We start from the raw sequence: 46,506 nt of genomic DNA on the forward strand, positions 1-46,506 counted from the left end.
AACGTCTCCCTGGCCGACCTGCCCTACACCGTCTCCCGCATCGTGATGGGAGGCGGCGGCATGCCCTCCTTCCACGGCGTGCTCTCGACCGCCGAGATGGCCCAGGTCGCCAGCTTCATCCGGGAGGCGTGGGGCAACGAGGGCGGACCGGTGGGGATCCTTCGGGCGCAGAACTATCACGGGGGAACTTCGGGCCTTCAGCAGTGAGCGGGTTGGGTCCTCCAGCTTCGGGAGGGTCGCCGCCTACCGAACCTCATCTTCCTGCTGGCCGCCTTCCGCAGGCTGTTCCTGCGGCTGTTCACCATCCTTCGGCTGTTCCGGCTGCTCGTCCGGCGCTGCCGCTTCCTCCTGCCCAGAATCTTCGTCCTCTGCCTGGGCTCCACCGGACCGCTGCGAACCGAGGTCCCCCACCTGTTCCTTCAGCGCGAACACCCAGACGACACCGCCCTGCGGCACGCTCACGTCCCAGGGACCGCCCAGTTGGGCAGCTATCGAGTCCTGCATCCTCACCGCGTCCACGCCCCAGCCGGACTGCACGGCCACGTACTGGGTACCGTCGACCTCGTACGACACCGGCACACCGATGACGCCGGAGTTCGTGCGCTGCTGCCAGAGCACCTCTCCCGTTTCCGCGTCGAACGCGCGGAACATCCGGTCGTTGGTGCCGCCGGTGAAGACCAGTCCCCCACCGGTTGCCAGCACCGGCCCCCACGTGTGCGATCCCTCGAACTCGTGCGTCCAGACCTGTTCGCCCGTGTTCACGTTCCAGGCCTGGAGCTCGCCGACGTGGTCGGCGCCCTCGCGCACGTAGAACTCGCTGCGGGCACCGAAGTAGGTGAGACCCGCAACGTACTGCTCCTCTACCCCGACGAGCCGACTGCAGAGGTTCTCGTTGGCAGGGATGTAGACATACTCGGTCTGCGGACTGTAGGCGATCGGCGGCCAATCCTTGCCTCCCCAGGTCGAGGGGCAGAAGGAGGCCTGCTCGCCGACACCGGCCTTGTGCTCGGGGTCGTACTCGGGGCGGCCCGTTTCCGGATCTATCGACTCGAACACGTTCTGGAACACGTACTCGCGAGCATCCACGAAGGAGATCCCGTCTTCGCTTCGCTCGAGGAACCAGAGGTAGCCGTCGCGGGCTGCATGGACGAGTCCCTTTATCGTCTCGCCGTCGCGCTCGAACTCGACCGCGATCGGTGAGGCCACCTCATCCCAGTCCCAGGAGCCGTTCCAGTGGTACTGGAAATGACCCTCGATCTCGCCCGTGTCGGCGTCCATCGCCACGACCGAAGCCGTGTAGAGGTTGTCGCCGGGACGGGACTCGCCGATCCATGGCGCGGCATTGCCGGTCCCCCAGTAGGTGAGGTTCAGCTCGGGGTCGAATATCCCGGTGATCCAGATCGGGGCGCCGCCATGTTGCCAGGTGTCCCCAGGCCAGGTGTCGTTCCCCTCCTCGCCCTCGCCGGGTATGGTGTAGGTCTTCCACACGCTCTCACCGGTCTCGGCATCGAAAGCCTGTACGAAACCTCGGACGCCGAGTTCACCTCCGGAGACGCCGACCATCACCTTGCCGTTGGCGACCAGCGGCGCGAGCGTCATGTAGTAGCCCTTCCGGTGATCCTCCACCTGCTTCTCCCAGACGACCTCGCCCGTGCGGGCGTCGAGCGCAACCAGGTAGGTGTCGAGAGTGGCCAGGTAGACCTTGTCCCCGTAGAGCCCGACCCCGCGACTCGTGGGGTGGAGCTGGAACAGGTCGTGAGGCAGATCCCGCTCGTACTCCCAGAGCTTGTCCCCGGTGGCGGCGTCGAGGGCGATCACCTGGTTCTCCGGAGTGCTCACGAACATCACGCCGTCGTTGACGATCGGCGGGGCTTCGTGCCCTTCGATCACCCCAGTTGAGTAGGTCCAGGCGGGCACGAGGTTCGAGACGTTCTGACGGTTGATCTGGTCGAGTGGGCTGTAGCCCCAACCGTTGTAGGTGCGGCGGTAGTGGAGCCAGTTCGCTGGTTCAGGTTCGAGCAGTCGTTCGTCGGTCACCGCCGTGTAGTCATCGATCGTCCTCGCCGGCTGGGTGTCCTGGCCTCCCTCAGGCGGACCCTCTTCTCCGCCCTGGTCCTGCTGTTCCTGGCCGCCCTGGTCCTGCTGTTCCTGGGCACCCTCGGGCGACTGCTGGTCCTGCTGCTCCGACTGGGTCTGTTCGCCTCGTTGGTCCTGCTGCTGCGCGGGCCCCTCCTGCTGAGCTACGCCGAACGCCAACACGGCCGCGATCGCCAGGCAGTGCATCAGCCTTTCGAACATCGTTCTCCCCCGATCCTTGTCGCTGCGCCTGCTCCGGCTCACTGGTTCTGCTGTCTACCCTGGCCGGAATCTCCCTCCTGGTCGCCTTCGGGCGGACCCTCCTGCTGCCCGCCTCCCGATTGCACTCCCGGCTGGCCACTGGGTGCGGGCAGCTGCACCGACGCCAGGTCAGCCTCCGAGGGCTGCAGCTCCTGCCCTCCCGGTGTGAAGCCGTACTGCTGCAGCAGGAAGGCGATGAGGTCCACGTATGTCTGGTGTCCCAGAGTGCCCGGGCGATCCTGCGGCATGCGGCTGCTCACGAAGTCGAACAGCTCCTGCACGGACCGACCCTGCCAATGGTCCAGGAACTCCTCCCCGGCGACGGCGGGGTACGAAGCCCGACCCAGCAGGTCGTTCCCGTGGCAGACGGCGCAGTGGTCGAAGTACTCCTGGCCCCCCTGACGAGCCTGGGCCTGGGTGAAACCGATCTGCTGTGGCTGGTCCTGTCGCCGGCCCTCTGATCGGTTCTGGGGCTGCCCCGGGCGATCCGACTGCTGTTCTGTTCGCGGTTGCCCCTGTTGGCTCTGCTGTTGGCCCATCGCTGGTTGGCTCTGCCGCGGGGCCTGTTGTTGGCCGGCCGGTTGTTGGTCGGTTTGGCCACCCTGCTGGCCCTCCCCACCCTGCGGCTCCGATCGGCCCCGGCCCGCCTGCTGCACGTCGATCGTGAACGTCAGCGGAACCGAATCGGCCGGAACGGTTATCTCGATCCGCAGCTGATCGCCCGTCTGCTGCGCGGTTACCTGGGCCTGCTGGGAGGAAGTCTGCTGCGGCTGGCCCGACTGCTGTGTGGTCGGTTGACTCAGTTGCTGACTCGGCTGTTGTGCTTGTTGTTGGCCTTGCTGCTGAGCTTGCTGCTGAGCCGGCTGCCGTGCTTGCTGCTGAGCCGGCTGCTGTCCCTGCTGGGCTTGGCCCCCGCCACGCACCTGAGCCACCTGTTGCGCCGACACCTGCCCGAAGCCGTTGCCCCAACTGTTCATCTCGTGCGTGGCGACGGCGGCGATCTGCTCGTCGGAGAGCATCCCGGCGAACGCCGGCATGCCGCCGCCGCCGTTCAGGATCTGACTGATCACGGCCTGCGGATCCTGCAAGGTGGAGTTCCCGGCGAGGGCGGGGCCCACTCCGCCACCACCCTGAGGACCGTGGCAAGAGGCGCACTGCTGGGAGTAGATCTGGCCTCCCTGAGCGGATTGGCCTCCTTGAGCGGACTGAGCGCCCCCTGCCGCCTGGCTCTGACCAGACGACTGCTGCTGCCCGGCGCCAGACTGCTGCTGTCCCTGGGACTGGCCCCCCTGGGCCTGTTGGTCCTGAGCTCCTCCGCTCTGCGACTGCTCGCCTCGCTGCTGGCCCTGTTGCTGATCCTGTTGCTGTGCCTGCCCGCCCCCGCGAACTTCGCTCACCTGCTGAGATGTGACCTGCCCGAAACTGTTGCCCCAACTGTTCATCTCGTGCGTAGCGATAGTAGCCACCTCTTCGTCGGATAGCTGATCGGCGAAGGCCGGCATGCCGTTCCCGCCCTGCAATATCTGGGTGATCACGGCCTGGGCGTTCTGCATGAACTGGTTGCCGGCGAGTGCCGGTCCCACGCCCCCTTCTCCCTGGGCACCGTGGCACACGGCGCAGTGTTGGGAGTAGAGCATCTGGCCCTGCTGCGTCGACGGCCCTGCTTGGCCGCCTCCAGCCGCCTGGCCCTGGCCGGACTGTTCCTGGCCCGCCTGCTGCTGACCTTGCTGAGGTTGCTGCTGGCCCGCCTGATCCTGGCCCGCCTGATCCTGGCCCGCCTGGCCCTGGCCCGCCTGGCCCTGGCCCGCCTGTTCCTGGCCCGCCTGTTCCTGGCCCGCCTGGCCTTGGCCTGATTGCCCCTGGCCCCCTTGGCCTTGGCCTGATGGCCCTTGGCCCGCCTGCTGAGCTTGCTGAGACTGCTCCTGGCCCAGCCGAGCCTGCTGGTCACCGCCGATCGGTTCGAGAACGATCTCCACCGTCTCCCGAGCTCCCCCGGCCAGCTCCACCTCGACATGGCGGGCGGCGCGGCCCTCGGCGGTGGCGACGATGACGTATCTCCCTGGTTCCAGGCCGCTCAGCACTTCGCTCCCGCTCAGATCGAGCATCGAGACGAAACCTCCGGGCCCGCTGACGCTCACGAGCGCCTGTGACGGCTCGGTCCGTATCTCCAACGAAGCGCCTTCGTTCGGGCTGTCCTGTACCAGAGCCATGCCCATGAAGGCGGCGACGACGATCGTCAAGATCCCTCGCCTCATGTCGGTCCCCCCAAGATGCTCGACCGGATCGAGCCACTGCGCGGCGGATTCCGCTACCTGCGTCCACCGTGCTTCCGCACCACCGCATCGACAATGAGCCAGTGCACGTTCGTGCGATGCGTTACCATCCGCGGGCCGCAACGGTGACCGTTACGCCTCAGGTTCGACGGTCAGCACTCAAGGGGATGCGGTCCGCGCGGCCGTGCCCTCCTCTCCTTGCCACCTGGGCGAAGTACCGCCTTTGCCCGCTGCCCCGATGCTGAAGGTGACGTTGCCTGAGCCGGAGAGGGTGCCGCTACCGCCCAGGAAGATGCCTATGCTGGGGCCGCCGGCGGCCCCGCCGCCGGCGCCGCCCGAGCCACCGTTGCCTCCTCTGCCTCCATCTCCACCGATCGCAACGGTTCCGTTGCAACAGTCGCCACCCGCCCCGCCATCGCCACCGATGCCGCCGGACCCCCCTGCGCCACCGTCGCCGCCGTCGCCGCCATTGCCGGTGGTTATCGACGTTGGGCCCGCGATGACGACCGAGGAGTCCCAGATGTAGATCCCGAACGAACCGCCGCCTGCCTTTCCGCCCTGGCCACCGGACCCGCCCGCGCCACTGGCTCCGCCACCACCTCCGCCGTTCCCGGTGGCGCCGCAGCCGCTGTAATCGCCGTGGCCGCCTCCTCCGCCGCCACCTCCTCCGCCACTGCCATCCGTTCCACCCGTACCTGGCTCTCCGTCATCCCCCTGCCACTCGGTTGACGCGTAGTCGAAAACGTTCAGACCTCCGCCCCCATCGATCCCCGCCGAACCAGCCGAACCAGGTAGTCCGTCGCTGCCGTTCCCACCCCTGCCGCACGAATAGCTGCCGAATCCGCCGAGGCCACCCGAGCCGCCGCCTCCTTCACCCGCGTAGCCGTCGGCCCCTTCGCCGCCTTCGTAACCGCCGTCACCGCCGTCACCGCCTTCGAAGGTTCCGTAGGCGTACCCGCCGTAACCGCCGAGGCCCAGGTACCACTCGTCACCGCTGCCGCCATCGTCGCCCCAGCCGCCGTCGCCGCCGTCGTTGCCGGCGGCTCCCGCCTGCCCGTCCGAACCGTCCAGTGCGTCCCCGGCTACGATATCGACCGCTTCGAGAGTTACTACCGACCCACCTGTCGCCCTGAGCGCGTAGACACTGAGCGAATCGCTTCCGGCCGACCCCTCGATCGTCATCAACTGCAGCAGGACATCGGTGCCGCCACGCAACAGCACCCCCTGTCCTTCGCCAACCAGCCGTGTGACCTCGTCGGTCGACCGTGACCAGTCGGAGGGGTCGTAGCCCCCGTAGAGGCGAAAGTCGCTCAGCACTTCCAGACCGCTCCCGACCGGGTAGGTTCCTGCGGCGATGACGATCTTCCCGAGCAGGCGCGAGCGACCGACCCCTATCGCCGCCGAGGGGGTGGCGAGCGGCGAGCTACGGGTACCGGGGTTGGAGTCGTTCCCGAGCGGGGAGACGAACAGCGTGCCGGAGTCCTGCCCGTCGAAGCCGTCGCAGTTGACGTCCACGAAACCCAGGTCCGGCTCGTCGACCGCATCGGGGTTGATCGCGCCGTCCCCATCGTCGCAGTCACCGGCGTTCCCCACGTACCCGTCCGGCGCCTCGAGCGCGGCCAGCGCCGCCTCGGGATCACCGTATCCGTCCGAGTCGACGTCAGGGAACCAGACGTCGGCGACGACGACCGACAGGCCGAACCGGACGCTGTTTCCCGCGCTGTCTTTGGCCTCCACCGCGAGCGCCCGTTCCCCGCTGCCCTCCGCTCTCCATTCGATCATCCAATCCCGCCGGTCGTCCGCGCCACCGCCGCGGGGACCCACGCTTCCCGCGGCGAGTTGGGCGCCACTCTGGCCATCGAGCAAGCGGACCGTGGCCACCTCGCGATCATCCACCACGAAGCCGCGGAAAACGGCGGTTCGGTCGCGCCCGAGCAGGCTGCCCTCCACGGGGGTGGCCACCTCGAGCACCGGTGGAAGCGTGTCGGGCGGTAGGGGAACAGCACCGTTGCAGGCTGCGAGCAGCAGGGCGGTCACGACGGACGGGACATGTCGCAGGCCAGCGCCGACGACTCGATGGGGTGCGGGGACGGAGTGCATCGCGCTTCCTCTCCGGTGCCGTGGCGAGCGGAACGCCGCGGGGCCGGGTAGTTGCGATAGGCACGATTTGGCCGATCAGGACCGGCCATACCCGGCACGGATCCACCGAAGGTATGGCGCTGGGCGTTATGCGGCCGTTACGCGGCGCGGAACTGCCAGGAGGATCGGTGCCGCCCGCCGGCGTGGGAAGCGAAAAGCGCCGGCCGTCGAGCTGTCAGACCTCTATGACGACGACTCCTTCGGGCTCGGCGCCAGCGGGCCGGTAGAGCGACTCGATCGCTTCGCGGTAAGCGGCCAGGGCGGGCTCCCGCCTCAGCTTGAGGGTTGGGGTCAGCAGCTCGTTCTCGGTGCTCGCCTCGCCCACCGTAAGCACCGCCCGCTTCACGCAAGACCAGCCGGGCAGGCCGGCGTTGGCCCGTCGCAGCGAGTTCCGGACCGCTTCGTGGAGGGCCGGTTCGGGGAGAAGTTCCCTGGCCTCCACGTTCCGTTGCGGGAACAGCGCCATCAGGGCTTCACGGTTGAGGAAGAGGAGCGCCGCGCAATACTTCTCGCCTTCACCCAGGACTACGGCGTGCTCGACCAGCGCCTCTGCCTCCAGTTGCTGTTCTACCGGTTGCGGCATCACGTACTTCCCCGTCGAGAGCTTGAACAGGTTCTTCTTCCGCCCTGTGATGGTTATGAACCCTTCGTCGTCGATCCGACCCAGGTCACCGGTGTGGAACCAACCATCCCTGAGGACCTCGTCGGTAGCGTCCTGACGCTTGTAGTAGCCCAGCATCACGTGGGGTCCGCGCGTGAGGATCTCCCCATCCTCGCTCGTCGTCACCTCTGCCCCGGCGATCGGTGTTCCGACCGTGCCCGGCCGATTGTTGTCGGGTCGGTTGAAGGAGATCACCGGGCTCGTCTCCGTGAGCCCGTACCCCTGGAGGACGTTCACGCCGGCTGCGCCGAAGAGGTTCACGAGCTCCGACCGAAGTGGCGCGGCGCCGACTATCACGTTGCGCATGCGCCCGCCCAGCGCCTCCCGCCACTTCGAAAGGACCAGGCGATCTGCCAACTTCAGCTTCATGGCTTCGCTGCCCTGAGGCTGGGCGTCCACTCGGTAGCGCCGAGCGAGGCCCAAGGACCAGTCGAAGATCGCACGCTTCAGGCCGTGAAGTTCGCTGCCCACCCCCATTATCCGTTCGTAAGCCTTCTCGAGCACCCGCGGCACCGTGGCCATCATCGTTGGCCGGATCTCCCTGAAGTGCTCCCGAAGCCTGTCGGGATCGCTGTAGTAGACGGTGTTCCCGTACCACATGCAGCCGTACTGGAGGGTTCTGGCGAAGATGTGCGACAGCGGCAGGAAGGAGAGGACCGTCTCGTCGGGACCCCGCCCGTAACCTGCCAGGCCGGTGAACGAGGCGATCGCGTTGCTGCTGATGTTCTGGTGGGTCAGCATCACCCCCTTGGGAACGCCGGTCGTTCCGGAGGTGTAGATGATGGTGGCGAGTTCGTGCGGAGAAAGCCCCTCACGAAGCGCTCGGACGGCGCCCGGGTCGGAAGTGGCTACGGCTCGGCCGCGACTCATGAGGTCGCCCGCGACAACGGCAGCTACGCCTGGGACTGTCTCGTCGGGCGCCTCACCCTCCATCACGACCACCATGTTCACGCCGGTTTCGGGGAGTGTGGGCGCGACCTTGGCGAGCAGCTCGGCGTCGCTCACAACGAGCACCCGCGCCTCGCTCTCTACGAGTATGTGGCGGATGTTGCCGGCGGCGTGGGTGAGGTAGATGGGCACCGTGACGAGACCGGCCATCAGGCAAGCCATGTCGGGGAGGGTGAACGAGACGTCGTTCTTCGCGAAGAAGGCCACCCGGTCGCCCTTGTTCATGCCGATGGCGCCGAATCCCAGAGCGAGAGCCTCTGCCTGCGACCGGAAGTCGGCGGTGGACAGGGAAATCCACTCCCCATCCCGTAGCTGGTTGAACGCCTTCTGATTCGGGTTCCGCTCGACCGCATCGTCGAGGAGCGAAACGATCGTTCGCCCCAGGACCAGTTCGCTGGTCCCTTCATCCGGGCGGAAGGAGCGGAAGGCTGCCCCTTCCGCGACGGGAGTGGGGACATCCTGTCGCATAACGTCGGTCACTTCGCCACCCCTGCTTCCAGATAGGGCCCCAACTCGTGGAGCGCACTGACCGAATGGCCTGTTGTACAGCTGGCTAAAGGTTAGCACGCCCCGCCCCGACCCACTAGGACGGGTGCAGGACGATCGACAGCTGCGTTACTGTCACCGCATGGATACGTCCCGACTGGAGGAGTTCGTCTTCGAGAAGATGGCCCGAACTCGGCTTCCCGGCCTCAGCCTCGCACTGGTGGCGGACGAGGAGCTCCGCTACGCCCGAGGCTTCGGACAGCGGGATCTCGACGACGGCCGGCCGGCCACCCCCAACACCCTCTACAGCATCGGCAGCGTCACCAAGTCGTTCACGGCGCTGGCCGTCTTGCAGCTCGTCGAGCGGGGGGTGCTCGACCTGTCCGACCCCGTCGAGAAGCACCTGCCGTACGACATCAGGCCGAAGGGAGGTACGGTCCGGCTCGAGCACCTCCTCACCCACTCGTCCGGGATCCCCGCTCTCGCCTACTCCGAGGCGGTGATCGGCCACGCCAACGGCACGGGGGGTCGTCCGCTGCCGATCGGGGGGCCCGAGGACGTCCTCACCTTCATGTCCGGGTCCGCCGAGTGGGCCGAGAGCCTGCCCGGCGAACGCTGGGCCTACGCGAACGAGGGCTACGCGCTGCTCGGTCTGATCGTCGAGGAGGTGTCGGGCCAGAAGTACGAGGAGTACCTGCGGCAGAACGTCCTGCGTCCCCTCGGGATGGAGCGCAGCTTCTTCGCGCGCAGCGAGGTCGAGGCCGACGCAGACGTCGCCGTTCCCTACGTGCTCCCCGCCGACGCACCTCCCCGACCCGGCCGCTACCTCTATCGCAACATCCGCAGTGAAGGCGGCCTCATAAGCAATGTCCTCGACCTCGCTCGCTACCTTCGCGTGTTCCTCGCGGGCGGGGCAGGGGTGGTCGAGCCGGGATCGGTCGAGGCGATGATGAGGCCCAGGGTAGACGGCCCGTTCCGCCGTTCCGGACTGGCGGGCGAGCCGGCCGGGGACGTGGCCAGCGGTTGGGGGTTCGGCCTGGTCGCGGAGGAGCTGCTCGGCCGCAAGATGGTAGGTCACGGGGGCAGCGTGCTGGTCTCCACGGCATATCTGGCGTTCCTTCCGGAGGATGGCCTGGGCGTGGCGGTGCTCGCCAATGCGAGCGGCTACCCCCTGCGGAAGATAGCCAGGGCAGCGCTGGCCACGATGCTGGGCGAAGGGCCGGAAGTCGTGCCGGCCGTGAAGGTCGAGAGCGAGCTCGAAAGCGTCTGCGGCCGCTACCGCGGTTTCCGCGGAGCGATCGAAGCGACGGTAGAGAGGGAGGGCGACTTCCTGCGACTCCGGTTCGACGGATCAGCTGCTGAGCAGGCGATCCTCGTGCCGGAGCAGCTGACCGGAAGGGAGCTTCGCTTCTTCACGCTGACCGACGGCCTTCGACTCCCGGTCGTGATACGGCGCAGCCAGACCGGAACCGAGCTCCTTTTCGAACGGCACAAGCTGAGGAGGACAGGCGAGTGAGGGTCGGCGCCCAGGAGGATATCCTCGTCCTGGTGCGGCACGCGCGAACCGCGCCCGTTCCCGAACTCGAAGCGGCGGCGTGGCGCCTGGCCGAAAGCGCGACCGATGAGTGCCGCAGGCTCGCGGACGAACTGCGGCCACTGCACCCCGACCGCATCATCACCAGCGACCATCACAAGGCCGAAGCGACGGGCGCGCTCCTGGCCCGCTACCTCGGTCTTCCCCGCGAGAGCGCCGTCGGCCTCGAGGAGCACGACCGCAGCGGGGTCCCGTTCTACGAGGACCCGCGAGAATTCGTGGCGAAGGTGAAGCGGCTGTTCGATCGACCCGAAGAGGTCGTACTGGGCCAGGAAACGGCCGAGGGGGCGCTGGAACGCTACGAGGCCGCGATCCGCCGGGAGGCGGAGCTTCATGGTCGCGAGCGGTTGATCCTCGTGAGTCACGCGACGGTGATGGCCCTGCTCGTGGCTCGCCATAACGAGGTCGACGGTTTCGAGTTCTGGAAGACGCTCGAGATGCCCGAGGCGCTGGTGCTACGACTCGAGGACTTCGCCCTGCTGGATCGGCTAGGGGCAGGAGGCGCCTCGAACGAAGAGGTCAACCGCTGAGGGCGGGCCCCTTCGTCCCGCCGCCTAGCTCTGCCGGCTTCCTTCGGCCTCGGCCTTGACGGCCTTCTCGACGAACTCGCGGGCGAAGATCTTCATCTCTGCTGCCAACGCCTGGTTGCGAGTGGCGCCCTGATACGTGTCGGCCAACGACATGAGCGTCTGGAAGAGGAACTCGTTCATCTCCTGGACGGTCATCTCCTGCGTCCACAGGTCGATCCTCATGGCGTTGCGGGCCTCCGGGTCCCACAGCGCCAAGAGCATCGCTCGCGCCTCCTGCTCGCCAGGCACCGGCGCTTCGTCCGCCTGCCAGCGGATCGACTCGATGCCCTCGTCGCTGCGGTCGACGCTCAGCCTTATCTCGGAACTCTTCATATGACCGATTCTAGCCCCGCCCCGGATGGGTCGGGAGTCGCGACCGTGTGACGGGCGTCTCAATCGGCCCGGCGTGGGGGCCCCATTATTGTTGCAGCGACCTGAGCGGTCAGCGGGCCAGGCGGATCGGCGGCACCAGCCGCGGATCCCTGACTCCCGCGGTCCTCAGTAACGGGTCGAAAGGGGGGCAGAAATGCTGGAAACCATCGCTATCATCCTGATAGTTCTCTGGCTGCTGGGCCTGGTCACCGGGTACACGCTGGGCAACTTCATCTACATCCTGCTGGTCGTCGGGATAATCCTCTTCCTGGTTCGCCTCTTCAGTCGAGCGTAGCGGAGGACGGGAACCATGAGGGCAGCGACCATCGTCGGCATCCTCCTCGTCCTGCTGGGGATCGCTGTCCTCGTCTTCGGCGGCTTCTCCTTCACGCAGGAGGAGACCGTGCTCCAGCTGGGCCCCGTCGACGTCGAGGCCGCGGAACGAGAGACGGTTCCGCTGCCACCGATCCTGGGCGCGATCTCGCTCGTAGGGGGGATCGTCCTCATCGCCATGGGCAGTCGCAAGGGCTGAGGAGCCGGCAGCCGCTCAAGCAGGCTCCGTGGTATGTATCGGTCGACGGCATACGGTTATCGTCTGGCCGAACGGAGTCGGAAGCATGAAAACAGTGATCTGGATAATCGGAGCGCTCCTCATCGTGGTGGGCGTGATCAGCCTGATCTTCGGCGACTTCACGCTGCTGCAGCACGAAGCAGCCATCGAACTCGCCCCCCTCAAACTGAGGGCGGCCGAGGGGAGCACGATCCCGCTGCCGCCACTGATCGGCGGAGCGCTGGTCATCCTCGGTGTGGTCCTGATGACGGTAGGCTTGGCCGACGCCGGCCTGCCTATGAAGCGCCGCCTGGATTGACCGGAACTCGCGACCTATAACTCCTGCCGGGAGTAGCTCCGGAGGGCGGCAGCCTCTGCCTCCTCCGGCGCTCCTTAATGCCCCTTTAAGGCAACACGGCCGCAGTGCACTCCATCGTTGCCGGCATCGGCCGGGGGCCGTAGACTCGGTCGAGAACCGACGATCGACGTAGCGACCCTTCGCCCCCGAGGAGATGCGATGAACGAACTCGACCTCGTGCAACTCGCCGACAATCCCGATCCCCGCGCGCCTTGCCTGCTGCTCCTGGACACCTCGGCCTCCATGGCGGGAGCGCCGATAGGAGCGCTGAACGAGGGGCTCAGGGCGTTCAAGGACGACCTCATGAACGACGAACTCGCCCGCCGTCGCGTGGAGGTTGGAGTGGTGGCTTTCGGCAACGGCGGCGTCAACACCGCCCAGGAGTTCGTCACCGTCGAGGAGTGGGAACCCGATACGTTGGTGGCTGGAGGCTCGACGCCCATGGGCGCCGCCATCCAGCGCGGCGTCGAGATGTTGGGCGAGCGCAAGGAGATGTACAAGCGCGCCGGGCTGCAGTACTTCCGACCCTGGATGTTCCTCATCACCGACGGAGAGCCGACCGACCGCTGGGAGGAGGCGGCTCAGCAGGCGAAGCGAGAAGATGCCGGCAACGGGCTCGTATTCTTCGCCGTGGGGGTCGAACGAGCGAACATGGAGCGGCTGTCGCAGATCGCTCCGCCGGGACGGAAGCCGCTCAAGCTCAAGGGGCTGATGTTCTCCGAGCTGTTCCTGTGGCTCTCGCAGAGTCAGCAGCGGGTATCGCACTCCCGGGTGGGCGAGCAGCTCGAGTTGCCGCCCGTCGGCTGGGCGGATGTGTCGGTCTGAGCAGGCGCGTGTCGCGGACCGGGGAGTCAGGAGAGGCTGAGGTAACCGCATGTCGCGACTCCTCGGCCTGGAAGGTGGTGGCGGCGACGATCACCGGCAGTTCGCATCTCGCCCGCGACGCCGGCAACGAGGACGCTCTCCACTGCTCCTCGGCAGACGATGGCACCCTCCTGCTGGCGCTAGCCGACGGCGCCGGATCTGCGTCGCAGGCGGCTGAGGGCGCACGCCTGGCTGTCGACGAGGCGGTCGCCAGCCTGATGCGCCGGCAACCACTCGGCGACGACGAAAACGAGCTCGAGGTGGCCCTGCGTGGAGCTCTCGACGACGTGCGCAAGGCGGTGGCGAGCCGGCTCCGGCGCTCGAGACCGCAGGCGCGCCACAGGGCGAGCGACTTCGCTTCGACGCTGTTGCTGGCCGTGGTGGGCGGCGGAAGACTCGCCGCCCTACAACTGGGGGACGGTGCTGTAGTGGTCGGCAGCGAGGGCCGTTGGCAGCGGCTGACGAAACCGTACCGGGGCGTTCATGCCGGCGAGACGATCTTCGCGACCAGTCGTGGAGCGGCGCGGCGGGCCGAGGTCGGGATCGTGTCGCTCGAGCGAACGGAAGCGATCGCGCTGCTCAGCGATGGTCTGGAGCCGGTCGCGACCGACCTCGCGAGCGGCGAGCCGCACGCCCCCTTCTTCGAACCCCTCGCTTCCTTCGCCCGGCGTGACCTCCCCAGTGAACTGCTGAGCGCCGAACTCGCCGACTTCCTCGCGAGTGACCGCGTAAGGCAACGCAGCTCCGACGATCTGAGCCTGGTACTGGCGGTGCGGGACGGCCCATGACACTCGTCGCCGGCCAACTGCGGACCGCCTCCGGAAGGCCGCTCGAGCTTGGCGAGGAGCTTGGGCGTGGGGGCGAGGCGCGGGTTCACGCGATCCGGGGCGACGGCGCCTCAGCGGTGAAGCTTTACGCCACCGCCGACGCCGAACGGGCGCGCAAGCTGTCGGCGATGATCGCGCGGGCGCCGCTCGACCCCGACCGCAAGGCGGGACACGTGTCGATCGCCTGGCCCCGTGAGCTGGTACTGGCCGACGACGGCAGGGTCGTGGGGTTCGTCATGCCCCGCGTCGACGCGCGCCGCTACCTTCCACTGCACCAGCTCTATCACCCCGGCAGCAGGCGAAATCGGGCGAGCGGGATCAGCTGGCGCTACCTCGTACGGATAGCCCGCAACCTGTGCGGGGCCGTAGCGGCTCTCCACGACGCCGACTACGTCATCGGCGACCTGAACGAGAGTAACGTCCTCGTGGACGACAGGGCTCTTGTGACTCTCGTCGATCTCGACTCGATCCAGGTCACCTCCGGCTTGAAGACCTTCCGCTGCAACGTTGGCAAGGGAGAGTACACGCCTCCGGAGCTACAGGGGCGCTCCTTCCGCGACACCAACCGCAAGTCGAGCAGCGACCGGTTCGGCCTGGCCGTGCTCGTCTTCCTCCTGCTGATGGAGGGCAACCACCCGTTCGCCGGCAGTTACCGTGACGAGGGGGAACCTCCGAGTCTCGAGGAGAACATCCGCTCGCGCCGCAGCCCCTACTTCGGGCGCAGCAGACTGGCTCCCCCACTGGCTGCTCCGCCTGTCGAACTGCTGGGAAGCGAACTGCAGAGTCTGCTGCGGCGGGGAGTGCTGGGTCAACCGTGGCGCCGGCCCGATCCCCGCGAACTCAAGGAAGCCCTGGGGCAGCTCGAGGGTGAACTGGTGCAGTGTGGGGCGTCCGCGACCCACGTCTACCCCGGGCACCTCGACTCCTGTCCCTGGTGCGAGCGAGCGGCGCTGCTGGGCCGCGATCCGTTCCCCTCCGCATCGACCAGGAGCGGAGCGAAGAGCGGCGCAAGCGCGAACGGTGGGGTCGACCGGGGCCTCCTGACGGGCGGAGCGACCGGTCCGCGCCCGCGCTACGGCGGTGCGAAGGACGACCGCTCGCGGCCGCCGAACAACGGCGCGAGAGACGGCCGGTCGGGAGTCTCGACCGGGGGAGCGGCCAACGGCTACTCGGTCCCAACGGTGAATGGCGCGACCGTGGGGCGCGGCTCGCTCGCGTCCGGGCGGAGTGTGGGCAACGGGGCACCGCTGCGGGGCCGGACCTCGTACGGCAGGAACGCCGCGCCGACAAGTTCTGGCGCTGCCAGGACAGCTGGTCAGCCCGTCGGTTTCAGGGGCAGCTGGGCGCAGTTCCACGCCCGGCTCCCGCTGCTTTCGCTCTCACTGCTGGCCCTCCTGGCTGCTCCGTCGTACCGGTGGCACGCCGAGATACGCACCCAACTGGCCTCGCTGACGGCGAACTCGGTGGCTCAATACCTGGGCCTCGCATCGCTCGTTCTCCTGCCCGGCCTGGGCCTCTCTGCCGCGCTCTACCGGCGCTCACGGCAACGGCCCGAATTCGCCCGCGCGCTCATCAGGCTGGAGCGGGTCGTCAGAGCGGGGGTTGCCGCCAGTCTCATGTCGCTCCTCGCCAGCCTCGCTGCCGGGCTGCTGCTGGGCCGCGGCTCGGTCCTCGCCGGCGATTGGCTGTTACTGCCCAGTTTCTGGGTCGTGGCGTTCATCATCTCGCTTCGCACCGTGGGGCCGAGCAGGCCCTGACGGCTACGGCGGGTGTCGCCGGCGGGCATGGCAGGGCCGGGCAGCGACGACTGCCTGTCCCGCTACACCACGTGTCAGGACACTGCGGAGCCTCCGGTGCCTTGCGGTATGGTTGCTCTCATAATGCCAACAGCAGGAATGAAGGGCCTGATACTGGCCGCGGGGCACGGGACGCGGCTGCGCCCGATAACCAGTCTGAGGCCCAAACCCACGATCTCCGTGGCCAACAAGCAGCTCATCCACTACGCAGTGGACAACCTCGTCGAGGCCGGCGTTCGCCAGATCGGGATCGTCGTGAGTCACGACACCATCAACTATCTGAAGAAGAGCCTCAGCGACTACCAGGGGAACGGCGAGGGGCCGACCTTCGAGTACATCATCCAGAGCCCGCCGCGGGGTCTGGCCCATGCGGTGAAGGTGTCACGCGACTTCCTCGGCGACGACCCGTTCGTCATGTACCTGGGCGACAACCTCTTCGAGCACGGCATCCGGGGCTTCGTGGAGGCGTACCGGCCCGAGGAGGGGATCAACTCGGTCCTGGCGCTCGTCAGGGTGGAGGACCCTCGGCAGTTCGGGGTGGCGATCGTCGAGGACGGCAGGGTCAAGCGGTTGGTCGAGAAGCCGCAGGATCCGCCGAGCGACCTGGCCATCGCGGGCGTCTACGTCTTCGATGCGAACATCCATCGGATGATCGAAGGGCTCGAGCCGGGAGCGAAGGACGAGTACCAGATAACCGACGCCATCCAGAAGCTCATCGAGGCGGGCTTCCAGGTCGCGTCGGTCGAGGTTCCGGGCTGGTGGAAGGATACCGGCAGGCCGGAGGACATCCTCGACGCCAACCGCCTCCAGCTGATGAGGGTGAGGCGGGAAGTCCGCGGCACCATCGAGGACTCCGAGGTGGAGGGTGAGGTGGTCATCGAGGAGGGGGCAACCGTTACCGGCAGCCGCATAGAGGGGCCGGCGTTGATCGGGGCCGGGGCGAGGGTGGAACGGGCCCACATCGGTCCCTTCACTACCATCGGCGATCAGAGCACCATCCGTGACTCCCGGCTCGAGTATGCCGTCGTGGGCGCCGGGAGCACTATCGACGGGGTAGCTTCGCCGCTACGCGACAGTCTCATCGGCGAAGAGGTGAGCATCATCGGCGAGAACGGCAGCAAGGGCGCTCACCGTCTGATCGTAGGCGACAAGAGCAAGCTGAAGCTGAACGAGAGCTGATGCCGCATCTCTCACTCCAGCTAGCCGGGACGCTCCGGGGATTCCCTTGGCGGCTGCCGCGCCGCTTCCCGGCTCCCCGGCAGCAGCACCCCGAATTCGTTGCCATGCCCGTCCGCGTCGCGCCACCAGGCGTGGCCGCCCCACCCTTCGGCTATCGAGCGGACGACGTACAGTCCCACGCCGTTTTCTCGTGAACGGGGGCCCCGGACCGGCTGTTGCAGCGCCGTCAGCGCCGTCGAGTCGAGCGGGAGCGGTTCACCTTGGTCGCGCACCATCAGTTTCACCCAGCCGTTGTCCGGCTCTGCCTGCACCACGACCCCGCCCCCTTCCGGGCCATGGATCGACGCGTTCTCGATCAGGTTGAGGATGACCTGCAGGACCTTGTCGGGATCGGCCCAAACTATCTGGCGCCCGGTCGCATCCTCGAGCCGTACACCGCGCTCCTCCAACATCGGCGCGAGGATCTGCTGCGCCCTCGCCAGCACCTCGGCGAGGGGGAGACGCCGCTCGCGAGGGGGCGATACCTCGGTCGTCAGATCGCCAAGCAGCCGAACTACCCTGTCGGCCTCATGGACCGCCCGCTCGAGCAGCCGTGCTTTCTCCCCGGGGTCGAGATCGTCGATCTCGAGCGCTTCGAGGGTCGAGCGGACCGTGGTCATCGGGGTGCGCAGCTCATGGGAGAGGGTCGCCAGTAGCGCTTCGGCTTCCTCACGGGCCCGCCTCGCCTCGCTCAGGTCGCGGAGCGCCATTCCGCCTGGTATGGGGACCGCCTCGACCACCCTCCCTGCCAAGCGGACCTCCACACGGTCGCCGTGAAGGCACACCCGCTCGAGCCGGTGGTCGCGCAAGACGGTTATCAGCCGCTTCCCCGCTGCCCAGGCGGGATCGGCGTCCAGCATCGTGCCGGCAGCGCTGTTGATCCGCACGACCCGGTCGCCTTCGAACAGGACGACGCCTTCGGCGAGGCCGTCGATCCAGTCAGCCGGTGTGGCCATCGTTCTCGATACCGCTTCTGGCACCCTTCCCGATGCCGTTCCTGGTACTGCCGGCTATCCGGTAGCCCTTGCCCCTCACCGTCTCGACGCACTCCTCGCCGAGCCTGCTGCGAAGCTGAGCAACGTGCTGGTCGACGGTTCTCTCGCTGCCCAGGAAGTCACCGCCCCACACCCGATCCAGCAGCTCGGCGCGAGAGAAGACCCGGTCGGGATTCGACGCCAGGAAGACGAGCAGGTCGAACTCGCGGCGGGTGAGGGTCAGCTGAGTTCCCCCCTTCGAAACGGCCGCGCCCTCGAGGTCGATCCGCACCTCGCCGATCCGCAGCTCGTTCTTCGGCGGCAGCCGGCGAAGGAGCGCCCGTAGACGCGCTACGAGTTCGGCGGCGCTGAACGGCTTGGTGAGGTAGTCGTCGGCCCCGGCCTCGAGGCCACCCACCCTGTCGTGCTCGCTGGCCCGGGCCGTGAGCATCAGCACCGGCAGCCTGGCAACGGCGGGATCGGATCGCAGCCGGCGCAGGAAGGCATCTCCGCTCTCGTCGGGCAACATCCGGTCGAGAACCAACGCGTCGGCCTCGGTCAGCAGCGGCCAGGCCTCACCCGAGCTAGCGGCTTCCAGCGGAGCGAACCCGCCCCGGCGCAGGTGCAGTGCCACCAGTTCGCGCACACTGCTCTCGTCCTCCACGATCAGGATCCGGGCGCTGGCGCTCACTGGGGGGGTTCAGCCGAAGTGGCCCGAGACGTAGCGCTCGGTCATCTCACTCTGTGGGTTGGTGAAGATCTGATCGGTGGGTCCCTCCTCGACCAGCACTCCCAGGTGCATGAAGGCCGTCCTGTCACTCACCCTGCCAGCCTGCTGCATGTTGTGGGTGACGATCACCACTGTGTACTCCTGCTTGATCTCGTGGATGAGCTGCTCTATCCGGTCGGTGGCGATCGGGTCGAGCGCGCTGGTGGGTTCGTCCATCAGGATAAGGTCGGGCTCCGTTGCCATCGCCCGGGCGATGCAGAGCCGCTGCTGTTGCCCGCCGGAGAGCCCCAGACCCGACTGCCGCAGTTTGTCCTGGACTTCGTCCCACAGGGCGGCCTTGCGGAGCGACCTCTCCACCAGCTCGTCGAGGTCCCCCTTGTACCGGTTTAGCCGCGGCCCGAAGGCGACGTTGTCGTAGACGCTCTTGGGGAACGGATTGGCCTTCTGGAACACCATCCCGATCCGCCGTCGAACTTCCACCGGATCGACAGCGGGATCGTAGATGTTCACCCCTTCGTAGGCGATCGTCCCTTCGACCCGCACCCCCGGGACCAGGTCGTTCATCCGGTTGATGCTGCGCATGAGCGTCGATTTTCCACACCCCGAGGCACCGATCAGGGCTGTCACCTGATTCTTGGGCACGGACAGGGAGATGTTATGCAGCGCCTGGAAATCTCCGTACCAGAGGCTGAACCGTTCGATGTTGAGGAGCGCCTCGGGCGCGTGCACAGGTTCGGTGCGAACCGTCTCGCCGCGCGGGATGGTCGTCTGCAGTGCCATTACCAGGTCCTTTCGAAGCGTCGGCGGAGGTAGAAAGCGAGCGCGTAGAGCACGACCAGCACCGCCAGCAACACCAGTATCGCCGCCGATGCCACGTTGCGGAACTCCTCCTGGTTCTCGGCGACCCATGAGTAGATCTGCACCGGAACGACCGTGTAGTTGGAGAGGAGGCCGTTAGGGGCGAAGGGAACGAAGGCGGCGGCGCCCACGAGCAGCAGCGGCGCGGTCTCGCCGATAGCGCGAGCGACCGACAAAATCAGGCCGGTGACGATCCCCGGCACGGCGTTGGGCAGGACTACCCGCCTCACCGTCTGCCACTTGGTCGCGCCCAGCCCGTAGCTCGCTTGGCGGAGCGTGCCCGGCACCGAGCGAATCGCCTCCCTCGATGCGATAATCACCACCGGAAGTATCAGTAGAGCCAGGGTGAGGGCTGCAGCCAGGACCGTCGGACCGATGTTGGCGAGCCGCACGAACAGGTAGAGCCCGAGGATGCCGTAGACGATGCTGGGCACTCCCGCCAGGTTGCGGATATTCACCTCGATGGTCCTCGTGAGCCGGTTGTCGCCAGCGTACTCCTCGAGATAGACGGCGGTGCCCACGCCCAGCGGCAGCGCGATGAGGATCACCAGGGTTATCACCCAGACGGTGCCGGCGAGAGCCGACTTGAGCCCGGCCATGACCGGGCTGCGGGAGGCGTTCTCGCCGAAGAACGTGAGGTCGAGCCAGGGGTTGAGGTAGAGGTTCTCCTGCGGGCCGAGGCCGCTGCGCAACTCGTCCACTCTGCCGATCCCTTCGAGCAGTGGGTAGCTCTGCACCGTCTCATCCCGGGTGCTGGTGACTACCCAGCGGAAGGGACCATCCGCCGCGTACCACATGAGCTCGATCCGGTTCCTCGCGAAGAAGATCCGGCGGCTCCGGTCGTTGCCCAGGACCTCCTCGATCTCGACGGCCGAAAGTCCCTGGGCCATCAGCTCGAGCCTGGCCACCCTCTCGCCGCCGAACGGCGCCTGCCACCAGGCGAACGTCTCGCCGCTATTGGCGGGGCGCGCAACCTGCCATGAGACGGTATCGGTTACCACGTCGAAGAGCAGCACCGCGACGAACAGGAGCGCCAGCACCACCGGCACGAAGGTCAGGGCGGCGAAGATGCGCCCGGCGCGGCGCCGAGCGGCAGTTCGCTCCCGCCCCCGGCCGGCGAACAGCGGGCCGCCACGGGCGGGTTCGGCGGCAGGTGCGTCGAAGCGTCTCATTCGTAGCGCTCCTGGAAGCGTCTCACTACCGCCTGCGCGGCAAGGTTGAGGAAGAGGGTCATGACGAAGAGAGTGGCGGCCACGGCGTATAGCGACCTGGCTGCGAGCGAACCCGCGGGCTGGTCGCCGGTCGCCGCCTGGACGATGAATGAAGTCATGGTGGCTATCGTCTTGCGGGGATCGAAGTGGAGGTCGGGTCGCTGGCCGGCCGCCAGCGTGACTATCATCGTCTCGCCGATGGCACGCGCGATCGCCAGTATGAGAGAGGCGACTATGCCCGAGAGCGCCGCCGGCATCACCACCTTCAGAATCAGCTCGTGCTTGGCGGCCCCCAAGCCGTAGCCGGCCTCCCGCAACGACCCGGGTACCGCCTGCATCGCGTCGACCGAGATGCTGGAGATCGTGGGCAGGATCATGAAGCCCATCACGATCCCGGCCGAGAGCGGGTTGAACAGGTCGACACCGGGGATGATGCCGCGCAGCACCGGGGTCAGGAAGAGCAGGGCGAAGTAGCCCAGGACTACAGTGGGGATGCCGGCAAGGAGCTCGAGCACCGGCAGGATCCGCCGCCGCCGGTTGGCGCTGGCGAACTCTGAGAGGTAGATGGCGGAACCGAGCCCCAGCGGCGCACCCACGATCAGCGCGATCGTCGTTACCAGCAGCGTGCCGGTCACCAGCGGGGCGATGCCGAAGTGCTGGTCGAGGAAAAGCGGCGTCCACTGGGGATCTGTGAAGAACTCGAGTAGCGAGACCTCACGGAAGAACCCAACCGTCTCGGTGGCGAGCACGACGATGACAGCCGCCGTAGTGAAGATCGAAACCAGAGCGCAGGCCAGGAGGAGGCCGGCTATGACCCGCTCGCCGCGGCTCCTGGCGCCGCGCCGGCCCAAGCCGGCCGCAAGGATGGCGCTGCTCGGTTTCATAGGACGCTCCCTCTCAGCTTCCCATCACTCCCCTGCCCGTTTCATATGCCAGGTCGTGCCGGAGCATGCTCCGGGGAACAACCTATCGCAGTCTCGTTGAGCGCACTACGCGATGAGCCGACGCGAGCGTCAGCCCCCGTTGGAACGCACCGCTTCGAGGACGCTGTCGCCCGGTTCGAACTCGAGGAAGGCGCTGCCGGTGACCCCGTTCCGGATCCGCTGTTCGGCGGCTCCGTAGATCTCCTCGGGGTAGGCGAGATACCCGGTGTCGGCGATGAGCGGCTGAGCGTCGGGCGACACGCTGAACAGGGCGAAGTCGCGCAGCGTCTCGTCGTTCGCGAGCCTCTCTGCGTTGAAGTAGAGGAAGAGCGGGCGCGATAGCGGCGAGTAGGTGTTGCTGGCGATAGTTTCCGGGCTCGGCTCTACGCAGCCTTCGCCTGAGTCGATCCCCAGCACCTTCAGCCGATCCTGGTTCTCCGCGTAATAGGCGTAGCCGAAGAAGCCCATGGCGCCGGCGTCTCCAGCTACACCCTGGACCAGAACGTTGTCGTCCTCACTCGGGAAGAAGTCGGTGCGGATGGCGCCGCTATCCCCGTTGACAGCCTCGGTGAAGTAGTCGAAGGTTCCCGAATCGGTTCCGGCGCCGTAGAGGATTATCTCGCGATCGGGCCACTCGGGACGCACGTCCTGCCAGGTTTCGACCGTAGAGTCGGGACGCCAGATCTGGTGCAGCTCCTCGAGCGTCAGGCATGTAGCCCAGTCGTTCCGGGGGTTCACCACGACCGAGAGGCCGTCTGCAGCCACCGGCAGTTCGACGAACTCGATTCCGTTCGCGGCGCACAACTCTATCTCGCCCTGTTTGATGGGCCGGCTGGCGCCGGAAACGTCCGTCTCCCCCCGGCAGAACTTCTCGAATCCGGCGCCGGTGCCGGAGAAGGCGACGGTGATCCGGGCGCGGGGGTTGAGGATCTGGAACTCTTCTGCCAGCGCCAGGCTGATCGGATAGACGGTCGAGGAACCGTCGACCCGGACCTCCTGGGCCGATGCCCCGCCGAACAGAAGGGCTCCAACGATGACCGACACGAACATTATCGACCTCATCATCTGCGGTTCGACCTCCGCAACAAGACTAGAGGGCAGATGTCATGGTTTTGTCAGCCGTCAGCCGCTTCCTGCCGAGAACGGCCGCGCTCTGCCTGATGGGCACGAAGCGCGGCCGGTAAGTGCGAAAAGCGAGAGGTCAGCTGATCAGGCCGGGCTCGCCACCTTCGCAACGGGCGTTACAGCGGCCTCGTCCTCCTCGCCGGTGCGGATCCGGTAGACCTTCTCGAGCGGCGTCACGAACACCTTGCCATCACCGACCTCGCCGGTGCGGGCCGAGCGAAGCAGCGCCTCGACCGCCCTCTCGACATACGGCTCGGTCAGGGCGATGTCGAGTCGCAGCTTCTCGGCAAGCTCCATCTTCACGGTAGTACCGCGGTATGTCTGGACCGTCTCGGCCTCGCCGCCGTGGCCGCGAACCGGGGTGACGGTTATCCCCTCGATGTCGGCCTCGAAGAGCGCTTTGAGCACGGCGTCGAGCTTCTCCTTGCGGATCACGGCGGTGACCAGCTTCATGCCCGGCCACCCAGCGCCCGAGTGGCGGTCCCGGCGATCTCGGCGGCCTTGCTCGAGCTGACCACCGGTATCAGCAGGGCCCCTTCGCCGTCGCTGTACCCCTCCTCGCCATGGAGAGGAATGTCGAGGCCGACCGCTTCCTGCCCGTCCTCGGTCCGGAGCGGAACCACCAGCGAGACGGCTGCGGCGATCAGCAACGTACCCGAGGCACTGAAGACGATGGAGATGACTACGCCAAGGGCCTGGGTTGCGAGCTGGGCCAACCCGCCCTCGACCGGAGAACCCCAGGCGACCGAGGCGAAGAGGCCGGTGAGGAGGGCGCCGGTTATACCCCCTACGCCGTGGGCGGCGAAGACGTCGAGCGAGTCGTCGACTCGACTCCTGGCGCGCCAACCTATGGCCAGGTAGCAGGGCAGAGCCGCTGCCGCGCCGGTGAGGACGGCGGCCATCGGGCTCATGACCCCGGCTCCCGGGGTGATCGCGACCAGCCCAACGACGATCGCGGTGGCGAGGCCGACCGCGGTGACCTTGCCGGTCCGGAAGGTGTCGAGAAGCATCCAGGCGACCAGGGTCGCGGCCGGCGCGAGCAGGGTGTTGAGGAACGCCAGGGCTGCGTATCCGTCGGCCGCGTAGGCGCTGCCGCCGTTGAAGCCGAACCAGCCGAACCAGAGGATGCCGGCGCCGATGAGCGCCAAGGGGATCTGGTGGGGGAGCATCGCGCGCAGTCCGTAGTCACGCCTCTTACCGACGAGGAGCGCGAGCACCAGGGCGCTCACAGCCGCATTCACGTGCACTACCGTGCCCCCGGCGAAATCGATCACGCTTCGCCCGAACAGGTCGTCGAAGATCCCCCCGCCCCACGCCCAGTGGGCCAGAGGGGCGTAGACGAGCACGCTCCAGAGAGCGATGAAGATCGTGTAGGCCGAGAAACTCATCCGCTCCACCACCGCCCCGGAGACGAGGGCAGCGGCTACGATCGCGAATCCTCCCTGGAAGGCGACGTCGAGTACGGCCGGTACCCCTTCGCCGGCCAGACCGATCCCACTCAGGAAGAAGTGGGCGGGTCCGCCAAGGAACGTGCTCCCTGGGGCGTAAGCGATGCTGTAACCGAAGAAGACCCAGCCGAGCGCGACGATCCCGAGGCACACGAAGCTCATCATCATCGTGTTGAGCACGTTCTTCCGGCGCACCAGCCCCCCGTAGAAGAGGGCGAGACCGGTGACCATGAAGAGTACGAGGCCGGCCGAGACGAGCAGCCAACCGGTCGTGGCCGGGTCCGGTGCTGCGGTCGGTCCCTGTACAGGTGTCGCCTCGGGCTGTGCGGCCGCCGCGGCGAGGAAGGGCAGCAGGAGCGCGGCTGCGACCCGAGGGAGTGAGCGAGTCTTCGTCCACATAGACCGATCCATCTGGCACCTCCAGCCGACCCGCGAGCGTACGCCGGCGTTGACGAAACGTAGCACGTGAAAGTGTCATCTGGCAACCATCGCTTGTACGCCGTGTCCAAGTAGCCGCTCTACCGTGCCAGCTGTTACGCACGGAGTGGACAGAGGTCTCCCTCGCTAGGCACACAGCAAGGAGGCCGAGCTGCTCGCTCGGCCTCCGTGACGATGCGGCTACCGCCGCGTAGATCGTGTCTAGTCGCCCTTCTGGCGCCGCCCCCGCTCTATCACGGCCGCCACGTCGGCAGGCCGCCAGCCCGGCGGTTTCAACTGCTTCCCGTCGGCGCGCTTGGGCCCGTCGGTCTTGCGCATGTTCGCCCTGTGTACCTCGTCGAACACCTCGTCGGCGTCGATCCCGAACCAGACGAGCGCTCCATAGGTCACGTAGAGCAGGTCCACCAGCTCGTGCGCAACCTGGGTGAAGCGGTCCTCGAGCTCGGCGGCCGACGCCTCGGCGAGCCGGGAGAGCGCTTCCATCACCTCGGCGTTCTCCTCCTCTATCAGTTTCCGCCGCAGGGCCAGGAGCTCGGGGCTCGGATAGCTGGGCGCCCGGGGCGGCGATTCTCCGATAGCTTCATGGAAGCGGCGAACGCGTTCGGCGTTGCTGGAGGGGCGATCGGTGACGGCCCCTGCTCGTTCTCGGTTGCTGCTCATCCGGCCATTCTAGCCGCCAGTCGCCTAGTTACCCGCGGGCCAGATAGAGCGTTCCCCGTCGCGGCGGCACGTCGAAGCCGTGCAGGCGGCGTCCCTCCACGCTCAGTCTCAGACCGCCCAGCGGGTCGTGGTACTCACCCGCGAGCCCGTCACTGCTCAGCGAGATGTCCAGGGGCAGCTGCTTCTCCCCCCTGTTGAGCGCGACGATGGCCCTGTCGCCACCCTCGCGCCGAGCGAAGATGAGGAGATCGCCCTGGGCGTGCAGAACCTCGAAGGAGCCGTTGCGGAGGGCGACGTGCTCGTGCCGCAGGTGGATCAACGACTTCACGTACTCTCGTAGGGCAGTATCCCAGGCGTCCTCCCGGTCCCACGGGATCGTCCCCCGGCAGTACGGGTCGTGACCGCCCTCCAGGCCTATCTCGTCCCCGTAGTAGATGCAGGGTGCGCCGGGGAAGGTGAGCAGCAGCAGGAACGCCATCCTCAAGGCGTTCTTGTCGTTGCACACGACCGTGAGCGCGCGAGGCGTGTCGTGAGAGCCGATCAGGTTCAGCTGCGCGTTGGTCGTTTCGCGCCGGTGGCGCTCCAGCAGGGAGGTCACCTCCCGCGCGAAACCCGCCGCGTCGAGCCCATCGATCGCCACGTAACCGCACTTGGCTATCTCTGACCGGTTCAGATCGGTGGCGACGAGACCGAACACGGCGCGGGTGAACGGGTAGTTCATGACGGCGTCGAACTGATCGCCCTGCAACCAACGATCGGCCTCGGTCCAGATCTCACCCACCAGGTAGCACTCGGGGTTGACGGCCCGACAGCGCCTGCGGAACTCCTGCCAGAAGCCGTCGTCATCGATCTCGTTGGGCACGTCGAGACGCCAGCCGTCTATCCCCAGGCGCAACCAGTGCTCGGCGACTCCCCACAGGTACTCGCGCACCGCCGGGTTCGAGGTATTGAACTTCGGCAACGCGGGCAGGTTCCACCAGGCGTCGTAACCCAACGGGCCGCCGCCGTAGGCGTTCAGCGGGAAGCGCCGAACGTGGAACCAGTCGAGGTAGGGGCTGTCTGGCCCGTTCTCGAGGATGTCGGAGAAGCGGAAGAAGCCGCGGCTGGCGTGGTTGAAGACACCGTCGAGGACGACTCTCATGTTCCTCTCGTGGGCCTCGCGGATGAGCTCCTCCAGCGCGCGGTTACCGCCGAGCAGCGGATCTACTCGGAAGTAGTCGTGGGTGTGATAGCGGTGGTTGGAGGCGCTCTGGAACACCGGGGTGAAGTAGAGGGCGTTCACGCCGAGTTCGCTCAGCAGATCGAGCCGTTCGCTCACCCCCAACAGGTCGCCCCCCTTATAGCCGTGCACGGTGGGTTCCGACGTCCACGGTTCGAGCCGCTCCGGCTTGGAGAGGCGCTCGCTTCGAGCGAAACGGTCGGGGAAGATCTGGTAGAAGACGGCGTCCTGCACCCAGGACGGCGGAGACGAAAACGACATGACGACCATTCTAGTCACGGTCCGCTGGCGCGCGGCCGTCATTTCCCACTGAGCGCCCGGCCGTTACGAAGCGGCGGCCGACCCCCTGGAGAGCCGGCCGCCTTCCGGTGCTCAGGCTTCAGGCCAAGGCCCCTGGCCCTCCCATCAGGGCCCCTTCCGGGTCCCCGAGGCGTCGCAGCGAGCGCAGGTCGCTGATCGAGATGCAACGGTAGCCGGTATCGATGATCCCGTCGTGCCGCATGTCGGCCAACTCCTTCGAGACGCTCTCGCGGGTGCTTGCCGTACCTTCGGCGATCAACTCGTGTGAGGCGCATATGCGCCAGGAGCCGTCCTCGGCCTTCTCCGCCAACGGCGTTCGGATCAGCTTGCAGAGGTAACGTGCGATCCGCTCGCGCAGGTACCCGACCTGGAAGTCGTACTCGTCGTTGAGTAGACGCTTCGTCTGGGCGACGAGCGAGTGGACGACGCCGAGTACGTTCACACCCTGCAGTTCACGGGCATCGAACGCCTCGACCACCGCCTCGGTAGCGGCCTCGGCGTCGGCGAACCGGCTGGCCCCGATGAAGACCTCCTCTCCGAAGAGGTCGCCGGGCAGCACGTGCCGCAGGGTCACGCTGCGTCCGTCGGGCTTGATGCGCATGAGCCGGATCAGTCCGCTCTCTACACGATAGAACGACTCAGGCACGTCCCCTTCGTGGAAGAGCGGTTGCCTCGCTGCCAGCCTGAGCTGGCGGCACTTGTCTTCGTGGAACCCCTCCGCCGTGTGCAGCTGCCTGACGCCTTCCCTCTGTAGTACGTAGTCGGACATGCTAGCTGCCTCCCCCCGTTTGTCCCGCTGCCCCCACCGTGCTTTCCGGGCCGATGAGAAGGGCTCGATTCCGATGTGAAGGATTCCGCCCAGGAGGGGAAAAGTGACCGGACGCCCAGTGTGAGAATAGTAACGAAAGCCCATGTGCCTGCGCCCTCTCCGGTTTATGTTTCTCCTGCCGTACGACGGCAGGGGGAGGTAGTTGCAATGGAAGTAGCCAAGAGATTCAGTCTCGTGCTGCTCCTCGCGCTGGGAGCGGCGTTCGGGGCGGCACAAGGAGTCGGTCAACCGGTAGAACCGGCGACTCCGGCACCCGAGATGGCACCGGCGCCGGAGATCCCCGACGTCGCCTGGGTGCGCCTCGCTCACTTCTCGCCGAACGCCCCGGAGTTGACGGTCACGTTCACGCCCACGGATGAGGAGACGGCGGCGGGGTTCAGCGGTGACCAGTTCCCGTCGATCGACTATAAGACCTTCACCGAGTACGTCGAGATCCCGGCGGGTAACTACACCGTCAGCGCGCAGGGGGTAGAGGGCACCGTGGAGGAGGAGTTCAGCTTCGCCCGCGGCTCCTACTACACACTGGCGACGATGGGACTGGTGCTTCCGGCCGACGTGCAGGCCGAACAGCAGCAGGAAGGTGAAGGGGAGGATGGCGACGGCGGCGGATTCGTCGGGTTCTTCCAGAACCTCTTCGGTGAGGGCGACGAGAACCGCGACCGGCTGGCACTTCAGTTCCAGCTCATCGAGGATGACCTGACGCGGGTCCCGAACGAGGGCGAAACCCTGGTGCGCGTGGTTCACGCTGCTCCTGGTACCGAACCGGTGGCCCTGGCGGTCGAGGGCGAGCAGGGCACGCTCGTGAGCGACGTCGAGTTCGGCGAGGCAAGCCGCTACGCCTCGTACGAAGGCACCGTAGAGGACCTCGAGGTGCGGCTCGCGGGCTCCCGCGCCGCCGCCTTCACGCTCGACAGCGTGAACCTCGAATCGGGCAACCTCAACACCGTCTACGTGGTGGGCACTCCGGTCGAGGAGGCCCCCCTCGCGATCATGGGCTCGAGCATCGCTCCGGTTGAAGCCGGCGCTCCGGCAGGCGAGGACGTCGCCGCGCAGACGCAGCAGGCCGGCGAGACAGCCGGTGGCGGCGCGGCCGAGGAGGATGCTGCCGAAGGGGATGCGGCCGAAGAGGAGGGTGCCGAGGGCGCTGCTCAGGAGGGCGCTAACGAAGAGCAGCCCGCCGAGGAGCCGGCACAACCGGCCGACGAGGGCGCTGCCGGCGAAGAACAGGCCGGCGAGCAGGCCGGCGAAGCTACCGAAGAGCAGCCTGCCGAGGAGCCAGCGACGGAGGAGCCAGCTCCCGAGGAGCCGGCCGAACAGCCCGCTACGGAAGAGCCCGCAGAACAGGCTCAGTAAGCGCTTACTCTAGTCGAGAGCGGGGCGGCCATCGGCCGCCCCGCTTCTCTTCGTGTTCTCAGGATTGCCAGCTGCTAGGGACGAACAAAAGAAAAAGCTTTGAGAATCGCTCCGCCGGGGGGGCAGCGGGGTGCGGAGGTTCCTCAAAGCTTGAGAACATTATGCACAAGCCGTGAGAAGATTGCAAGAGGTAGCGGGACGTGAGTGCAAGCGATTACAGCAGGCGCCGGGCGCCCCTCCTACGATTCACCCCTGTTCGGGTCGCAGTAGCGGGAAGAGGATAACGTCGCGGATGCTGGGCGCGTCAGCGAGCAGCATCGCAAGCCTGTCGATGCCCAGACCCAGCCCGCCCGTGGGCGGCATGCCGTACTCCAGGGCAGCCAGGAAGTCCTCGTCCACCCGGTGCGCCTCCTCGTCTCCCCCTTCGCGCAACCTCTGCTGCAACTCGAACCTCTCTCGTTGATCGAGCGGGTCGTTGAGCTCGCTGAAGGCGTTACCCAGCTCCATTCCCACCGCCACCGGCTCGAACCGCTCCACCAGGCCGGGACGCGAGCGGTGATCCTTGGCCAGTGGGCTTATCGCTCTCGGATGATCCATCACGAAGGTGGGCTGGACGAGGTGCGGCTCGAGGTAGATGTCGTAGAGCTTGTCGTAGATCTGGTTGAGCGGTTGCCGGGCCAGGGCCTCTTCCCCCTGACCGGGATGCTCACGAGCGACCCAGGCACGCAGCTTCTCCTCGTCCAACAGGTCGAAGTCGATGCCCGCTCGTTCGGCGAGCGCCGAGGTGTAATCGACCCGCGGCCAAGGCGGGGTGAAATCGAGTTCCTGCCCCTGATACTCGATCACCTTCGATCCGCTCAGGCTCTCGACCAGCCGGGAGTACATCTGCTCGACCAGCTCGAGGATGTCGAGGTAGTCGCGCCCTGCCCAGTAGAGCTCGAGCATCGTGTACTCCGGGTTGTGCTTGTAGGAGATGCCCTCGTTGCGGAAGTTGCGACCGATCTCGTAGACCGCCTCGAAGCCGCCCACGATGAGCCTCTTGAGGTAGAGCTCCAGCGAGATGCGCAGGTGGAAGTCGAAGTCGAGCGCGTTGTGGTGGGTGATGAAGGGCCTCGCCTCGGCGCCCCCGGGAACGGCCTGCAGGACCGGCGTCTCCACCTCGATGAAACCGAGGTCGTCGAGGTAGCGGCGGATGTACGAGATCGCTTTGGAGCGAAGTTCGAACGCCCGACGCACTTCGGGATTGACCATCAGGTCGAGGTGGCGCTGGCGGTACCTGCGCTCCTTGTCGGAGAGCCCGTGGAACTTGTCCGGCAGAGGCCTCAGTGACTTCACCAGCGGGCGGAAGTCGGTCGCCTTGACCGTCAGTTCGCCCGTCCTGGTAACGAAGAGAGTGCCGCGCACCTCCAGCCAATCGCCCAGGTCGATCTTCTTCAGGGTCCTGTATTTCTCGAGCTCGTCGCGCTGGAAGTAGGCCTGGATGTTGCCGGTCGGGTCGGCCAGGGTGATGAAGGTAACCTTGCCCATGCCCCTGATGGTCATGGCCCGGCCCGCTACCGTAACCTCCTCGTCCCAGGCCTCGCCCGGTTGGGCGCCCTCGTAGCGCTGCTGCAGCTCTGCCGCCTTGTCACTCACCCGGTAGCTGTACGGGAACCGCTCGAAGCCCTCCTCGGCCAATCTCTCGAGGTTCTCTAGTCGCTGCTGCCGCTGTTCCTGAAGGGACTTCTCCGACATGACTCAACAGTCTAAGCGACGGACGCACGAAAAATGGGCGGGTAGCCCGAAGACGACCCGCCCACGAGACAGCGCTGGCTTCAGCTGATCGACATCAGGGTGTACTCGTTGCGCCGGTTGTTGATGACGACCTCGACGGTATCCCCCGGCTTGCGCCCCATCAGCGCCTGGCCCAGCGGAGACTCGTCGCTTACCTTGGGGATGTCTCCCTCGAGGACACCGGCCTCGATCGGCGAGACCAGCTGAACCTCGAACGCCTCCTTCGAAGCGGTGTCCTGGAGGGTGATGACAGCACCCAGGTCCACCTTGTCCACCTCGTGGGCGGCGATGATCTCGGCCCTGTTCAGCTGATCCTCGAGGTTGTCGATGCGCATCTCGAGGCGGGCCTTCTCGCGCTTGGCCTCCTCGAGCCCGGAATCGTCGTAGTCGTCCGAGGAGCCGGTCAGCTCGCGGAGGATCCGCGTGGCCTCCTCGAGGCGAACGTACTCCTGTTCCAACTGCGTCTTCAGTCGGTCATACCCTTCCTGTGTGAGGCGGACCTGCCTTGCCATGATCTCCTCCTGCCGGTATACATGCTTGCCCCGACCGGTACCGGTGGAGGCGAGCCCGTTTGGCTAGTTGACGTTGGCATTTTAGCCCATTTCCGGCGACGGAGACTGTCGCCAGCAACGTCCTCCCGCACGTTCCGGTTCCGGAACGAGGGGAGGGGTCCGTGCGGACCCCTCCCCTCGACGTGCCGGCGCGGGCCCAAGCCCTCCGGCGGAAGCTGCTTCCAGCTCAGTTGGCAGCCGAACGGGCGGCTTCCAGCCAACTGTCCACAGACTCCTGGTTGGCAGCGATCCACTCCTCGGCGATCGCGGTGATGTCGCTGGCGCTGTCCTCGCCTTCGCGTATCCGCACCGTCATCTCGGTGATGTCCTCGAGCGGGATCTCGATCTGCCGGAAGAGCTCGTGCGCCGCCGGGTTCTCCTCGAGGAACTCGTTGTTCGCAACCGCGCTGATGTCGCTGACGACGAAGCCCAGATCGATCGGGTCGGTAACGGCATTGGGGAAGCCCGAGAGGGTCATGAACTCCTCGAGGCCCTCCTGCGCCGGGGTCGGGTTGATCTCGGGAACGTTGATCCAGAGGACGTCTTCACCGGGAACGAGCTCGTGGGTGGTGAAGTTCGGCGTCCAGGTGTAGTAGAGAACAGGTTCGCCCGCTTCGTAACGCGCCACTACGTCGGCGAACATCGCCGGATAGCCTGCGGTGATGGCGTTCACATGGTCGTGCAGGTCGTAGGCGTCCATGTGGTGACTGATGATGACCTCGCAGCCCCAGCCTGGCGGGCAGGCGCCCAGATCGGCCTTGCCGTCGCCGTTGGCGTCGAACGCCTCTTTCACCTCGGGTCGCTTGAAGTCCTCGAGCGAGGTGATGTCGTACTTCTCGATCGACTCTATATCGACCAGGTAGCCCTGGAGCGCCCCTGCTTCGACGATCGTGCCGACGATCGAGGCGTTCTCGTCGAAGTTGGGGGGGAGTTGGGCGTAGTGACCAGGGAACCAGCCGTTGGCCCAGTAGTCGACGTCGCCCTGCGCGACGGCCTGGTAGAAGATCGGGTTGGATACGGACTGAGCTTCGTTGACGTCGTAGCCCAGCTCTTCGAGCAGTAGCCTGAAGATGGCCTCGACCGGCAGAGCCGACTGCCAGGTGGCGACGGCGGGCTGCACCTCGACGCCTTCTCCGGGCATCTCCTGATTCTGAGCCGAAGCGGCGCCAGCAAGTGCGATAGACGCGGCCAGGATCGAAACGAGCAGAGATCTCTTCATTCTTGCCTCCAATTCGGACGGACGTAGTTGCGGTCGCTTCTGCCACCGGCACGGATGACACGAAAACCAACATGAGCGTTAGGAGCGCATATTGATTGCGTGGCTAAACCCTAACGCGACTCCCGTGTGGGGCGTGCAAGCCCGATTACAAAGGGAGCCTGGATCACAATCTGCTGCCGCAGCGCCGTCAGCTCGCCCTCCGCCTCTCCGGGGGCTTGCCCAGCCCCTGGGTGATGCGGTCGAGAACGATGGCCAACAGGACGATACCGAGTCCTCCGATCCCCGCCAGCCCGACGTTGAGCGTGTTCAGCCCGCGGAAAACAGGATTGCCCAGGCCCCCTGCCCCGATGAGGGCGGCGATGACCACCATCGACAGCGACAACATGATGGTCTGGTTCAATCCCGCCATGATCGTAGGCATGGCCAGCGGCATCTGGACCTTCCAGAGGATCTGGTTGGAGGTGGACCCGAAGGCGGTAGCCGCCTCGATGGCATCCTCCTGCACCTGCTGGATCCCCAGTGCCGTCAGCCGGATGAGTGGTGGCATGGCGAAGACGATCGTGGCGATGACTCCCGCCACGGTACCGATGCTGAACAGCATCACCACCGGCACCAGGTAGACGAACGCCGGGGTGGTCTGCATGACATCGAGGATCGGCCTCACGAACGACGCCACCGCTTCGCTGCGGGCCGAGAGTATCCCCACGGGGACGCCCACGACCACGCAGAAGACGACGGCACTTATGACCATGGCGAGGGTGGTCATGGTATCGCCCCAGAGGCCCAGGAAACCGACCAGGGCGAGCGACACGGCGGTGAAGAGCGCGACCCGCCAACCCGCTGTACGCCACGCCAGCAGAGCGAAGATCACCAACATCACCAGTGGCGGCACCCAGTGGAGCACTACGTTCACTCCGTCGAGCGTCCACTCGATAGGCAGCTTCATCGTCTGGAACTCATCTCGGAAGTTGGTTACCAACCAGTCGACGGCTCCCTGTATCCAGTCGTCGAGCGGGATCAATCGCTCATCGAAGATGTTCAGGATGTTCATCTGACAACCCTCTCCGTCATGTTCTGCTTCGGCGCCGACTCCTTCACGGGAGCCCGCTTGTCAAGGATCCCCTGCACCAGTTCGCGCTCGCCGACCACCCCGATGAGACGTTCTCCCTCTACTACCAGGGTCGGCAGAGTCGTGTAGGTACGGCCGTGGAGGATCTCCCGCAAGGTCGCGTCCGGACGACAGACCAACGCCTTCGACTGGGAACGCACTTCCGGCATAGGCTCCTGCAGCACCTCATCCAGTCGCCGCAACTCGGCCCGCTTCCCGCCGTTCTCGACTCCGAGGAGCGTTCCGTCACCCGAGACCGAGATGCGGACGCTCGGGAAGCCCTTCCTCGCGTACGCCGCCACTCGGTCATCAGCGGAGACCTGTTCGAATCGCGGCCCCGGCAAGGGCTGAGCTACGGTGGCGGCCGTGATGACACCCGTCGAGTCGGCGTGCTCGACGAAGTCGGCCACGTACTTGGTGCGCGGGTTCACGATGATCTCCTCGGGCGCCCCCACCTGCACGATCCGGCCGGCTTCCATGATCGCGATATGCGACCCCAGACGCAGTGCCTCGTCGAGGTCGTGGGTGATGAAGAGCATCGTCCTATGAAGCTCCTCCTGGATCCTCAGCAACTCGTCCTGCATGTCGACCTTGATCAGCGGATCGAGAGCACTGAACGGCTCGTCCATCAGCAGCAGCGGCGCCCTGGTCGCCAGCGCGCGACCAAGCCCGACCCGCTGCTGCATGCCGCCGGAGAGCTCGTCCGGGTAGCTGGCGCCCCAGCCGCTCAGGCCCACCAGGTCCAGTATCTCGCCGGCCGCCCGGCGGCGTTCCTCGACCGGGACCCCCTGCACCTCGAGGCCGTAGGCGACGTTGTCGAGAACGTCCCTGTGGGGGAAGAGGCCGAAGCGCTGGAAGACCATGCTCATGTGTTGCTTGCGCACCTCGCGCAGGCCCGCCGCGTCCAGGGCCGTCACGTCTAACTCTCCGTCTTCGGTCTGCAGCACGATCCTTCCCGAAGTGGGCTCGATGAGCCTGTTGACGCACCGAAGGAGAGTTGACTTGCCGCTGCCCGAAAGCCCCATGATGACGAAGATCTCGCCCCGCTCGAGTCCGAAGCTCACGTCCTGGACGCCCACCACCTGGCCCGTCAGCTCGTGGATCTCGTCCTTGCCCTTGCCCTGCTGGAGCAGCTCAAGAGCCTCCTCCGGCCTGTCGCCGAAGACTTTGTAGACACTCTCGGCTCGTATCAATTCTGGACCTACTCTCTAGATCGAACCGGAACGAACGGCGGCCCGCGCGCCGACTGTTACGGCGCGGCCACCGGCATCGTTCCATCTGCACCTGCGAAAGACCGCCGTGCAGCGCTCTTTGGTCAGTTACCTTAGCAGGCCAGGCAACCCGATAGCCAAGGCGCGCCCACCATCTGCAGCTACACCCCCCTCCCACCGACTACAGGAAAAGCGTGCTGGACTCTATTCCAACACGCCACGAGGTCGGGTATACGGGTACGGGCGGCCGGGCCGCGACTCCACCATGTATAATGCACGCTGCTCGGGAAGAGAGGCCGGCACGTCGCCAGCGCCCTCGGGCAATCTGGCACCGAAAGTTGGAGCAGGTGTCACGCTCACGCGGCGAGGCAGGGTCCGCAGTCGCTACTCGAGTCGGGTTACGGCCGCACCGCTTCCTACCGGTCATGGCGTTCGCTGGTTCCGAGCGCCACTTGGGTTGAGCGAGTGGTTGCCGGCTGAGGAGACCTTTCACCGGTCAGGCGAAGCCGAAGGCGCCGAGAGCCTTCACGCCTCCCAGCGAGGGGCCCCGAGCAGCGATCGGCCAGGGGGACCGGACTAGGCGTGGGCAGTGCAGCGGGACGGTTCCGAGGCCCGAGAAGACGAGCGGCTGCCGGCGTATCGCCGGTGACGGCCGCAAGCAGCGGCCGAGTCGAAGTTCTGGACCATGACGAAGGAGATCGGATGAAGATCGAACTACGACAGAGATTCGCCAAGTTGGTCGGAGCGGCACTCCTGGCGGTGACGCTGGCGGCCGGAGGAACCGCGCTGGCGCAGGATTGCGGTGGATACCGCGACCAGATCGTCCTCGCCGAAGGTGACTGGGACAGCGTGCTAGTGCACAACGCCATCGCCAGTTTCATACTGGAGGAGGGGTTCGGCTGCGATACGCGTGCGATTCCCGGCTCCACCATCCCCACCCAGCAGGGCATGATCCGCGGCGACATCGACCTCATCATGGAGGTCTGGATGGACAACCTCCCGGACTTCACGCAGGAGGCGTTGGACAACGGTCAGATAGTCAACCTGGGCGTCAACTTCGGAGACGGCCAGCAGGGCTTCTTCGTCCCGCGCTACGTGATCGAGGGTGACGCCGAGCGTGGCATCGAACCGATAGCACCGGACCTGCGCACGGTCGAGCAGATCGCGCAGTACGCCCACCACTTCCGTGACCCGGAACAGCCCGAAAAGGGCCGCTTCTTCAACTGCATCATCGGGTGGGTGTGTGAGGAGATCAACACCGCCAAACTGGAAGCTTACGGGCTGAGCGACGATTTCACGAACTTCCGACCGGGAACTGGCGCGGCGCTGGCCGCTTCTATCGAGCGCGCCTACGTCCAGGGGGAGCCCTGGTTCGGCTACTACTGGGGACCGACCTGGGTGCTCGGCAAATACGACATGGTGCAGCTCGAGGAACCCGACTACACCGAGGAGTGCTGGAACCAGTTGATGAGCCACCTCGATAACCCGGAGACGGCCTGCGCCTATCCGCCGTCGGTCGTCAACATAATGGTCAACTCCGAGTTCGCCGAGAACGCTCCCGCGGCCGTGATCGAGTTCCTGGAGTCGTACGAGACCACGAGCCAGCAGGTCAGCGACCTGCTCTCCTACATGCAGGAGAACGATTCGCTTCCTCGGGACGCCGCCATGCAGTTCCTGGAGTCGGAAACCGACACCTGGACCTCCTGGCTGCCCGACGAAGTGGCCCAGCGCGTGATGGAAGCGCTCTGAGGCCGTCCCATCCAGAACCGTGCCGAGGGCGGCCCGAGTGGCCACCCTCGGCGAACCGGAACCGAGAGGTGGATGAGCGATGCTCGAATTCCTGACTGCTTCGTTCCCGGAAAGCTGGCGGATACCCCTGCGAGGTTGGACCAACGATGCGGTCGACTGGCTGGTACTCCAGTACGGCGACCTGTTCAGGGCGGTGAGCGATGCGCTCCTCTACGTCCTGGTCCGTGCGGAGGACGTCCTCAACTGGTTGCCCTGGTGGCTCGTCGTCCTCCTCGTTGTCGTGCTCGTCTGGCACGCCTTCGGCAGGCGTATCGTACCGGCCCTGGTCATGGGCGGACTGATGGTGCTGGTAGGCAGCTTCGGCCTCTGGGAGCAGATGATGACGACTCTGGCCCTGATGATCATCGCCACCGTCATCACCATCGTCATCGGCATCCCGATCGGCATCCTGATGTCACGAAGCGACCTCGTCAGGGCCGGCCTCAAGCCGATCCTCGACGGCATGCAGACGATGCCCAGCTTCGTCTACCTGGTGCCGGTGGTGATCTTCTTCGGCCTGGGCAACGTCGCTGCCATCTTCGCGACCTTCGTATACGCCGTTCCGCCGGTCATCCGGCTCACCGACCTGGGGATAAGGCTGGTGGACAAGGAGGTGATCGAGGCCTCCCGTTCCTTCGGCGCGAACCCGGGCCAGACCCTCGTGGAGGTCCAGTTGCCGCTGGCTCTGCCCAACATCATGGCCGGGATCAACCAGACGATCATGATGGCTCTCGCCATGGTCGTGGTCGCCTCGATGATCGGCGCGAGGGGCCTGGGCCAGGAAGTTCTGCGGGGCCTGCAGAGAGGCGACGTGGGCTACGGCCTCGAGGCAGGTCTGGCCATCGTGATCCTTGCCGTGATCATCGACCGGGTGACGCAAGGCTACAGCCGTCGTTACGACTACACGGCGCAACACGCGGAGTGACCTGATGTCGAAAATCTCTGTCCGCAACCTCTACAAGATATTCGGCAAGCGGCCCGACGAGGCGCTTCGGAAGGTCAGGAACGGCCTCGGAAAGCAGGAGCTGCTCAAACGGACCGGCCACACCCTGGGGCTCGAAGACGTCTCCCTCGAGATAGAAGCCGGCGAAACCTTCGTGGTGATGGGGCTCTCGGGGAGCGGGAAGTCGACCCTGATCCGCTGCCTGAACCGTCTGATCGAACCGACCGCCGGTGAGATCCTGGTCGACGGTGAGGACATCGTGGGCCTGCCACCCCGCGAGATGCAACGCCTTCGCCGCGAGAAGATGGCGATGGTCTTCCAGCACTTCGCGCTACTCCCGCACCGGAACGTGATCGAGAACGTCGCCTACGGCCTCAAGCTGCAGGGACTCGACCGGAGCGAACGCTGGAAGCAAGCGCGTCACTGGATCGAGGTAGTCGGCCTGAAGGGGTACGAGAAGTCGCGCCCGAGGGCGCTCTCGGGTGGGATGCAGCAGCGGGTGGGATTGGCGAGGGCCTTGGCCACCGACCCCCAGATCCTCCTCATGGACGAGGCCTTCAGCGCCCTCGACCCCCTCATCCGCCGCGAGATGCAGGATGAGCTGATCCGCCTCCAGGGCGAGCTCCACAAGACGATCGTGTTCATCACCCACGACCTCGACGAGGCGCTCCGTCTGGGCGACAGGGTCGCGATCCTCAAGGCGGGGCGCGTAGTGCAGGTGGGAACGCCCGAGGAGATCCTCACCCGACCGGCGGACGACTACGTCGAAGCGTTCGTCCGCAACGTCGATCGCAGCCGGGTGCTCACGGCTCGCCTGGCGATGGAGGAGGGCCTGCGGACGACGGTGTCGGCGAGCCCCACCAGCCTGGTGCCGGCAGTGACCGAGGACCCCTGGCAGACCGCCTACGTTACCGCTGCGGACGGCAGGTACCTCGGCATAGTAGGGATCGAGGCGCTTCGCCAGGGCGCGCGGCGGGGCGATCCCGACCTGCGCGGCCTGATAACCGAGAGCGCGCCCACCGTTCGTCAGAACTCCTCGCTCAACGACGTCTTCGCCGTAGCAGCCGCCAGCCCGGTGCCGATAGCGGTGCTCGACGCCGAGGGGCGCCTCAGGGGGGTACTCACTCACCACGCTCTGCTCGCCGCCCTCACCAGAGATGAGGACGAGGTGGCGGTTACGCCCGCCGACGCCCGGGCGGAACCTACCCGCAGCGAGTAGCCGCACCGGGCCATGCCCGGTATCTCACATCTGGCGACTTCTCAACAATTCGAGGCTGGTTCCCCCTAGGCTGTTGATACATGAAGCGACACCTTCCGGCGGCAGCCCTCATCGTTGTCGCTCTTACGGCAGCCTGGCTCGGGAACGCACTTCTCGCCGACGTGACCACGGTAGGCGGCGGCTCCGAGCCCCACACCCGCAGCACTCTCCCCAACCCATACGACTCCCCCCTCCTGGCCGGTTACGACACTTATCGGGCAGCGCTGATGCGGGACGATCCCCGACCGCTCATGACGCTCGCCCTCTCCGACGACAGCTACCTGGCATACCGGTCGGCGATGGCACTCGCGCAGTGGCCGGAACTCGGCCCGGCGACACGTTTCCGCTTCTACTCGCGAGCAGCGCAGCTGCGGATCGACGATCCCCTCGCCAGGGAGGAGAACCGCGAATTCCGCCTCGGCCTCGGAGCTGTGGCGGAGGCCGCCGGGTTCCGTGAAGAAGCCATCGCCGCATACGAGGCGGCATTGCCGCACGAGGTGGCTGTCGAAGCGCTCGAGCGGCTCGAAGAGAACCCCTATGCCCTGTCGAACTACTACTTCGGGGCGCGGCTCTACCAGGAGGCGCTTGACGCGCTGGGCGACCTGGCCGCTCCCTCCATCGAGGCTCCCTCCTATCAGCGACTCGGTGAGCATCAGAGAGCGCTCGACGCCTACGAACGCTGGCTCGAACTGGAGCCCGGCAACGCGGACGCCCTCTACGGGCGGGCCTGGTCGCACTTCTACCTCGGGAACATGGAGAGGGCCTACGAGCTGTTCAGTCAACTATCCGGCTCGAGCAGCCTCTACGCCCGTGCCCTCATCGAACGGCGTCAGGGGGACCTCGACGCAGCGGTGAGCCTCATGCAGCGGACGAACCAGGCGAGCAGGATGTGGCTGGCCTCCTCCTGGCTGGAGGCCGAGGGGCGTTACCGTGACGCCCTGCCCATCTACCTCGAGCTGGCCCGCGCGGGCTCGGACTACGCCGACGACTCGGCTTACCGGGCCCTGACTCTCGCGAAGCGGCTGGGAGAGAGCGACATCGCCGAACAGGCCCGCGCCCTCATACCCGACGGATCGTTCTTCGACCTTAGGCTGGGGGGCGCTCCCCGGTTGCCGGAGCGCGATACTCTGCCCACGGTCGAACTCCCGGTGATGGAACTCGCCGCGGAACTGGCCAGGGTTGCCGATTACGAAGCAGCGATCGGCGAACTGGTGTTCGCGCTGCGCGACGCCGACAGTGAAGCCGAAGCGATCGCTCTCGCCGAGACCCTCCAGGCGTACGGCGAGTTCCGCCAGAGCCAGCGCGCTGCGCTGCGGTATATCAGCGCTGGTAGCACAGAGATTCGGACCTGGCTGGTAGCCTATCCCCGCGCTTACAGGAGCGTGGTCGTCGAGCAGGCGAGCAGGCAGGGACTCGAACCCGAGCTCGTCTGGGCGATCATGAGGCAGGAGTCGGCTTTCTACCCTCAGGCGGTCTCCGTGTCGAACGCGGGCGGGCTCATGCAGGTGGTCCCCAGCACCTGGAACTGGCTGGCCGAACTGCAGAACGAGCAACCGCAGGACCGCTTCGATCCTGCAGCCAACATCCGCTACGGGACCTACTACCTGGGGTGGCTGATGGACTACCACGACGGCGACCTTGAGCTGGTCGTCCCCTCGTACAACCGCGGGCAGGGCTACATCAGGCGACTGTTCGAGAGCGAGGCCGTCGCGGGTGACAAGAGCGACTTCTTCCGTGAGATAGACGCACTGGAGACCCGAGAGTACATGCAGCGAGTGATGGTCAACTACGCCACCTATCGGGCCCTTTATGGCGAGCCGGGGCTGTTCGCCACCGCTCCCGGGGAGAGTGACGACGAAGTAGTGCGCTAATTCGCGCCTCCGTTCACCCTCCCGAGCCCGATAAGCGGGTTGTATGCTCGAACGGAGTGAAGAGCAGAGGCGGGAACGAGTCCTCATCCGAGGGCGTCCGGATCTACCTGCTCGGTCGGTTCGAGGTCGAGTGGCGGGGCCGCTCACTGGCCGGCTCCCGATGGACCAGACAGAAGGCAGCTTCGCTGCTCCAACGACTCGCGCGGGAGCGGCGGCTCCACAAGGAGCAGGTCATCGAGGAGTTCTGGCCCCAGGCCGACCTCGGTTCCGGCAACAACAACTTCCACCAGACACTCCACCTGTTGCGCCGGACCCTCGACGACGCCCTGGGGCCGGGCTGCGCAGACGCCACCTTCGATTTCAGGGCCGGTCTGCTGCAGCTACGGGAAACGGTCACGGTCGACGCAGACGAGTTCGAGGAGTCGGCACGGTCGGCGCGCAGCCCCGCTGAACTCGACGCCGCACTCGCGCTCTACCGCGGCGAACTCCTGCCTGCCGAGCGCTACGCCGAGTGGACCCAGCAACCTCGCGAACTGCTCCATGCGCTCTACCGCCAGACGGCCTGGAGGAAGGGCGCCCTGATCGCCGCCGAGGGCCGCTACGACGCGGCCGTAGCCATCCTGCTCCCGCTCCTCGCCGAGGAACCTGCAGACGAGCGGACGCACCGGGAGCTGATGCGGCTCTACGCCGCCTCCGGACGGCGCCACGAGGCGTTGCGGCAGTACCAGTCGTGCCGTGAGGCGTTGGCGGCGGAGTTGGGTGTGGAGCCATCTGCGGAGACCGTCGAGTTGTACGAGCGGCTGGTACTCGGCGAGCGGCTGGTACTCGGCGAGCCGCTGCCGGGGCGAGGCGAGGCAGGAGCCATCGACGGCGTTCCGCGGGCAGGGAACTACTTCGGTTCCGGGCCACTGCCATCCAGCGACGACAGTGTGCCCTTCGTAGGCCGGGACGACGAACTGGCGCGGCTCCTCTCCAGGACGGCTGACGCACGCGGTGGCGTGACGCTGATCGATGGGGAGGCTGGCGTAGGTAAGACGCGACTGGCGAACGAGTTGATCGGCGAACGGGCGAAGGCGGGTTCGCCCGTGCTGCGGGGAAGCGCCTACGAACTGGAGGGGCAGGCGTCATACCACTGCTTCGAAGAGGCCTTCGACGACTTCATCGAGCGCTCCCGCTCCGGTCTCGAGAACCCGCTCAGCTCCTATCGCCCGCTCGGCGTGAGCGACCCGCAGCAGGAGCACTCGGCCCTCTTCCGTTCGGTGCTCGACTTCCTGAGTAGCCTCTCCCGCTCGGCCCCCGCCCTCCTGGTGGTGGACGATCTGCACTCGGCCGACGAGTCGAGCCTGGCGCTCTTCCACTACCTGGCGCGCAACTTCCACAGGGCAGGCATCCACCTGATCGGCACCTACCGCAGCGAGACGAGGCCCAGTCTCCTGCCGTTCAACCGCCTCCTCCACTCCCTCTACCGCGAGGGCCTCGCCGAAACGGTCGCCGTTCTACCGCTCGCCACCGAGGAGAGCAGGCGGTTGATCGCGACCGAGTGGGGCGTCGAGCCCGACGAAGCCGTCGCCGCGCGGATCTACGACGCGGCCGAGGGGAATCCCTTCTTCACCCTGGAGATGGCGCGGGCGATGAGTTCGGGAGGCACCTCCGACCGGCTGAGCGTGCCCGACCACCTCCTGCAGATGGTCCGCGATCGGGTCCTCCGCCTTGGCGATGGGAGCGAAGCGATTCTCTCCGCCGCGGCTGTACTGGGCCGCGAGTTCCGCTTCCGGATCCTCCGCCGCATGCTCGCCGAGGAGGACGACCGGATCCTCACCGTGCTCGACAGCGCGATCTCCGCGCTGCTGCTCGACGACACCGGCGAAGGGTACAGGTTCAGACACTCGCTCATCAGGCGATCCCTCTACGACGCCTTGAGCAGTGCCAGGCGACGCTGGCTTCACGGTCGGGCGGCGGCAGCGCTGAGGGAGGCTTACGGCGACTCGGCGTACACGCTGCGGCCGCACCTCGAGTCGATCGCCTTCCACTACCAGCGCAGCGAAGAGCGCCAGAGCGCGATTCCGTTCCTGCTCCAGGCGGGCGAGAAGGCCGCGTCGATCTACTCACTGGAGGAAGCGGACGACTACTTCAGGCAAGCGGAGGAGCTTCTGGACGAGTTCGGCATCGATGACCGGAGCCTCGGCTGGACGGTACACTTCGCGCGCGGCTGGTGGGGACTGATCCTCGCGCGAGGCAACTCGGCGGTGAGCAGTATCGAGCGGGCCTTGTCGCTGCCTCGCGACGAGGCCTGGGCGCCCACCCCGGAGGAGCTGGTCAGGGCACATAGGATCTCCGCGAGGTCCCTCATCACCGCCGGGAAGATGGCCCAGGCAGAGAGGCACCTCGCGGAGGCTGCTGCGCTTCTCACGGGAACTCCCTCGGTGGACGCCGCCGATTACCGCTACGACCTTGCCCTCTGGCAGTGGCACCGGGGCGAGGCCGAGGAGGCGCTGGAGACGGCCCGGACGAGCCTCGAGATCGCGGTGGAAGTCGGCGACGAGGGCGCGCAGGCCAGGGCCCTCGAGATGATCGCGCTGGCGGGACACTCGCTCGGGCATCCTCAGACGTGGCAGCGGGCAGAGAGCGGTCGCGCCGCCCTTCTCGGTCCCAATCGCGACGTCATCGAGCTGTTCGATATCCACCTCTGCCTGTGGGAGTACAGCCTTTTCGGGGAGATCGACTACGCCTCGATTCGGGAGCTGGTGGAGTCGACCTCCAGGCAGGCGAGGCGGATGGGTGCCGTGCGAGCCGACGCCCTGTGCCACTGCTTCCTCGGGGCCCTCGAGTTCCAGGCCGGGCGCTGGTCCCGGGCGGAAGCGGTCTTGAGGTCGGGCATCGAGATGTACAGGCGGATAGGTGCGGCTGCCGGTGAGGCCCACTGTTGCCACCGTCTCGCGATACTCGAAACCGCCCGCGGGGATCTGGACGAGGGCCTGGCCCTGCTCGAGGAAGGGATCGTCGCGGCGGAGCGCTCGCTGCTGCGCTCGCACTGCCTCACCCGGCTCTATTCGGTACTGATACGGAACAGGCTCGAGGCGAACGATCTGGCGGCCGCCGAGGATGCCTTGCAGGCCGCTCTCGTCGAGAGCGAGCGGCATGGCAACTGCAATACCTGCGACTCACTCCTCTGGCCCGAGGCGGTGAGCCTCCGCATCCGCCAGGGAGACCTGCCGGGCGCGGCGGAGTTCTGTGAGGAGTTGGCGGGCGCCTGCGAACGGCACGGTGGCGCCCTCTGGCAGGCGATGGTGGAGCGCAGCCGAGGAGAACTGGCGCTGGCAGCCGGACGCGCGAAGGAGGCGGCGGCCCACCTCGAGTCTGCCTGCAGCGGCTTCGAGGCCGTTGGGTTCGATTTCGCCCTCGCGCGCTCACTGGGTCAGCTTGCCGAGGCACGGACCGTCGCGGGTTCCCCGGACCTCGCAGGGAAGGCTCGGGAGCGGAGCGAACGGATCCTCGAGCGTCTGATCCGAGCCTGAACTCGCTGCATAAGGGGTACGTAAGAGCGAGATAAGTACGCCTGCCTAGCCTGATCCAGCAGGACCAGGAAAGGAGGCAGAGAGATGCAGATGAACGGGTTCGACCTCGAACGCTACCAGTCGACGGTGGCAGCCCTGAAGCAGCAACCGGAGGCGGCGAAGGTCACCTTCCGGGGTCGCTTCGACTGGGAGCAAGGCTTCGGAGGAACCGCTCGCTCTGTCGAGGTGGAACAGGCGGGAGAGCTGACTCCGCGCCCGTTCGTGTTCCGCTGCGACGTGCCGGTGGAGATGCTGGGCGACGACTCGGGATCGATGCCGGCCGAGCGGATGCTGTCGGCGCTGGCGCACTGCGTCGGGACGAGCTTCGCAGTACAGGCGACGAAGCACGGTGTCGACCTCCAGGCGCTGCAGGTGGAACTGACGGGCGAGGTGGACCTGTGCGGGTTCCTCGATCTCGGTTCGGCCCGCCCGGGGTTCTCGGGAATCGACGTCCGCGTGCTCGTGCGCACGAACGCTCCCGAGGCCGAGCTCGCCCGATTAGGACGGGACGCTGCCCGCTTCTCACCGATGTTCGACTCGCTGTCCAGGCCCGTGAGCATCGATCTGCAGGTCGAACGAGCCTGAATCCCGCGACCAGCCACGGAACGACCCCACCCTGCTTCAAAGGAGGAAGAGCATGCCCTTGTACATGGATGTCCACAGGAACATCGAAGGACTCACTGAAGATGCCGTCGCCGGCGCGCACCAGAAGGACCTGGAGATACAGCACAGGCACGGCGTGAACTACAAGCGTTACTGGTTCAACGAGGCGGAGGGGACGATCTTCTGCCTGGTGGAGGCGCCCAACAAGGAGGCCGCGAACCGGGTGCATCGAGAAGCCCACGGGCTCGTAGCCGACGAACTCGTCGAGGTGAAGGAAGCCGGTTAGGCGCCAGCAGGCGGTCCTCCGGGAATGCCCGGTGGACCACGATCGTCACAACCCGCCGTACCGACAGCGAAGGAGCTGAAATGATCGCAGCCAGCTGGAGAAGCCGAATTACTCTCGTGACCGTCCTGCTGCTGGTCCTCACCGGCGACCTCGCCTTCTCCCAGCAACCGGACGACCCGCTCGCCGGCTCCACCCCCGAAGTCCTGGGAAGCATGACGCCGGGACAGGGGAACGGGAACGCCCTGGTTTTCATGCGACTGACGATGGAACCTGGTGCCTCCATCCCGGCTCATCACCATCCCGGCGCAGTGGTTGTCGTCGTCCAGTCGGGGATCTTCGGTACCGAGTTCATCGAAGGCGAGGGAACGGTCGCACGCTACGGCGAGCAGGGGACCGAACTACTGACCGCAGGACACGAGATAACGATGGGCCCTGGCGACAGCCTCTCCTACGAGGGCGCGGTCCACACGATGAGGAATGACGGCCCGGGGGAACTCGTACTGCTGGTATCGGCCCTGCTGGATCCGGAGCAACCGGGATTCATCTTCATGAACGCTGCACAACAGTAGTCTCCTGCCGGTTCGACAGCAGCGGAGGGGCGATGCGGACAGCGTCGCCCCCTTCCCCGCCTGCTTCTGTATCAGGGCGCGACCGGTTCGACCGAGTAGGTGAGTTTCGGTCTGCTCGCTACGTAGGTCTGCCCAGCCTCGATGGCCTCAGCCTCCGTCATGAACAGGTGCGGCTCCTGCCCATCCATAATGAATTCGGGCTCGTCGTCGCCCCGCTCCTCGGCGAAGGCTGTCCCCTGAGGAACCAATCTGACGTAGTATCCCTGAGTCCGACTCATCCTGGCTGCCTCCTATACGGGTCCGATCGGCCCGCCGGAACCATGGATACCGGAGGAGATGCAGCGTCGCCGTGACCTGGGTCGCCGAAGACGACCCTGGGGGAGAGATAACAAGAGAAAGACCCCATCGTGAGACGGGATCGGGAACGGCTCGTAACTGGAGCAGATCTTCGGAGCGGAGTAGTTGGAGCGGGAGACGGGATTCGAACCCGCGACATCCACCTTGGCAAGGTGGTGCTCTACCAGCTGAGCTACTCCCGCAGGATGCCGGAGCCTAGACTCCGGGGATGCTCAAAATAATGTCCTTCGCGCTGTCCTACTCTTCCGGGAGGCTGCCCTCCTAGTACCATCGGCGCTGGCGTGCTTAACTTCCGAGTTCGGGATGGGATCGGGTGGGTCCACGCCGCTATGGGCACGAAGAACGTTCAGATATG

Annotated in this window: 41 protein-coding genes, 1 tRNA gene and 1 rRNA gene; 19 read left to right on the forward strand and 24 right to left on the reverse strand. The window is 66.4% G+C overall.

Translation table 11 applies throughout. From position 1 onward, the window contains the following. On the forward strand, positions 1 to 207 hold a 207-nt coding region (locus VF168_00795; protein ID HEX7002710.1), incomplete at its 5' end, for a cytochrome c. Positions 208 to 243: 36 nt separating this feature from the next. On the opposite strand, the gene VF168_00800 is transcribed toward VF168_00795, so the two are convergent. The 4 genes from VF168_00800 to VF168_00815 all read right to left on the reverse strand — a co-directional run bounded on the left by VF168_00800 (position 244) and on the right by VF168_00815 (position 8,838). Then, the gene (locus tag VF168_00800; GenBank protein HEX7002711.1) at positions 244 to 2,298 is read right to left on the reverse strand and encodes a methanol/ethanol family PQQ-dependent dehydrogenase; all 2,055 of its coding nucleotides are present in this window, start codon (positions 2,296 to 2,298) and stop codon (positions 244 to 246) included. A gap of 38 nt (positions 2,299 to 2,336) precedes the next feature. Continuing rightward, positions 2,337 to 4,592 carry a cytochrome c gene (locus tag VF168_00805; GenBank protein ID HEX7002712.1) on the reverse strand — a complete coding sequence of 752 codons (2,256 nt, stop codon included), beginning with the start codon at positions 4,590 to 4,592 and terminating at the stop codon, positions 2,337 to 2,339. 177 nt (positions 4,593 to 4,769) lie between these two features. After that, positions 4,770 to 6,647, reverse strand: a complete 1,878-nt coding sequence (locus VF168_00810) for a hypothetical protein (protein HEX7002713.1) — start codon at positions 6,645 to 6,647, stop codon at positions 4,770 to 4,772. 277 nt (positions 6,648 to 6,924) lie between these two features. Continuing rightward, the gene (locus VF168_00815; protein HEX7002714.1) at positions 6,925 to 8,838 is read right to left on the reverse strand and encodes a long-chain fatty acid--CoA ligase; all 1,914 of its coding nucleotides are present in this window, start codon (positions 8,836 to 8,838) and stop codon (positions 6,925 to 6,927) included. Positions 8,839 to 8,986: 148 nt separating this feature from the next. Between VF168_00815 and VF168_00820 the strand changes: the two genes are divergently transcribed. Continuing rightward, complete coding sequence (locus tag VF168_00820) at positions 8,987 to 10,360, forward strand: serine hydrolase (GenBank protein HEX7002715.1); 1,374 nt, start codon at positions 8,987 to 8,989, stop codon at positions 10,358 to 10,360. After that, complete coding sequence (locus tag VF168_00825; GenBank protein HEX7002716.1) at positions 10,357 to 10,968, forward strand: histidine phosphatase family protein; 612 nt, start codon at positions 10,357 to 10,359, stop codon at positions 10,966 to 10,968. Before VF168_00820 ends, VF168_00825 begins: the two co-directional genes overlap by 4 nt. Before the next feature lie 24 nt (positions 10,969 to 10,992). Here VF168_00825 and VF168_00830 read toward each other — a convergent pair whose 3' ends face one another. Next, positions 10,993 to 11,340, reverse strand: a complete 348-nt coding sequence (locus VF168_00830) for a hypothetical protein (GenBank protein HEX7002717.1) — start codon at positions 11,338 to 11,340, stop codon at positions 10,993 to 10,995. A 193-nt stretch (positions 11,341 to 11,533) separates the two neighbouring features. Here VF168_00830 and VF168_00835 point away from each other — a divergent pair, with 193 nt between their 5' ends. From VF168_00835 to VF168_00865, 7 genes are all read left to right on the forward strand, one after another. Further along, complete coding sequence (locus VF168_00835; protein HEX7002718.1) at positions 11,534 to 11,674, forward strand: lmo0937 family membrane protein; 141 nt, start codon at positions 11,534 to 11,536, stop codon at positions 11,672 to 11,674. 15 nt (positions 11,675 to 11,689) lie between these two features. Next, entirely contained in the window at positions 11,690 to 11,911 is a 222-nt protein-coding gene (locus VF168_00840) for a hypothetical protein (GenBank protein ID HEX7002719.1), read from the forward strand. Positions 11,912 to 11,996: 85 nt separating this feature from the next. Further along, positions 11,997 to 12,248, forward strand: a complete 252-nt coding sequence (locus tag VF168_00845) for a hypothetical protein (GenBank protein ID HEX7002720.1) — start codon at positions 11,997 to 11,999, stop codon at positions 12,246 to 12,248. Positions 12,249 to 12,446: 198 nt separating this feature from the next. Continuing rightward, positions 12,447 to 13,112 (forward strand): VWA domain-containing protein, encoded by a 666-nt coding sequence (locus tag VF168_00850; GenBank protein ID HEX7002721.1) that lies wholly within the window; start codon positions 12,447 to 12,449, stop codon positions 13,110 to 13,112. A 77-nt stretch (positions 13,113 to 13,189) separates the two neighbouring features. Continuing rightward, a complete protein-coding gene (locus tag VF168_00855) occupies positions 13,190 to 13,939 on the forward strand; it encodes a PP2C family serine/threonine-protein phosphatase (protein HEX7002722.1) in 750 nt (249 codons plus the stop codon). Continuing rightward, positions 13,936 to 15,735 carry a hypothetical protein gene (locus VF168_00860; GenBank protein ID HEX7002723.1) on the forward strand — a complete coding sequence of 600 codons (1,800 nt, stop codon included), beginning with the start codon at positions 13,936 to 13,938 and terminating at the stop codon, positions 15,733 to 15,735. Before VF168_00855 ends, VF168_00860 begins: the two co-directional genes overlap by 4 nt. Before the next feature lie 123 nt (positions 15,736 to 15,858). Further along, positions 15,859 to 16,953 carry a glucose-1-phosphate thymidylyltransferase gene (locus VF168_00865; GenBank protein HEX7002724.1) on the forward strand — a complete coding sequence of 365 codons (1,095 nt, stop codon included), beginning with the start codon at positions 15,859 to 15,861 and terminating at the stop codon, positions 16,951 to 16,953. 20 nt (positions 16,954 to 16,973) lie between these two features. Here VF168_00865 and VF168_00870 read toward each other — a convergent pair whose 3' ends face one another. From VF168_00870 to VF168_00920, 11 genes are all read right to left on the reverse strand, one after another. Then, positions 16,974 to 17,948: an ATP-binding protein gene (locus VF168_00870; protein ID HEX7002725.1), complete on the reverse strand. Its 975-nt coding sequence runs from the start codon at positions 17,946 to 17,948 to the stop codon at positions 16,974 to 16,976. Beyond that, a complete protein-coding gene (locus VF168_00875; GenBank protein ID HEX7002726.1) occupies positions 17,932 to 18,657 on the reverse strand; it encodes a response regulator transcription factor in 726 nt (241 codons plus the stop codon). The genes VF168_00870 and VF168_00875 overlap by 17 nt, the downstream gene beginning before the upstream one ends. Before the next feature lie 9 nt (positions 18,658 to 18,666). Beyond that, positions 18,667 to 19,476 (reverse strand): phosphate ABC transporter ATP-binding protein PstB, encoded by an 810-nt coding sequence (gene pstB, locus VF168_00880; GenBank protein HEX7002727.1) that lies wholly within the window; start codon positions 19,474 to 19,476, stop codon positions 18,667 to 18,669. Further along, on the reverse strand, positions 19,476 to 20,726 hold the full coding sequence (gene pstA, locus VF168_00885; GenBank protein HEX7002728.1) for a phosphate ABC transporter permease PstA: 1,251 nt from the start codon (positions 20,724 to 20,726) through the stop codon (positions 19,476 to 19,478). The genes pstB and pstA overlap by 1 nt, the downstream gene beginning before the upstream one ends. Next, a complete protein-coding gene (gene pstC, locus VF168_00890; protein HEX7002729.1) occupies positions 20,723 to 21,649 on the reverse strand; it encodes a phosphate ABC transporter permease subunit PstC in 927 nt (308 codons plus the stop codon). The genes pstA and pstC overlap by 4 nt, the downstream gene beginning before the upstream one ends. A gap of 129 nt (positions 21,650 to 21,778) precedes the next feature. Beyond that, positions 21,779 to 22,753: a PstS family phosphate ABC transporter substrate-binding protein gene (locus tag VF168_00895; GenBank protein HEX7002730.1), complete on the reverse strand. Its 975-nt coding sequence runs from the start codon at positions 22,751 to 22,753 to the stop codon at positions 21,779 to 21,781. A gap of 144 nt (positions 22,754 to 22,897) precedes the next feature. Then, positions 22,898 to 23,266: a P-II family nitrogen regulator gene (locus tag VF168_00900; protein ID HEX7002731.1), complete on the reverse strand. Its 369-nt coding sequence runs from the start codon at positions 23,264 to 23,266 to the stop codon at positions 22,898 to 22,900. Beyond that, a complete protein-coding gene (locus VF168_00905; GenBank protein HEX7002732.1) occupies positions 23,263 to 24,672 on the reverse strand; it encodes an ammonium transporter in 1,410 nt (469 codons plus the stop codon). The genes VF168_00900 and VF168_00905 overlap by 4 nt, the downstream gene beginning before the upstream one ends. Positions 24,673 to 24,900: 228 nt before the next feature. Continuing rightward, a complete protein-coding gene (locus VF168_00910; GenBank protein HEX7002733.1) occupies positions 24,901 to 25,359 on the reverse strand; it encodes a hypothetical protein in 459 nt (152 codons plus the stop codon). Positions 25,360 to 25,387: 28 nt separating this feature from the next. Then, complete coding sequence (locus VF168_00915; protein ID HEX7002734.1) at positions 25,388 to 26,839, reverse strand: glycoside hydrolase family 13 protein; 1,452 nt, start codon at positions 26,837 to 26,839, stop codon at positions 25,388 to 25,390. Between the two features lie 118 nt (positions 26,840 to 26,957). Beyond that, positions 26,958 to 27,647, reverse strand: coding sequence for a cyclic nucleotide-binding domain-containing protein (locus VF168_00920; protein HEX7002735.1), 690 nt, complete (start codon positions 27,645 to 27,647; stop codon positions 26,958 to 26,960). Positions 27,648 to 27,854: 207 nt separating this feature from the next. Here VF168_00920 and VF168_00925 point away from each other — a divergent pair, with 207 nt between their 5' ends. Further along, the gene (locus VF168_00925; protein HEX7002736.1) at positions 27,855 to 29,060 is read left to right on the forward strand and encodes a DUF4397 domain-containing protein; all 1,206 of its coding nucleotides are present in this window, start codon (positions 27,855 to 27,857) and stop codon (positions 29,058 to 29,060) included. Positions 29,061 to 29,306: 246 nt separating this feature from the next. Here the strand turns inward: VF168_00925 and lysS are convergent, their stop codons facing one another. The 5 genes from lysS to VF168_00950 all read right to left on the reverse strand — a co-directional run bounded on the left by lysS (position 29,307) and on the right by VF168_00950 (position 34,904). Then, a complete protein-coding gene (gene lysS / locus VF168_00930; protein ID HEX7002737.1) occupies positions 29,307 to 30,794 on the reverse strand; it encodes a lysine--tRNA ligase in 1,488 nt (495 codons plus the stop codon). An 80-nt stretch (positions 30,795 to 30,874) separates the two neighbouring features. After that, positions 30,875 to 31,345: a GreA/GreB family elongation factor gene (locus VF168_00935; GenBank protein ID HEX7002738.1), complete on the reverse strand. Its 471-nt coding sequence runs from the start codon at positions 31,343 to 31,345 to the stop codon at positions 30,875 to 30,877. A 226-nt stretch (positions 31,346 to 31,571) separates the two neighbouring features. Next, a complete protein-coding gene (gene proX, locus VF168_00940; protein ID HEX7002739.1) occupies positions 31,572 to 32,603 on the reverse strand; it encodes a glycine betaine/L-proline ABC transporter substrate-binding protein ProX in 1,032 nt (343 codons plus the stop codon). 187 nt (positions 32,604 to 32,790) lie between these two features. Then, complete coding sequence (locus VF168_00945; protein HEX7002740.1) at positions 32,791 to 33,654, reverse strand: proline/glycine betaine ABC transporter permease; 864 nt, start codon at positions 33,652 to 33,654, stop codon at positions 32,791 to 32,793. Then, a complete protein-coding gene (locus tag VF168_00950) occupies positions 33,651 to 34,904 on the reverse strand; it encodes a glycine betaine/L-proline ABC transporter ATP-binding protein (protein HEX7002741.1) in 1,254 nt (417 codons plus the stop codon). Before VF168_00950 ends, VF168_00945 begins: the two co-directional genes overlap by 4 nt. A 720-nt stretch (positions 34,905 to 35,624) precedes the next feature. Here VF168_00950 and VF168_00955 point away from each other — a divergent pair. The 8 genes from VF168_00955 (at position 35,625) to VF168_00990 (ending at position 45,794) form a co-directional block, all read left to right on the forward strand. Next, positions 35,625 to 36,671 (forward strand): ABC transporter substrate-binding protein, encoded by a 1,047-nt coding sequence (locus tag VF168_00955; GenBank protein HEX7002742.1) that lies wholly within the window; start codon positions 35,625 to 35,627, stop codon positions 36,669 to 36,671. 79 nt (positions 36,672 to 36,750) lie between these two features. Further along, positions 36,751 to 37,635, forward strand: a complete 885-nt coding sequence (locus tag VF168_00960) for a proline/glycine betaine ABC transporter permease (protein ID HEX7002743.1) — start codon at positions 36,751 to 36,753, stop codon at positions 37,633 to 37,635. Positions 37,636 to 37,639: 4 nt separating this feature from the next. Further along, positions 37,640 to 38,872 (forward strand): glycine betaine/L-proline ABC transporter ATP-binding protein, encoded by a 1,233-nt coding sequence (locus tag VF168_00965; protein HEX7002744.1) that lies wholly within the window; start codon positions 37,640 to 37,642, stop codon positions 38,870 to 38,872. Positions 38,873 to 38,952: 80 nt separating this feature from the next. Then, positions 38,953 to 40,782, forward strand: a complete 1,830-nt coding sequence (locus VF168_00970) for a transglycosylase SLT domain-containing protein (GenBank protein ID HEX7002745.1) — start codon at positions 38,953 to 38,955, stop codon at positions 40,780 to 40,782. 56 nt (positions 40,783 to 40,838) lie between these two features. Continuing rightward, positions 40,839 to 44,297, forward strand: a complete 3,459-nt coding sequence (locus VF168_00975; GenBank protein HEX7002746.1) for a BTAD domain-containing putative transcriptional regulator — start codon at positions 40,839 to 40,841, stop codon at positions 44,295 to 44,297. Between the two features lie 84 nt (positions 44,298 to 44,381). Then, complete coding sequence (locus tag VF168_00980) at positions 44,382 to 44,921, forward strand: OsmC family protein (protein HEX7002747.1); 540 nt, start codon at positions 44,382 to 44,384, stop codon at positions 44,919 to 44,921. Between the two features lie 52 nt (positions 44,922 to 44,973). Next, positions 44,974 to 45,225: a DUF4242 domain-containing protein gene (locus tag VF168_00985; protein HEX7002748.1), complete on the forward strand. Its 252-nt coding sequence runs from the start codon at positions 44,974 to 44,976 to the stop codon at positions 45,223 to 45,225. 80 nt (positions 45,226 to 45,305) lie between these two features. Continuing rightward, positions 45,306 to 45,794, forward strand: coding sequence for a cupin domain-containing protein (locus VF168_00990; GenBank protein ID HEX7002749.1), 489 nt, complete (start codon positions 45,306 to 45,308; stop codon positions 45,792 to 45,794). A gap of 71 nt (positions 45,795 to 45,865) precedes the next feature. Here the strand turns inward: VF168_00990 and VF168_00995 are convergent, their stop codons facing one another. From VF168_00995 to rrf, 3 genes are all read right to left on the reverse strand, one after another. Next, positions 45,866 to 46,072 (reverse strand): hypothetical protein, encoded by a 207-nt coding sequence (locus VF168_00995; GenBank protein ID HEX7002750.1) that lies wholly within the window; start codon positions 46,070 to 46,072, stop codon positions 45,866 to 45,868. A gap of 185 nt (positions 46,073 to 46,257) precedes the next feature. After that, a tRNA-Gly gene (locus tag VF168_01000) sits at positions 46,258 to 46,333 on the reverse strand. Between the two features lie 42 nt (positions 46,334 to 46,375). Then, a 5S ribosomal RNA gene (rrf, locus tag VF168_01005) occupies positions 46,376 to 46,492 on the reverse strand. Positions 46,493 to 46,506 lie beyond the last annotated feature (14 nt).

The organism is Trueperaceae bacterium (genome assembly GCA_036381595.1).
Lineage (GTDB): Bacteria > Deinococcota > Deinococci > Deinococcales > Trueperaceae > DASVCN01.

Excerpts from the sequence above, each read along its gene's own strand:
- VF168_00845 (HEX7002720.1), top strand. The coding sequence starts at position 11,997 with ATGAAAACAGTGATCTGGATAATCGGAGCGCTCCTCATCGTGGTGGGC.
- VF168_00965 (HEX7002744.1), top strand. The coding sequence starts at position 37,640 with ATGTCGAAAATCTCTGTCCGCAACCTCTACAAGATATTCGGCAAGCGG.
- VF168_00860 (HEX7002723.1), top strand. The coding sequence starts at position 13,936 with ATGACACTCGTCGCCGGCCAACTGCGGACCGCCTCCGGAAGGCCGCTC.
- VF168_00935 (HEX7002738.1), bottom strand. The coding sequence starts at position 31,345 with ATGGCAAGGCAGGTCCGCCTCACACAGGAAGGGTATGACCGACTGAAG.
- VF168_00945 (HEX7002740.1), bottom strand. The coding sequence starts at position 33,654 with ATGAACATCCTGAACATCTTCGATGAGCGATTGATCCCGCTCGACGAC.
- VF168_00915 (HEX7002734.1), bottom strand. The coding sequence starts at position 26,839 with ATGTCGTTTTCGTCTCCGCCGTCCTGGGTGCAGGACGCCGTCTTCTAC.
- VF168_00960 (HEX7002743.1), top strand. The coding sequence starts at position 36,751 with ATGCTCGAATTCCTGACTGCTTCGTTCCCGGAAAGCTGGCGGATACCC.
- VF168_00990 (HEX7002749.1), top strand. The coding sequence starts at position 45,306 with ATGATCGCAGCCAGCTGGAGAAGCCGAATTACTCTCGTGACCGTCCTG.
- VF168_00920 (HEX7002735.1), bottom strand. The coding sequence starts at position 27,647 with ATGTCCGACTACGTACTACAGAGGGAAGGCGTCAGGCAGCTGCACACG.
- VF168_00895 (HEX7002730.1), bottom strand. The coding sequence starts at position 22,753 with ATGATGAGGTCGATAATGTTCGTGTCGGTCATCGTTGGAGCCCTTCTG.
- VF168_00835 (HEX7002718.1), top strand. The coding sequence starts at position 11,534 with ATGCTGGAAACCATCGCTATCATCCTGATAGTTCTCTGGCTGCTGGGC.
- VF168_00840 (HEX7002719.1), top strand. The coding sequence starts at position 11,690 with ATGAGGGCAGCGACCATCGTCGGCATCCTCCTCGTCCTGCTGGGGATC.
- lysS (HEX7002737.1), bottom strand. The coding sequence starts at position 30,794 with ATGTCGGAGAAGTCCCTTCAGGAACAGCGGCAGCAGCGACTAGAGAAC.
- VF168_00905 (HEX7002732.1), bottom strand. The coding sequence starts at position 24,672 with ATGGATCGGTCTATGTGGACGAAGACTCGCTCACTCCCTCGGGTCGCA.
- VF168_00910 (HEX7002733.1), bottom strand. The coding sequence starts at position 25,359 with ATGAGCAGCAACCGAGAACGAGCAGGGGCCGTCACCGATCGCCCCTCC.
- pstA (HEX7002728.1), bottom strand. The coding sequence starts at position 20,726 with ATGAGACGCTTCGACGCACCTGCCGCCGAACCCGCCCGTGGCGGCCCG.
- pstB (HEX7002727.1), bottom strand. The coding sequence starts at position 19,476 with ATGGCACTGCAGACGACCATCCCGCGCGGCGAGACGGTTCGCACCGAA.
- VF168_00870 (HEX7002725.1), bottom strand. The coding sequence starts at position 17,948 with ATGGCCACACCGGCTGACTGGATCGACGGCCTCGCCGAAGGCGTCGTC.
- VF168_00970 (HEX7002745.1), top strand. The coding sequence starts at position 38,953 with ATGAAGCGACACCTTCCGGCGGCAGCCCTCATCGTTGTCGCTCTTACG.
- VF168_00830 (HEX7002717.1), bottom strand. The coding sequence starts at position 11,340 with ATGAAGAGTTCCGAGATAAGGCTGAGCGTCGACCGCAGCGACGAGGGC.
- VF168_00995 (HEX7002750.1), bottom strand. The coding sequence starts at position 46,072 with ATGAGTCGGACTCAGGGATACTACGTCAGATTGGTTCCTCAGGGGACA.
- VF168_00925 (HEX7002736.1), top strand. The coding sequence starts at position 27,855 with ATGGAAGTAGCCAAGAGATTCAGTCTCGTGCTGCTCCTCGCGCTGGGA.
- VF168_00980 (HEX7002747.1), top strand. The coding sequence starts at position 44,382 with ATGCAGATGAACGGGTTCGACCTCGAACGCTACCAGTCGACGGTGGCA.
- VF168_00955 (HEX7002742.1), top strand. The coding sequence starts at position 35,625 with ATGAAGATCGAACTACGACAGAGATTCGCCAAGTTGGTCGGAGCGGCA.
- pstC (HEX7002729.1), bottom strand. The coding sequence starts at position 21,649 with ATGAAACCGAGCAGCGCCATCCTTGCGGCCGGCTTGGGCCGGCGCGGC.
- VF168_00820 (HEX7002715.1), top strand. The coding sequence starts at position 8,987 with ATGGATACGTCCCGACTGGAGGAGTTCGTCTTCGAGAAGATGGCCCGA.
- VF168_00865 (HEX7002724.1), top strand. The coding sequence starts at position 15,859 with ATGCCAACAGCAGGAATGAAGGGCCTGATACTGGCCGCGGGGCACGGG.
- proX (HEX7002739.1), bottom strand. The coding sequence starts at position 32,603 with ATGAAGAGATCTCTGCTCGTTTCGATCCTGGCCGCGTCTATCGCACTT.
- VF168_00805 (HEX7002712.1), bottom strand. The coding sequence starts at position 4,592 with ATGAGGCGAGGGATCTTGACGATCGTCGTCGCCGCCTTCATGGGCATG.
- VF168_00850 (HEX7002721.1), top strand. The coding sequence starts at position 12,447 with ATGAACGAACTCGACCTCGTGCAACTCGCCGACAATCCCGATCCCCGC.
- VF168_00985 (HEX7002748.1), top strand. The coding sequence starts at position 44,974 with ATGCCCTTGTACATGGATGTCCACAGGAACATCGAAGGACTCACTGAA.
- VF168_00900 (HEX7002731.1), bottom strand. The coding sequence starts at position 23,266 with ATGAAGCTGGTCACCGCCGTGATCCGCAAGGAGAAGCTCGACGCCGTG.
- VF168_00800 (HEX7002711.1), bottom strand. The coding sequence starts at position 2,298 with ATGTTCGAAAGGCTGATGCACTGCCTGGCGATCGCGGCCGTGTTGGCG.